The organism is Methylobacterium sp. WL119 (assembly GCF_008039875.1).
GTDB lineage: Bacteria > Pseudomonadota > Alphaproteobacteria > Rhizobiales > Beijerinckiaceae > Methylobacterium.
In genome coordinates, this window is record NZ_VRUU01000012.1 from 1 (window position 1) to 54,722 (window position 54,722).

Sequence of the window (54,722 nt, forward strand, 5' to 3'; positions counted from 1 at the left end):
CGGGTTCAGTGCGTGCCTCTTGGGGCTTGGCTTGCCACTGGCCCGCGCCACCACCCACGCGCCGACCCTGCATCCGTCGTTCCGCTGGGTAATGCGCGTCTGGCATCCAGGAGCGTCGAGCCTAGCCCTGCGTCGCCGCCACGGCATCGAGAGTACGCCGACCTTCCACGGCAACACCGTCGAGCGCGTAGTCGAGACCCGTACCCCATTCCGATGCCGTCTCGACGGGGATGGGCCGCTGCCGTTTCCTGTGCTCGGCGAGCTTCGCACCGAGGGTCTAACCGACTACCTCATCGTGCCGCTGCGCGCCGCGCGTGGACGCATGGGCGCCGCCTCCTGGGCCACGGCGAGACCGGGCGGCTTCACGCCGATCGAGATCGACACGTTGCTGGCGCTGGTCGAGCCGTTCTCGCTGCTGTTCGAGATCAAGGCGCTCGACGACATGCTAGGCGCGGTGCTGAGTGCCTATGTCGGACGCGACCCGGCGCGGCAAATCCTGGCCGGCACGGTGCGGCGCGGCGACGTACGCTTGATGCGGGCCGCGATGATGCTGACCGACCTGCGCGGGTTCGGCGAACTGTCCGACCGGCAAAGCTCCGACCGTGTCGTGGCCGCCCTCAACCGGATGTTCGATGCCATCGTGCCGGCCGTCGAGGCGGAAGGCGGCGAGGTGCTGAAGTACATCGGCGACGGGCTACTGGCCGTGTTCGATGCCGATCGCGACGAGGCCGAGGCGCGCAGTGCCGCCTTGCGTTCCGCCGAGGCCGCGCTTGATGCGCTTGCGACCCTGCGCGACGGTGACAGGGCTGCCTTCGAGGTCGGCGTCGCACTTCATGTCGGGGAGGTCGCCTACGGCAATATCGGCGGCGGCGACCGGGTCGATTTCACGGCGATCGGCCGCGATCTCAACGTGCTCGCCCGCGTCGAGCGCCTGTGCAAGACCTACGACACGCCGCTGATCGCCACCGACACCTTCATCGACGGGTTGGCACATGCCCTTGAACCGCTTGGCACCGTCGCCCTGCGCGGTTTTTCCGAGCGTCACGCCCTGTTCGGGTGTCGCAGGACCGCGCCCGTCGGCGCGCCGGCGGCGTGACGCCGAGACGGCGTCCTTGATCGTCCCATCGGAGATCGAAACTTCTCAAATCATCGCGTTTGGAGATCATTCGTATCGCGAAAGACCGTTGGTGGGAATAAATCGCATCCCGTAGCATCTCCCTGGTCGCGAGGAATCGCCACGGGCCCGGTGCCCTCGAACGCATCGACGCCGACATCCTTCAAGGGGAGAGACCATGCACGGACTGGACAGACCGATGAACCGCCGCCTCGTCCTGGGTGGCCTAGGGCTCGGCAGCCTCGGCGCCGCCATACCGGCCTGGGCGGGCGGCTCGGTGAAGCTTCCGCTGCCCGGCGGCCCGGACGAGCGGGCGCTGACCACGGCCTTTCCGGGCAAGGCCGAGATGATCCTCCAGCGCACTCATCCGCCGCTACTGGAGACGCCGTTCTCGGTGTTCGACGAGGGCGTGTTCACCCCCAACGATCGCTTCTACGTCCGCTGGCACTGGGCCTCGATCCCGACCGAAGTCGATGCCGGCACCTTCCGGCTCAAGGTCCACGGCCATGTCGAGAAGGAGCTCTCGCTCTCGCTCGACGCCATCGCCGGCCTGCCGCGCTTCGAGATCGCCGCGGTGAACCAGTGCTCGGGCAATTCGCGTGGGCTGTTCGAGCCGCGGGTGCCCGGCGCGCAATGGGCCAACGGCTCGATGGGCAACGCCCGCTGGACCGGGGTGCGCCTCAAGGACGTGCTCGAAAAGGCCGGGGTGAAGTCCGGCGCCGTGCAGGTGCGCTTCAGCGGCCTCGACGAGCCCGTGGTCGACGACGCGCCGGACTTCAAGAAGTCCCTCGATCTCGACCACGCCAACAATGGTGAGGTGATGATCGCCTACGCGATGAACGGCGAGCAACTTCCGCTGCTCAACGGTTTCCCGCTCCGCCTCGTGGTGCCGGGCTGGTACTCGACCTACTGGGTCAAGATGCTGTCCGACATCGAGGTGCTGGACAAGCCCGACGACCAATATTGGATGAAGACCGCTTACCGCATACCGGACGTGCCGGGCGCTAACATCAAGCCCGGTCAGACCGGCTTCAAGACGGTGCCGATCAACAGGATGGTGCCGCGCTCGTTCGTAACCAACCTGCAGGACGGCGCCAAGGTGGCGGCCGGAACGCCGGTGGCGTTGCGCGGCATCGCCTTCGGCGGCGATTGCGGGGTGAAGGCGGTCGAGTTCTCCGGCGACGGCGGGGCGACGTGGTTCCCGGCGCAGCTCGGCGCGGACGAGGGCCCCTACAGCTTCCGCCGCTTCGAGGGCAGCCTGCCGGCGCTGGCCTCCGGCACCCACACGGTCCGGGTCCGCTGCACCAACACCAACGGCGTCGCGCAGCCCATGGACCGGGTCTGGAACGGCGCCGGCTTCATGCAGAACGGCATCGAGGCCGTGTCATTCCAGGCCGCTTGAGGAGAACAGCCATGAACCCGATCCGCCCTGCGGCCCTCATCGCCGCCCTCATACTGTCTCCCATGGTGGCGCTCGCCGCTTCGGCTCCCGAGCCGATGCGCTTCACCTCGCAATCGATCGAATTCCCGACTTCCGACCGGATCTTCCCGGACGGGCCGGGGGCCGAGGCGGTCAACAACAACTGCCTCGCCTGCCACTCGGCCGGGATGGTGCTGACCCAGCCCAAGCTCACGAAGGCGCAGTGGACCGAGACCGTGAACAAGATGGTTCACGTCTACAAGGCGCCCGTCGATCCGGCCGACGTGCAGACCATCGTCGATTACCTCACGGCGTTGAAGCCGACGCCCTGAATCCCCGAATCCAGAGGCCACCGCGTTTTTTTCGCCGGCCTCGGGGAATAGACCGCACCTTCCGGCATCTCCTCAGGGCGATGCACGGCCGGCCCGGCCTTGCACCACGGATTTCCGATTTCGAACCAGCCCTCGCGGCCGGCCTTTGGCCGCCGAACGAGTGCGCATGCCCGAGAGACCCGCTTCATGACCCATATCCGCACCAGCCTCCGCACCCTCCTCGCCGGAGCCGCCTTGCTCCTCGCCCAGGGCCAGCCCGGGTTCGCCGCCGGCTTCGACGGCGCGATCAAGAACAACGCCCTGGCGCTGAACGCCGCCGGGACCGTCGCCGCTGTGTCGAACAGCGAGGAGAGCGCCGTCGTCGTCTACGACGTCGCCAAGGGCACCGTGCTGCGCCGCCTCGACGGCTTCGTCACGCCGCGCAACATCGTGTTCGCACCGGACGGCGCCCGCTTCTACATCTCCGACAGCGGCACCGGCCGGATCACGGTCTACGAGACCGCCACCGGCAAGGAGGCCGGCGTTCTCGCCGCGGGCCCCGGCGCGTTCGGCACGGTGCTCTCGGCCGACGGGACCAAGCTCTACGTCAACAACGAGGCCGCGAGCACGCTGACCGTGTTCGACACCAAGACCATGCTCGCCGAGGCCGTGATCCCCGGCTTCGCGCAGCCGCGCCAGGGCGTGAAGCTGTCGCCGGACGGCAAGACCGTGTTCGTGACGAACTTCCTCGGCGACAAGATTACGTTGGTCGATACCGCCACCAACAAGATCACCGGCGAGATCGCCGGGTTCGACAAGCTGCGCGCCATCTCGATCACCAAGGACGGTAAGACGCTGTTTGCCGCCAATAGCGGCCGTAACACCATCGGCGTGGTCGATGTCGCCGCCCGTAAAGTCACCTCCGAGGTGGCAGTGGGCAAGGACCCCTACGGCGCCGCGCTGACCCCGGACGGGCGCTTCGTCTATTCGGGCAACCTCAAGGACAACTCGCTCTCGGTGATCGACACCGGCACCCTCAAGGTCGTCGCCACGGTGACCGGCCTGAACGAGCCGCGCCAGGCGATCGCGTTCTCGGCCGACAACGCCCACGCCTACGTCCTCAACCGCGACCTCAGCGTCGCCGTGGTGGACCGGGCGAAGAACGTAGTCGTCTCGACGATGAAGCCGTGAAGCGACGCGCGTCGGGGGCCTTATCGCCCCCGGCGCGTTCTCGTCGTCGACACGTCACGAACGCAGGACAAAAACCCCATGCTCGGCCTGTTCCAGCGCAAGGACCGCCTCATCGTGCACGGCGAGGCGCCCTACAATGCCGAGCCGCCGCTCGATCGCCTGCGGGCGGCCTTCCTCACCGACCAGGCCGACTTCTACGTCCGCAGCCACGGCAACATCCCGGACCTCGACGCCGACGGCTACCGCCTGACTGTCGACGGGATGGTCGCGACGCCCCTCGAATTGTCCGTCGCCGATCTGAAGGCACGCTTCGCGCACGTCACCGTCACGGCGGTGATGCAATGCGCCGGCAACCGCCGGGCCGACATGCTGGCTGTGGCCCCGGTCTCCGGCGACCCGTGGGCGCCCGGCGCCATCGGCAACGCGGAATGGACCGGGGTGCGGCTCGCCGACGTCCTGCACGCCGCCGGGATCGATGCGTGCGGTACGCGCCACGTCGCCTTCGAGAGCCACGACCGGATCGCCCGTACGGACACGCGCTTCGGCGCCTCGATCCTACTCGCCAAGGCACTGGCCCCCGAGACGCTGCTCGCCTTCTCGATGAACGGCGAGCCTCTCGCCCCCGAGCACGGCCATCCCCTACGAGTGGTCGTTCCAGGATTTGCCGGCATCCGCAGCCCGAAATGGCTCGCCCGCATCACGGTGCAGGACCACCCCTCCGACAATCCGATGCAGGCCGACGACTACAAGCTATTCCCGCCCGACGTGACGGCCGAGACCGCCGACCCGGCCCACGGCATCACCATCGAGGCGATGCCGCTCAACAGCGCGATCTGCGAGCCCGCCCGCGGCGCAGCGTTGAAGGCCGGCCGGCACGCGATCCGCGGCTACGCCATCGCCAGCGACCGCGCGGTCGCCCGCGTAGACGTCTCGACGGATGGCGGTCGCAGCTGGGCACAGGCCCGGATCGACCGCGATGCCGACGCGCCCTACGCCTGGACGTTCTGGGAGATCGACCGCGAGCTGACCGCGGGCGAGCACGAACTCGCGGTGCGGGCCTGGGACTCCGCCGGCCAGACCCAGCCGGCGGCGCCCGACGACACCTGGAACTACAAGGGCTACCTCAGCGCCGCCTGGCACCGGGTACGGGTCACGGTGGCCTAACAGTCACGCCCAGAGCAGGGCGGTGGCCGCAAGGCCCGAGATCGCGATCAGCAAGGCCGCGATCCCGACGGTGAGGATGCGCGGCATCATCGGGATCTCGGCATCGGCGAGACGCGCCCGGATCGCCCGGTCCCGCCATGCGGCGCCGGCGAACGAGGCAAGCGCGCAGGCGATCAACGTGAGCGACAGCACCTTTAGCGGCCAGACCGCCAGCACCTCCCGCAGGAAGCGCTGCGCGGCCAGGCCGACGCCGAGGAAGGCGAGCCCGGTGCGAAGCCACGCCACGAACGTACGCTCGGCTGCCAGAACCGTCCGGTCCTCGGCGAGCCTCACCCGGGGATCGTCGGGGTGCACGGGTTTCGCAGGATCGCTCATCCGGCATCCGCCGTCGCGATCAGGTCGAGCAACGCGTCGGCGGCCCGGCTGCGGTAGCGCTCCTTGTGGCGCAGCACCCGGAACGGCCGGCTCGGCAGGGCGAACGCCGCCCGCACCAGGGTTCCGGCCCGAAGCGCTGCGGCGACCACGGTCTCGGACAGGACGGCGGCCCCGCCCCCGGCCTCGACGGCGGCGCGCACCGCCTCGTTAGAGGGCAGTTCGAGCGTGACCCGAAGCTGGGCGGCTGCGAGGCCGGCCGCACCCAGGGCCGTCTCGAAGGCCGAGCGGGTTCCCGATCCCGCCTCGCGCAGCACCCAGTCGGCCCCGGCGAGATTTTCGGGTTCGAGGGCGGTCGCCCCGGCGAAGGCATGGCCAGGGGCGACCACGAGGACCAGTTGGTCCTGCGCGATGGTGGTGCTCGCAAGCGTCGGGTCGTCGAGCGCCCCCTCGACGAAGCCGAGTTCGGCCTGCCCGGCGCGCACTGCGTCGGCGGCGTCGGTGGTGTTGCCCACCGCCAACCGGATAGCGATCTCAGGGTAGGCCCGGCGGAAGGCGACGAGGTGGCGAGGCAGCCAGTCGCTGGCGATGGTCTGGCTGGCGTAGAGCGCCAGCGTCCCGCGCCGCAGGCCGCTGAGGTCGGCGAGCACCAGTTCGGCCGCGTCGGCGCGGGCAAGCACGGCGCGGGCCTCGACGAGGAACACGCGCCCCGCCTCGGTCAACTCGATCCCGCGGCCGACCCGGTGAAACAGCTTCGTCGCGTGCCGCCCCTCGATGTTGGCGATCGCCGTGCTGACCGCCGACTGGACGAGGTTCAGCGCTTCGGCAGCCCGCGTCACGTGCTGCCGCTCGGCCACCGCCACGAAGATGCGGAGCTGGTCGAGGGTCACGGCTGCCGACGATCCGGCGCGAGGCCACGCACCTGCGCATCGACCGCCTGCGCGACAGTGAGCAGCCGGGCCTCATCAGTTCGACCGGTGACGACGTAGGACATGCCGCCATCGACCCAGGAGAAGGCGGCGACATCGCCCTCGCGACCGAAGCGGAAGAGCGTTCGCCCATCGCCGTCTCCGACACGGCTGTAGAGCGACAGGCGGGTTCCGCGGTCGTCGTCGTACATTAGCATCGCTGCGGATTCGGCGCCGGCCGGCAGCAGCCGCCCGCCCATCAGGCGAAACCCTTGGGCCGCGAGATCGGGGGCCGCGACCGCGTGACCGAGGCGCTTCGAGAGCCACGTCACGAGGTGGAGCTTCTCGTCGGCGCGCACCTCCACCGGATGCACCACCTCGACCACGAAGGTGCGAAAGGCCGCGACCGCGTCCTGCGTCGCCGGTGCCTCCGCCACCATCGCCGTCGCGGGTCCGCCGCGCAGGGCATGGCCGACCCAGCCGCCGGCACCGCCGAGCGCAAGGCAGAGCACGGCTGCAGCTGCCATGGGGAACCAGCCCCCGCCGACGAACCGACGTCGCGGGCGAATGTTGGCCACCCGGAGCCGCGCCGGGATCGCCTCCTCGGCGATCGGCGCGAGGCGGGCACGCATGCGCTCGCGCAGGGCGCGATCCGCCGAGACCTCGGCCGCACGCGCGGGGTTTCCTTTGAGCCATGCCTCGACCAGCGCCTGCCGCTCCGGTTCGAGGCGGCCGTCGATCAGGCCGTGCAGGTCGTCCTCGCCGACCGGGCGTGGATCCCCGCTCATTTCACCCTCCTCAAGAGGCCGGTCCGGCCAGTTTCCAGAAAACTTCGCATCCGTGTCCGCGCCCGGCTTAAGCGCGACATCACCGTGCCGAGCGGTACCCCGAGCACCTGGGCCGCCTCGGCATAAGACAGATCCTCCACCGCGACGAGCAGCAGCACCGAGCGCTGTTCCTCGGGCAGGGTGTCGAGCCCGGCGAGTACGTCGTGGCCTCCCAACGCGGCTTCCGGGTCGATACCCGGATCGGGCACCTGCTCCAGTGCTTCCGCGCCGACATCGACGCCGCGCCGGCCCCGGCGCCGGACGGCGCCGAGGAACAGATTGCGCTCGATCGTGAACAGCCACGCCCGCAAGTCGCCGTCGCGGCGACGCCCGGACCAGGCGGACAATGCCCGCTCCAGCGTGTCCTGAACGAGGTCGTCGGCCGCCTCGCGGTCCCGCAACAGCGCGACGGCGTAGCGCCGCAACGCCGGGATCTGCGGTTCGATGAGGGCGGCGATCTCGTCCAACGACGTTTCCCGGTCAGAGGGGGCCGATCAAGGCATTCACCGATCAAGGCTTGGCGATGTGCCACGCGCCGTTGAGGAAGCCGTCGCCGGTGATGTCGCCGGGCTTGGTGTCCTTGGCAAAGGTGTAGAGCGGCTTGCCCTTGTAGGCCCACTGCATCGTGCCGTCGTCCCGCGTCACCATCGTCCAGTCGCCGCTGGCGGCCGAGCCGGAGGCGGCCATCAGGGCCGGCCAGTTGGTGGCGCAGGGGCCGTTGCACATCGACTTGCCGCCCATGTCCTTGTCGAAGGTGTAGAGGGTCATGCTCTTGGCATCGACGAGCGCCGGCCCCTTGGCGGTCTCGGCCGTCATGGCAGGCGCGGCAGCCTGGGCGGCCAAGGCGGAGAAGGCGACAGCCGCGAAGGCGGCGCGGATCAGCAGAGTGCGCATGGGTGAGGTCTCCCGCGGTCGAGCATGACCGCATCGGGAGGGATGCCGAAGAGGCGCCTCTATTCCACGCGTCTTCTCGACGACAGATCACGAAGGCGTGAACGGGCTCTCAGCCAAATCCGCGGAATAAAGCCGCGCCCCAGGCATCCTTCCCATCGACACCGGATCAAAAGGAAGCCGCATGCGCGGAGCACTGGGATTTGCCGTGACGGCGGCGCTGATGGCGAGCGGCCTCGTCGGCGGCCGGATGATGATGCGCCCGACCTTGGCCGCGACCGAGCCAGCGGCAGCTCCGTCCGCGTCCTTCGACGCGATGATGGCGCAGTCGATGGCGCAGATGCATGCCGACATGATGGTCCCGCCCTCGGGCGACCCCGACCGCGACTTCGCCGCGATGATGATCCCGCACCACGAAGGCGCGATCGCGATGGCGAAGGCAGAGCTGCTCCACGGCAAGGATCCGGTCCTGCGCCGCCTCGCGCAGGGGATCGTCGTCGAGCAGGGCCAGGAGATCGATGTGATGCGCCGCGCGCTCGCCGATCGCCCCGCGATGCCGGGTCGGTCCGCCGGCGCCCCTCCCGTTCACCACCATGGCGCGGCACCTGCCGCCGAGATGCCTTCGGAGCACCGCCGATGAAGACCGCCCTGACCGTTCTCGCCCTTGTGCTGCTCTCCGGCTCGGCCTTCGCCGGGCAGGCTCCGGGCCCCGCCTCGGCGCCCGACGTGCCCATCAGCAGCAAAGACCGGTTCTACACCTCCGATCAGTTCTCCAACACGGTCTCGGTAATCGATCCCGCCGCCAACACCCTGCTCGGGGTGATCCGGCTCGGCGACCCGACGCCGATGAATCTGAGCCCGCTCTATCGCGGGCAGCTTCTGGTCCACGGCATGGGCTTCTCGCCGGACCACAGGACCCTTCTCGCGGTCTCGATCGGTTCGAACTCCGTAAGCTTCATCGACACGGCGACCAACGCGGTCCGCCACACCGCCTATGTCGGCCGCTCGCCGCACGAAGCCTTCTTCACGCCGGACGGTCGAGAGGTCTGGGTGAGCGTGCGCGGCGAAGACTATATCGCCGTGCTCGATGCCGCGACCGCCAAGGAGACCCGCCGGATCACCGTACCGAACGGGCCGGGCATGACGATCTTCTCGCCGGACGGCACCTACGGTTACGTCTGCTCCAGCTTCAGCCCCGAGACCGTCGTCATCGACACCAAGACCCACGCCATCGTCGGCCGCGTGAAGCAGGAGAGCCCGTTCTGCCCCGACATCGCCGCCACGCCGGACGGCAAGCAGGTGTGGTTCACCCTCAAGGATGTCGGCCGGACCCAGGTGTTTTCGGCGCGTCCGCCATTCGCGCCGCTGAAGACGATCGAGACCGGGCCGATCACCAACCACGTCAACATCGTCTCGACCAAGGCCGGCCAGTTCGCCTACGTGACGATTGGCGGCCTGAACCAGGTCAAGGTGTTCCGCACCGACGATTTCTTCCAGCTCGCAACGATCCCGACCGGCGCCCTGCCGCACGGGCTCTGGCCCTCGGGCGACGGCAGCCGCGTCTATGTCGGCCTGGAGAACGCTGACAAGGCCGCGGTGATCGACACCGCGTCGAACACGGTGATCGCCGAGGTGCCGATCGGGCAGGGTCCGCAGGGCGTCGCCTACGTCCCGAACGCCGTGCCGGAGGGCGACGGAATGCAAAACCTCCAGCCGCTGGGGGCCGCAGGCCAGACCAGTGCGCTGACGCTCGCGGGCGGCGACGGCAAGCCGGCGACGCAGGTCACCCTGTTCGACCAGGGCGTGCTGCAGACGCTGCAGGCCGCGATCACGGGACTGGCGCCGAAGATGCCGTTCGTGCTGGCGCTGTCCGCAGATCCGAAGGGCGCGACCGGCCTGGAGCCACTCGCCGCCTTCACCACCAACCCGGCCGGCGCGGCCATCGTCAACGCGATCGGCCCGATCCGGCAAGTCACCCGCAAGGACGCCGGCCCGAGCCGCCGTTACCTCGTGGTCGCGGCGGGCAAGCCCGGCAAACTCGGCGGCGTCGAGCAGGTGCAGATCACGGATTAATCGAGCGGTGTCGCCAGTCCGGAAGGCGAACATCTCAAACAATGCCTCCGTGACGCGAGCCCAGCCTCGATGTCTGCTTTCGAGAACAGCGTCAGCCCGCTTCTATGGCGTAGTTGGGTCGGATGCGGAAGGTCCGCTTCAGGGCGAAGGGTCAGGGTCTGCTCCCCACCCATAGCGGGTCCTCGGAAGGTCTGCTTTCGGGATGACTATAAGCTAGGGACCTGCAACTGGAACGGGTGGGAAGCAGCAGGCTGCCCGGCTCACCCCGGCCCCCCTGCCGGCCAGCGATGGTGCAGGTCGTCGATGACGAAGGCGTGAGCGTGCCGATGGCCACCGGCATCGAGATGCGGATGGTCGGGCCTGAGGTCGCCGTGGACGTGCTCGACCACATCAGGGTCGGAGGCGGGCCAGAGTAGGGCCGCCGCCGCGATGGCTGCCAAGGTCAGGCCCCCCAGGACCGCCAGCGTCGTCGGCATGCCGACCTTGGCGCCGAGCCAGCCCGCGAGCGGGTAGGTCACCAGCCACGCCACATGGGAGAGCGCGAACTGTGCCGCGAACACGCCCGGCCTATCGCCTGGCGAGGCCGAGCGCCGGAGAAGGCGTCCGGTCGGGGTCTGGGCTGCCGAGTAGCCGATGCCAAGCACGAGCCAGGTCGCCAGCAGCATCGGCCAGCCGATGACCCCGCCCCAGGTCGTGGCCGCGAAGGCGAGGAGAACGATCCCGAGCAGGCCCGCCGCCGGGATCATAACCGTCCGGTCCGGCAGGCGGTCGAGCATCCGCGGCAGCAGGAGGGCGGCCAGCATCGACCCGCCGCCGAAGAGGCCGAGCGCGATCGCGACGTCGTTCTGGGAGCGATGCAGGATGGCCTGGACGATCACCACCGTGTTGACGATCACCATCGAGCCGGCCGCCGAGACGGCGAGGTTCAACGCGAGCAGCCCGCGTAGGCGCGGCGTGGCGAGGTAGATGCGCAGCCCCCGCGTGGTGCGCTCGTAGATCCCGGCGCGGCGTTCGGGCAGCTTCGGCGACGGCAGCGACACCGAGACCACGAAGGCGGCCGAGCAGAGGAACCCGACAACGGTCCCCCCGAATAGCCAGTGGAAGTCGATGGCGGTCAGCAGCAGGGCGGCCAGGGTGGGGCTGAGGAGGTTCTCCAGGTCGTAGGCGAGGCGCGAGAGCGAGAGCGCCCGCGTGTAGTCGCGCTCCTCCGGCAGGATGTCGGGGATGGTCGCCTGGAAGGTCGGGGTGAAGGCCGCCGAGCACGATTGCAGCACGAAGACGAGCGCGTAGACCTGCCAGACCTGGTCGACGAAGGGCAGGATCAGCGCGACGCCGGCGCGGACGAGGTCGGTCGCCACTAGGAAGGCGCGACGCGGCAGTTGCCCCGTGAAGGCGTTAGCGATGGGCGCCACGAGCACGTAGGCCGCCATCTTGATGGCGAGCGCGGTGCCCAGCACGGCGCCGGCCTCCGCCCCCGCCAGCCGGTAGGCGAGGAGGCCGAGGGCGACGGTGAGCAGGCCGGTGCCGACCAGGGCGATCACCTGCGCGGCGAAGAGGTGCCTGTAGGTCCGGTTCGCGAGGACGGCCAGCATCAGAGATACTTCGCCAGCGCCTTGAACTCGGCCAGCGCGACCTTGGCCGACTTGCCGCCGTCCGCGACACCCTCGCCGATGCAGTTCTCCATGTGGTCCTCGATGAGGACCCGCTTGGCGTTGGCGATGGCGCTCTCCACCGCGTGGAGCTGCTGGGCGAGGTCCACGCACGAGCGGCCCTCCTCGATCATGGCGATGACGCCGGCGAGATGCCCGTGGGCGCGCTTCAGGCGCTTGACGATGTCGGGGTGGGAGGCGTGCGCATGTTCCATGTTGACATCCTATCCCCCCGGGTAGGATAGGGGAAGGGTATCGGGCGCATCGGGGTGGTCTCGGGCCGAACGGGAGTTGGGTGGTCGGTGTCCTTCGGGCGGCGTCTCATAGCGGCAGCCGCCGCGTTCATGCTGGCGCTCGTCGCGGTCATGCCCGTTTTCGTGGAGGCCCGACACGCGGCGTCGGTGACGCTCCAGGCGCAGGACATCGGCTCCGGCGCGACACACGACCATGGCTCGGACGAGGGGGCCCCCGGCGATCTCGCGTACCATGCCCAGGCCCACGCGCAGGGGGTGATGCCCACGACCGAGGGAGCATCCACGGTGCGGGCGAATGCGGCCATGGCCTTCTCCGTCTCCGACGAGCGCGAGCGGTCCCCCGGACGGCCGCCCGGGTTGTTCAAGCCCCCGAGGGCCTGAGGCGGACCACGATCGCAGTCCCCCCAGTTTCTCGAACTCCGGCGCCGCGCCGCCCTGCCCGAACGGCATGGCCGCCCGCCCATGGCAACGACATGCTCAGACGTCTTCCCCTCGTGCTGCTGGCCGTAGCCGGCGGCTTCCTCGTCGCGACTTGGTGGCCGGCGGCCCCGGACGCGGTCCGCGCGCTCGTGGCGCGGGCCCGGCCCGCCGCCACGGTCCCGTCCCGTGAGCCTACGCCGGCGGCGGCTCCCGAGCCGGAGCACTCCGGCTTGATCCGCTTGACGGACGCACAGATCGCCAAGGCCGGCATCCGCACGGATGACGCCGGCGAGGGCCGCCTCGCGCGTCACCTCCATGTCCCGGGCACCATCGTCCCGAGCGCCGACAACACTGCCCGGATCGCGGTGAAGACGACCGGCACCGTCGTAGAGTTGCGCAAGGGTCTGGGCGACCGGGTCGCCAAGGGCGAGGTCGTGGCGCTCATCGAGAGCCGCGAGATCGCCGAGACCAAGGGCGAGTACCTTGCCGCGCGCCTCTCGGCCGCCCTGCAGAAGACCCTCTACGAGCGCGACAAGGAGCTCTGGGACCGGCGGATCTCGTCGGAGCAGCAGTACCTGCGCTCACAGGCGAGCTACCAGGATCTAAAGGTCAAGGAGGACGCCGCCCGGCGCAAGCTGAGCTTCCTCGGCCTGGGGCCGGCCGAGATCGACGCCCTGCCGACGAAGCCCCAGGCGCAGTTCGAGCGCCAGGAGATCCGCTCGCCCATCGCGGGCAGGATCGTGGAGCGGCGGGTCGACCTCGGCGCGGCGGTCGGGCGCGACAATCTGGAGACCGAGCTCTACAGCGTCGTCGACCTCTCGAAGATCTGGATAGACCTCGCCGTTTCCCCAGGCGACCTTCCCCTGGTGCACGAGGGGCAGGAGGTGACGTTCCGGACCGAGGCGACCGGCGCGGAGGCACGCGGGCGCATCGTCTTCATAGGGCCCGTGCTCGACCAGAACACCCGCGCCGCCCGCGTCGTGGCCGAACTCGCGAACCCGCAGGAGACCTGGCGGCCCGGCTCCTTCGTCTCCGCCGAGATCGTCATCTCGGACAAGCCGGTGCGCGTCCTCCTCCCGACCGCCGCGATCCAGACCCTGGAGGGCAAGCCCAACGTGTTCGTGCGGGTGGTGGATGGCTTCGAGGCCCGCCCGGTAACCCTCGGCCGGTCTGACGACGAGAGCGTGGAGGTGACGGCGGGCCTGGAACCCGGGGAGGCGGTCGCGGTGGCCAACAGCTTCACCCTCAAGGCCGAGCTCGGCAAGTCCGCGGCGGAGGACTGAGCCATGATCCGCCCGATCCTCGCCTTCTCAATTACCAACCGCTACGCGGTCATCCTGGTAACCCTCATCGCCACCGCGCTCGGTGCCTGGGCACTGGCGCGTCTACCCATCGACGCCGTGCCCGACGTCACCAACAACCAGGTCCAGATCAACGCCGTCGCACCGGCGCTGACGCCGGTCGAGATCGAGAAGCAGGTCACGGTGCTGGTTGAGCGGGCGCTCGCCGGTACGCCGGGGCTGGAGAGCATGCGCTCGTTCTCGCGCAACGGCTTCGCCCAGCTCACTGCGGTGTTCAGCGACAAGATCGACGTCTACTTCGCCCGCCAGCAGGTGAACGAGCGCCTGGTCGAGGTGCGCGGCACCCTGCCGCCTGGCGTCGAGGTCAGGCTCGGGCCGATCTCCACCGGGCTCGGCGAGATCTACTGGTGGTCGGTCGAGTACCAGCCCCCTGGCGAGGGGACTCCGGTCAGAGACGGCAGGCCCGGCTGGCAGGGCGACGGCAGCTACCTGACGCCTGAGGGCGAGCGGCTGACGAGCGACTTCGAGCGCACGGTCTACCTACGCACGGTCCAGGACTGGATCATCCGACCGCAGATGAAGAGTGTCCCCGGCGTGGCCGGGGCCGACGCCATCGGCGGCTACGTCAAGGAGTATCAGGTCCAGCCCGACCCGATGAAGCTCGTCGGCTACGGCCTGTCGTTCGCCGACCTGGCGCGGGCCATCGAGGTTAACAACGCGACCCGCGGCGCCAACTACATCGAGCGCAACGGCGAGGGCTACGTCGTTCGGGCCGGGGGCCTGCTGGAGAACGTCGACCAGATCCGCGAGATCGTGGTGGCGACCCGGGCCGGGGTGCCGATCCTGGTCAGCGACGTCGCACAGGTCGGGATCGGCCGCGAGCTCCGCACCGGCTCGGCCAGCGAGAACGGGCGCGAAGTGGTGCTGGGCACCGCCCTGATGCTCATCGGCGAGAACAGCCGAACGGTCTCGGCCGCGGCCGACGCCAAGATCCGGGAGATCAACAAGCTCCTGCCGCCCGGCATCAAGGCGAAGACCCTCCTCAGCCGGACCGACCTCGTCGACGCCACCATCAAGACTGTGGCCAGGAACCTCGCCGAGGGCGCGCTCCTCGTCGTGGCGGTCCTGTTCCTGGCTCTCGGCAATATCCGGGCGGCCCTCATCACGGCGCTGGTCATCCCGGTCGCCATGATGGTCACGGCCACCGGCATGCTGGCGGGCCGCATCAGCGCCAACCTGATGAGCCTGGGCGCCCTCGACTTCGGCCTCATCGTCGACGGTGCGGTCATCATCGCCGAGAACAGCCTGCGGCACCTCGCCGAGCGCCAGCACGAACTCGGTCGCAGGCTGTCGCTGGAGGAGCGGCTCACCACGGTCCGGCTCTCGGCCGAGGAGATGATCAAGCCGTCCGTCTACGGGCAGGCCATCATCATCCTGGTGTACGTGCCGCTCCTCACCTTCGCCGGGGTCGAGGGCAAGACCTTCACGCCGATGGCCCTGACGGTGCTGATCGCCCTGGTGGCGGCCTTCGTGCTGTCCCTGACCCTCGTGCCTGCGATGATCGCGACCTTCGTGTCGGGCCGGGTCAGCGAGAGCGAGAACGCGCTCATCCGCGGGTTGAAGGCGGTCTACCGGCCCGTCCTCCTCGGCGCGATCCGCGCCCCGCTGGCGTTCGTGGCGGGCGCGGTCGTCCTGCTCGGGATCGCGGGCGTGCTCGCGACGCGGCTGGGGCAGGAGTTCACGCCGACGCTGGACGAGAAGAACATCGTCATGGAGGCGCGCCGCATCCCGTCGACCTCGATCACGCAGTCGCAGACCATGCAGCTCGGCGTCGAGGACGCCATGAGCAAGTTTCCCGAGGTGGCGTTCGTGTACTCGCGCTGCGGCACGCCCGACATCGCCGCCGACCCGATGCCGCCCAACGCCTGCGACGCCTACCTCATCCTGAAGCCGCAGGCCGAGTGGCCGGACCCGACCGAGATGAAGGTGTCCCTGATCGGCCGAATGGAGGCCGAAGCCAAGCTTATCCCGGGAACCCTGCTCGGCTTCTCCCAGCCAATCCAGATGCGCTTCAACGAGCTCATCGCCGGCGTGCGCGACGACCTCGCCGTGAAGGTGTTCGGCGAGGAGTTCGGCCCGATGGTCGAGGGCGCCCGTAAGATCGCCGGCATCCTACGCAGCCTGGACGGGGCCGCCGACGTCAAGGTCGAGGAGGCGGTGGGCCTGCCGTTCCTGGAGCTCAGGATCGACCGGCGCGAGATCGCCCGGAGGGGCCTGAGCCTCGCCGACGTGCAGGACGTCATCGGCACCGCCATCGGCGGCAAGGATGCCGGCCTGATGTACGAGGGCGACCGACGCTTCGCCATCGTGGTGAGGCTCGCCGATACGGTCCGGAACGACGTCGAGGCGTTGAAGAACCTGCCGGTGCCACTCCCGGCCGCCCAGGCCGCCCCGGCCAGGGCTGGCACCGGCGTGCCGGCCGCGCCGGCGCTGGCGGGCGGGATGAGCGTGCCCCTACGGCAGCTCGCCAGCTTCGCCTTCACGGAAGGACCCAACCAGGTCAGCCGCGAGGACGGGCGCCGACGGGTGGTGGTGACGGCCAACGTTCGCGGCCGCGACATCGGCTCGCTCGTGGCGGAGGCGCAGGCACGCATTGCCGCCGAGGTGAAGCTGCCGGCCGGCTACGAGGTGCGCTGGGGCGGCCAGTTCGAGAACCTGACGGCGGCCCGACAACGCCTGATGGTCGTGGTGCCCGCCTGCTTCGCCCTGATCTTCATCCTGCTGCTCGGGGCCCTCGGCTCCCCCCGGGACGCTGCGATCGTCTTCAGCGCGGTGCCGATGGCGTTGACCGGCGGCGTCGCCGCCTTGTGGCTGCGGGACATGCCGTTCTCGGTCTCGGCCGCGGTTGGGTTCATCGCCCTGTCCGGGGTCGCGGTCCTCAATGGGCTCGTGCTCCTGAACCACATCCGGCAGCTGGTCTCGGAAGGCATTGATGTCGTGCGAGCCGTCCGCGAGGGCGCCCTCACGCGCCTGCGGCCGGTGGTGATGACGGCCCTCGTCGCGGCGCTCGGCTTCGTGCCGATGGCCCTTGCGACGGGAACGGGCGCGGAGGTGCAGCGACCGCTGGCAACGGTCGTCATCGGCGGCCTCATCAGCGCGACGCTCCTGACCCTGGTGGTGCTGCCCGCCCTCTATGCACGGTTCGGGCGCGCGGTGCCCGTCGCTCGACCTGCTGGGATGGCTTCGGCACCACTGGCAGCGGTTCGATAGGAAGGGTGCCGCCGCCGACTGCCACTACGAAGAGGCCAACGTCCGTATGTCCACTTCCGAGCCCGGACTGAACCGACTGCTACGACGAGGTTGGATCTAAGCCGGAACGTCTGCTTCAGGGCGGATAGCCGGGGTCCGCTCTCCACCCTTCGCAGAACCTCGGAAAGTCCGTTTCGCGGCAGCTTGGTGATGATGACCTACGTCCGTATCGGGTAGAATTCTGCCAGTCCGCTCTCGGCTTCGTTGTGTTAGAGCGGACCGGGGTGGCGAAGTTCAGGACCCGGCATACTGGTCTTCGGTGACCTGCTCCATCCAGGTCACGGCCTTGCCATCCAACCGTTCCTGGATCGCGACATGCGTCATCGCCGAGGTCGCCGTGGCCCCATGCCAATGTTTCTCATTCGGCTCGAACCAGACCACGTCGCCCGGCGCGATCTCTTTGACCGGGCCGCCCTCGCGCTGAACCCACCCACGCCCGAACGTGACGATCAGCGTCTGGCCGAATGGATGCGTATGCCACGCCGTCCGCGCGCCGGGCTCGAACGTTACGCTCGCCATCGCGACGCGGGCAGGGTCGGGAGCGCTGTGGAGCGGATCAATCCGAACTGTGCCGGTGAACCATTCGGACGGGCCCTGGCCTGAGGGCTGGCTTCCGCTGCGCTTGATGTCCATGCGATCTTTCCTTCATCGTCTCGGAAACGCCTCTTAGAGCGACCAGCCGCCATCGACAGAGATCGACGCGCCGGTCACGAAGGCCCCAAGGTCCGAACACATCCACAGGACGGCCTCTGCGATCTCCTCGGGCTTGCCCAGCCGTCCGACCGGCTCAAGGTCGATCGCCTTCTGGATGTCGCCGCCCGTGAAGCGGTCCATCATCGGTGTCTCGATATTCCCAGGCAAAACTGCGTTCACCCGGATCTTCGCCTTCGCGTAGTCGAGGGCGGCCGATTTGGTCAGGCCGATCAAGGCGTGCTTCGAGGCGGCATAGCTCGCACCTCCCGCGACACCCCTGATTCCAGCGCCGGACGATGTGTTGACCACCACGCCGCCGCCCTGCCGAAGCATCTGTGCGATCTCGTACTTCATGCACACGAACGTGCCACGCAGGTTGATGTCGAGGATCTGGTCCCATTCGTCGAGGGCGATCTCGTGGACGGGAGCGGCCTTGTTCTCGACGCCGGCGTTGTTGAAAGCACAGTCGAGGCGGCTGAACCGCTCAACGGTGCGAGCCACCGCAGCCTCGACGTCCGCTGGCACCGACACGTCGCATCGAATTGCAATCACCTCGCCGCCATCCGCTTCGATCTCAGCGCGGAGCTGTTCGAGTGCAGCCTCCGTGCGATCCGTGATGGCGACCCGAGCGCCCTCCCTTGCGAACGCAATGGCGGCGGCGCGGCCGATGCCGCTGGCCGCACCCGTGATGAAGGCGACCTTCCCTGTAAAACGGCGCATGTCTCAATTTCTCCGATGACCTCGATGAGGTGCCTGACGTAGCCATCGCGTGAGCCGCCGATCAGGCGTCTGTCCCTCAACGGAACGATGAGCCGCGTTCATCGTCGGACGTCGCGGCGGCTACAATCCGAGGGGCTTCGCCGCGCGGATCAGGTCGATGAGGAGCCGCAATCCGGTCGGCAGTTGGCGACGTCCGGGATAGTAGAGGTGGAAGCCCGGTCCCATCGGTGCCCAATCCGCCAGCACGACGCGAAGCTCGCCCCGTGCGACCACGGGTTCGACGCACGGCTTAGGAAGATAGGCGAGCCCGCCGCCCGCCACCGCAAGGGAGAGGGCGAACCACGTGTTGTCGATGGTCACCGCACCGGGAACGTCGAGGGCGATCTGCTCGTCCGCTCTCTCGAATTCCCATCGATAGAGGCTGTCGTCGCCGAGGCGAATGCGTAGGCATCGGTGAGCTGCAAGGTCACGTGGATGATCAGGCGTTCCGTGACGATCCAGATAGGTCGGCGCTCCAACCACCACCCAGCGCAGATCGGCCGACAAACGCTGCGCCACCATATCCAGAGGCACAGTCCCGCCGTAGCGGATGCCCGCATCGGCTCTAGCTTCCACGACGTCGAGCAGATCGTTGGACACCCGGATGTCGATCTCGACCTGCGGGTGGCGCTCGTGGAAGGAAGGCAACACGGGGGCGAGCAACAACGTGCTCGCATGTTCGAGCACGTTGAGGCGGATGCGCCCGGTGACCTTCGTCGGATCCCGGTGCTGGTTGAGCACGTCGAGCGCGGAGCCGATCGCCGCGAACGGCGCATCCAGCGAGGCGAGCAGATCTTCACCGGCTGCGGTGAGCGTGACGCTGCGACTGGTGCGGTTGACGAGGCGCACACCGAGGCGCGCCTCCATCGCCTTGAGTGCGTGGCTGAGCGCGGAGGCGCTGACACCAAGCTCCAGACCGGCTCGCCGGAAACTGCGGTGGCGCGCGATGGCGAGGAAGGTCCCGAGGTCGGCCAGCTCGGTTCGATTGATCCGCATTGGGGCAGTGGAGTGCCTGCCAACGGGAAAGCAATCCGTATCTGGTCATGACCGCGTTGGACCGGAGGCGGAACGTCCGCTTCAGGGCGAAGGGTCAGTGTCCGCTCCCCACCCCAAGCTGACCTCGCGAATGGGTACCAAGCGTCAGGTTTCGACCACTAGGGGCCCGCATCCACGGGACCTACGGAAACGTCGCCAGGCCGGCCTTTGGTATCCATGCCCCTGCCTGACACCGCCGATGCCCCCCATGTCCTCGTGGTCGACGACGACGCCCTCATCTTGATGGATGTGTCCGACATCCTGGAGGATGCCGGTTTCGTGGTTCTTGAGGCGATGAACGTCGCCCAGGCGATGCGGGTGCTCGACGAGCACCACGGCAAGGTGCAGCTGCTGTTCACGGACGTGCAGATGCCCGGCCCGGACAACGGCTTCGACCTGGCGCGGCGGACGGCCGTGACGTGGCCCCACATCGCCATCGTGGTCGCCTCCGGCAATGTGCGACCTGAACCCGGGGACCTGCCCGATGGGGCGACGTTCATCGGGAAGCCGTTCAGCCCCTCCTTGGTCCGGCACCACGTGCGCGAGACGATGCCGCCGGAGAAGCACCCCGGGCCCCTTCGGAGGTAAGCCCGGGATCGGTTGGCCGGAGCCCCATGCCTCCTCCCGGCTCTCCTCGATCATCGACCGGATGCGAGCGACCCTCGATGTCGGGTTAGGCGAGGTCTTCGAGAATGTCGGAGACCAACCTGCCTACCTTCGGCTCGTCTTCGACCACCAGCATGGTCTCGTCCTCGTTGTCATTCCGCGGCCAAGGGCATCGTGTGCCCCTCGACGGGTTCCGGCCGCATGTCGGATCTCGGCAGTCCCCATCCCTTCACCAGCCCGTACACCGCCGGGATCACGACGAGGGTCAGGACGGTCGACGACACCATGCCGCCGATCATCGGCACCGCGATGCGCTGCATGACCTCGGAGCCCGAGCCGGTGCTCCACAGGATGGGTAACAGCCCGGCCATGATGGCGACCACGGTCATCATCTTGGGCCGCACCCGCTCGACCGCGCCGACCATGATCGCCCGCCTCAGGTCATTTCGCGATAGGGGCCGGCCCTCCCGCTCGCACTCCGTCCGGACCTCGGCCAGCGCATGGTCGAGGTAGACCAGCATGATCACCCCGGTCTCGGCGGCGACCCCGGCGAGCGCGATGAAGCCCACGGCCACGGCGACCGACAGGTTGAAGCCGAGCCACCACATCAGCCAGACGCCGCCGACCAGGGCGAAGGGCAGCGACAGCATCACGATGAGGGTCTCGGTCAGGCGCCGGAAGTTCAGGTAGAGCATCAGGAACACGGTCAGGAGGGTCAGGGGCACCACGATCTTGAGCCGGGCCGTCGCGCGGTCGAGGTACTCGACCTGCCCGCTCCACTGGAGGGTGGTCCCCGGCGGCAGGCTCACCTCGCCGGCCACCGCCGCTCGCGCCTCGGCCACGTAGCCGCCAAGGTCGCGCCCGGTGACATCGACGTAGATGAAGACCGCGAGTTGCCCGTTCTCGGTCCGGATCTGGGTCGGCCCCCGGGCCAGCGCGACCTTGGCGACTTCGCCCAAGGGGACCGTGCCTCCGCCCGCGATGGGTACCTGCACCTCGGTCGCGATGGATTGTGGGCTCGACCGGAAGGCGCGCGGGTAGCGAACGTTCACGGTGTAGCGCTCGCGGCCCTCGACGGTGTTGGTCACGCTCTCACCGCCGAGCGCCATCGCGATGACGTCCTGAACCTCGCCGACCGTTAGGCCGTAGCGGCCCAGAACCTCACGGTCCGGCGTGATGTCGAGGAAGTACCCGCCCTGGACGCGCTCGGCATAGGCGCTCGACGTGCCCGGCACCGCCTTCACCACCGCCTCGACCCGGCGGGCGACCTTCTCCATCTCGGCGAGGTCGGTTCCGAGCACCTTGATGCCGACGGGGGTTCGGATGCCGGTGGCGAGCATGTCGATGCGGGCGCGGATCGGCTGGGTCCAGGCGTTGGAGACACCGGGGAACTGGAGTGCGGCATCCATCTCGGCCTTGAGGCTCGCCAACGTCACGCCCGGGCGCCACTCCGCCTTCGGCTTCAGGTTGACGATGGTCTCGAACATCTCGGAGGGCGCCGGGTCCGTGGCCGTGTTGGCCCGGCCCGCCTTGCCGTACACAGACAGGACTTCCGGGAAGCTCTTCAGGATGGTGTCCTGTCTCCCTAAAAGCTCTCCGGCCTTGGTCACCGAGATGCCCGGCAGGGTGGTCGGCATGTACATCAGGGTGCCCTCGTCGAGGTCGGGCATGAACTCGGACCCGAGTTGCAGGGCCGGCCAGACCGAGGCGCCTAGAACGCCCAGCGCGATCAGGATGGTCAGCACCCGCGCCCGCAGGACGCCGGCGATGATGGGACGGTAGAGCCAGATCAGGAGCCGGTTCACCGGATTGCGGTGCTCGGGCACGATGCGGCCGCGCACGAACAGGACCATCAGGGCCGGAACCAGCGTCACCGACAGCACCGCCGCCGCCGCCATCGCGAACGTCTTGGTGAAGGCCAGCGGCCCGAACAGACGCCCTTCCTGGCTCTCCAGGGTGAAGATGGGCAGGAAGCTGACCGTGATGATGAGGAGCGAGAAGAACAGCGAGGGACCGACCTCGGAGGCGGCCTCTATCAGGACCTGGACCCGGGGCTTGCCGGGGTCCGCCCGCTCCAGGTGCTTGTGGGCGTTCTCGATCATGACGATGGCGGCGTCGATCATGGCGCCGACCGCGATGGCGATGCCGCCCAGGCTCATGATGTTGGCGCCCAAGCCCAGCGCCTTCATGCCCGCGAACGCCATCAGGATGCCGACCGGCAGCATCAGGATGGCCACCAGCGCGCTGCGCACGTGGAGCAGGAACACGACGCAGACGAGAGCGACGATGGCGCTCTCCTCGATCAGGGTGCCCTTGAGGGTCTCGATGGCCGCCTCGATCAGGTGCGAGCGGTCGTAGACGGGCAGGATCTCGGTGCCCTTCGGCAGGCTGGCGGCGACTTCGGCGAGGCGCGCCTTGGCGCTCGCGATGACGTCGAGCGCGTTCGCCCCGAAGCGCTGGAGGATGATGCCGCCGGCGACCTCGCCGTCCCCGTTCATCTCGGTGATGCCGCGGCGCTCGTCGGGACCGAGCTCGACCCGGGCGACGTCCTTCACCCGCAGGGGTGTGCCCGCCTCCGTCCTCAGGACGATGCTCCCGATGTCGGCGACGCTCTTGAGGTACCCGCGGCCACGGACGACGAACTCGAACTCGGACAACTCGACGGTGCGGCCGCCGACGTCGGCGTTGCTCGACCTGATGGCCTCCCGGAGCTTGGACATGGTGATGCCCTGCGCCCGCAGTCGGTTCGGATCGACGACGACGTTGTACTGCTTCACGAAGCCGCCGACGCCGGCGACCTCGGCCACGCCCTCGGCACGCGACGCTCCGAAGCGGACGACCCAGTCCTGGAGCGAGCGGAGTTCGGCCAGCGACCGCTCCTTGGCGACCACGACGTACTGATAGACCCAGCCCACCCCTGTCGCGTCCGGTCCCAGCGTCGGGGTCACCCCTGCCGGTAGGCGCTTGGCCACCGTGTTGAGGTATTCGAGCACCCGGCTGCGGGCCCAGTACGGGTCGGTGCCGTCCTCGAAGATGACGTAGACGAACGAGACCCCGAAGAACGAGAACCCCCTCACCACCTTCGACCGCGGCACCGTCAGCATGGCCGTGGTCAGCGGGTAGGTGACCTGATCCTCGATGACCTGGGGCGCCTGCCCGGGGTACTCGGTGTAGACGATGGTCTGGACGTCCGAGAGGTCCGGGATCGCGTCGAGCGGCAGGGTCCTCAGGGCGTAGAGCCCGGCTCCCACCGCGAACACGGTCCCGATCAAGACTAGCACCAGATTCTTTGCCGACCAGGCGATGAGGCGGGAGATCATGGCGCCTTTCCCTCGGCGGCGGCCTGCGGGCCCGGGTCGGGTTTGGGCTCCGAAAGCCCCTGCAGCGCCGCCTTCAGGTTGCTCTCGGCGTCGATCAGGAAGTTGGCCGAGGTCACCACGCGGTCGCCCGCGGCGATGCCGTCGCGGACCTCGACGTAGCCGTCGCCGCGGACGCCGAGCCTGACCGGTCGCGGTTCGAAGCGACCCTCGCCCTTGTCCAGCAGGACGACCTGTTTCGTGCCGGTGTCGATGACCGCGTCGTCGGGCACCGCGACCACCGGCCTGTCGCTGCCGGTGGCGATCGTCACGTCGGCAAACATCCCCGGGCGCAGGTCGCCGTTCGGGTTGGGCATTTCGATGCGCAGACGGGCTGTCCGGGTCCCCATCGCGAGGTGCGGGTAGATCCGGGTCACCGCGCCGGTGAAGACGCGGTCCGGGAACGTCCTGGCGCGCACGGTCGCCATCTGGCCTTCTGCCACGGCCGCCAAGTCGCGTTCGGTCACGTCGGCGAGGACCCAGACCTTGGAATGGTCGACGAGCTTGAACAGCGTGTCGCCGGACTTGGCGCGCATGCCGTCGGAGACATTGCGCTCGACCACGACGCCGTCGCGGGGCGCCGACCACGTGATGGTCGAGGGGACTTTTCGGGATCGCTCGATCTCGTCGATGACCTCGGGCGGGATGCCGAGGTTCTCCAGGCGCCGGCGGGCGCCCTCGTAGCCGATGCCGGTGAGGTACTGCGCAGCCGCCGCGTTCATCTCCGGCGAGAACAGGCGCAGGAGCGGCTGGCCCTTGTGCACGTGGTCGCCGGTGGTGACGCCCTCGACCTTCTCGATGAATGCGTCGGTGCGCATCGCGATGACCGAGATCCGGCGCTCGTCCTCCTCGATGGCGCCGGGCGCGCGCACCGGCATCGACAGGACGCGTCGGTCGACGACCGCCGTCCGGACCCCGGTGCGCTGTAGCTTGCCGGGCGAGATTTTCACGGTGCCGTCCTCGGTGTCCTCCCCCTCGTAGACGGGGAGGTAGTCCATCCCCATCGAGTCCTTCTTCGGGGTCGGCGAGGTGTCCGGCAGGCCCATCGGGTTGCGGTAGAAGCGCACCTTGCGGGCCCCCGCAGGCGTGGTGGCCTGACCCATGGCCATGTCGCCGTGCCCGGCGTCGGGCATCGCCTCCGCCTCGTCGGGTTCGTCGAAGCGCACCTCCTCGCTGGCGCGGACGGCGCGATAGTCGCGACCGTCCGCCGTGCGCCTCGGCTCGGAGGCGTAGTCCGGCTTCCCGTCCGGGTCCTGGTAGAAGACGACCGGTCCCGTCGCCTTCGCCGCGACCGATGCCTGTATCGGGGATGCCGGCCGGGGCGTGCTCGGCAGCCAGTGGGTGAACCCGGTCCGCGCCTGCTGGACGAGCGCCGGCACGGGGCTTCCCTCATGCCCCGCGCCATACCCCAGGGCCCCCGCCGCGAGCGCGGCGAGGGTCCCGGCCAGCCATGCCATCCGGCTCACTTGGTGGCCTTGAACACCAGCTTGTTCTCGACGGTGCCGGTCTCGCCCTGAACCTTGGCTCCGAGCGAGAGGCGCCAGCCGCCGGCCATCGTCAGCTTCGCCTTGAACCGGTAGAGGCCCGGCTCCGGCGACGGTAGCTGCTCGATCCTGGAGGTCATCTCCTCCATGCTGTCGGGCGCCATGTCGATGCGCTTGGCGAAGATGACGGCGTTCGGCACGGGCTTGGACGTGCGCTTATCGACGAGGCGGACGTCGAGGATGGCCTCGCCCTGCTTGGCCTCGTCCTTCACCAGTTGGAACTCGTAGTCCTTGGTGTCGGCCCGGGCCGCGGTGGTCAGGGCGAGACCGAGCAGCGCAGCCGTCAGGGCGCGTGAAAACGATGTCTTGGACACGGTGGATGATCTCCTGAAAACGATGTGACCCGGGCCTTCAGGCGCGCGGGATCGGCCGGCGCAGGCGCCGGCGGCATCGGGTTCAGGCTCGGGGAGGCTCGGTGGGCGGCCCTTGCGACAGGCTGTCGAAGGAGGCGGTGACGCCCCAGATCGGCCCCTCGACGCCGGCAACGCGGCCCGGAAGTCCGACGGTGACCGGCAGCCCGGTGGCGACCTTCGCCAAGCAAAGCGCCATCAAGGGGCAGCCCTTCGAGCAATCGGGCAAGTCCGGCCGCTCCTTGGGGCAACACGGCATCTCGTCCATGGCCATCCCGGCCATGTCGTCCATGGCCTCGTCGGGCATCGCCATGACGTTACCCTGAACGGCCATCGGCGCGCGCATGCCCGCGGCGGCCGCGGATGCGGTCACCGGCGCAAGGGCGAGGCTGAGAACCGCCAGGAGCGGAAGCAGCCTGCGAAGGGCGAGCCAGAAGGTCACCGTCGGACGATGCCACATCGTAGACCGGCGAGGAAGGGACGGGACTACCGGACGCGCCAAAGGGATACGGCGAGCGCGACGTTCGCGAGGGCGAGTACGGAAAGGAGGACATAGGTCGCGTCGGCGCCCGCCTGCGTCAGCACGACGGCCCCGAGGGAGGGCGCGAGCGCCTGCGCCACCAGCCCCGGACGGGCGAGCCGGCCGACGAGCGGGGCGTAGCGCTCGGGACCGAACAGCGCGAGAGGCACCGTGCCGCGGGCAATCGAGTAGATCCCGTTGCCGGCCCCGTAGAGGACGAGCGCCAGTCCGACCACGGGCAAGCCCGCTGCCAGCATCGCGATCCCGGTCGCCACGAGAACCATCGCCGCCGTGAGGGTCCAGAGCGGGTGGTGCCGGCCCTTGCCGGCCATCTCGACGATGCGTGCCCCCACCTGGGCCGGTCCGATCAGGGCGCCGTAGGCCACGGCCGATGTAAGAGCCACGCCACGGGCCTGAAGCAAGGTGATGAGGTGAACCGAGACCAGGGCCATCACGGTCCCGCCAAGGGTCAGCACCCCGGCCATGAGGAGGAAGGCGCGACGCTCCCGACCATCGAGACGAATGACGGGGCTCGGGCCTGCGGGTCGCGTGATCGGATGTGCGGGGGGCCGGGGGATCGCGAGCAGGACGAGCGGCAGCGTGACCGAAAGGTGCAGCCCGGCATAGGCGAGGCAGGTCCCACGCCAGCCAACCTGTTCGATCAGGAAGGCCGAGAGCGGCCAGCACACCGTGCTGGCGAAGCCGCCCCAGAGGGTCAGCGTGGTGATGGCAGGCCTTGCCTCGGCGCCGTAGAGGCGTCCGAGCGTGGCGAAGGCGGGATCGTACAGTCCGGTGCCCATGCCCAGGCCGATCAGGAGCCACCCCGCGAGGTAAGTCAGCAGGTTCGGAGCGAGGCCGAGGATAGCAAGGCCGACGGCGAGGGCGACGGCCGCGAAGGCCAGTACCTGCCGGCCGCCATGCTCGCCGATGTAGGTGCCGACCCGCGGCGAGGCCAAGCCCGCGACGAGGAGACCGAGGGACAGGCCGCCGATGACCCATCCCAGCGGCCATCCCGTATCCTTCGACATCGGCGCGGCCAGAACCGACAGCAAATAGAACGAGGAGCCCCACGTCAGGATCTGGACCACGCCCAGGGCCGAGATCACGGGCCATCGGCGCGCCGGGGCCATCGGATCGCTACCGGGCGCCGAGCACGGGTAGCCAGAGGGCCAGCGCCGCCAGGGTGACGAGCAGCACGGGCTGGGTGATGACCAGACCCACCCGCATGTACTGACCCCAGGTGATGTGCTGGCCCTTGGTGTCGAGGACGTGCAGCCAGAGCAGGGTCGCCAGACTCCCGATGGGCGTGAACTTCGGGCCGAGGTCGCAGCCGATGACGTTGGCGTAGACCATGAGCTCGCGCATCAGCGGCGAGAGATCCGGAGCCTGCTGGATGGAGAGCGCACCCACGAGCACGCTCGGCATGTTGTTCATGACCGAGGACAGGATGGCGGCGGCGAACCCGGTGCCGATGGTGGCGACGAACGGACCATGGCCCGAGAGCCAGACGAGCCCCTGCGCCAGATAGTCGGTCAGGCCGGCGTTCTTCAGGCCGTAGACCACGAGGTACATGCCGAGGCTGAAGAGCACGATCTGCCAGGGGGCCCCCGTCAGGACCTTGCGGATGGGAATGACGCGGCTGCGGCTGGCCAGCGCCAGCAAGACCAGTGCGCCGGCGCAAGTGACCACCGAGACCGGCACGCTGAACGGTGCCGTCACGAAGTAGGCGATCAGCAGCAGCCCGAGGAGCGGGAAGGCCGCCCGGAAGACCAGCGGGTCCTTGATCGCGTGGCGGGGCGCTTCGAGCTCGGCCACGGGGTACGTGGCCGGAAGGTCGCGCCGGTAGAACAGCCACAGCACCACCAGGGTCGCGGCCAGCGAGACGAGGTTCACCGGCACCATCACGGCCGCGTATCGGCTGAAGGAGATGTCGAAGAAGTTCGCCGAGACGATGTTGACGAGGTTCGAGATGACCAACGGCAGGCTGGTCGAGTCCGCGACGAACCCGCAGGCGACGATGAAGGCCAGCGCCGCCGCCGGCTTGAAGTTCAGCCGGAGCAGGATGGCGAGCACGATGGGGGTGAGCAGCAGTGCCGCGCCGTCGTTGGCGAACACCGCTGCGATCGCGGCCCCCAGCAGGATTACCAGCGGGAACAGCAGCCGTCCCCGACCCCCACCCCAGCGGGCGATGTGCAGCGCCGCCCAGTGGAAGAAGCCGGCCTCGTCGAGAAGAAGCGAGATGATGATCAGGGCGACGAAGGTGAAGGTGGCGTCCCAGACGATATGCCAGACCACCGGGATGTCCCCGGGGTGGATGACCCCGGTGGCGAGCGCGACCGCGGCCCCGATCAGGGCGCTCCATCCGATCCCGAACCCCTTCGGCTGCCAGATGACGAAGACGAGGGTGACCACGAAGATGGCGAGGGCGAGCATCGGGACCGTTTCTTGTTCTTGGTCTTTCAGGGCGGGTCAGGCGGTAGCGACGCGGCGCCCGTGCTCGTCGACGACGCGCTCGCCATCCTCCTTGACGAACTCGCCCTGTTGGGCGGGAAGGAGGTCGAGGACCGCCTCGGAGGGCCTGCATAGGGCAACACCCAGTGGGGTGACGACCAAGGGGCGGTTCAGCAGGATCGGATGCTCGCCGATGGCATCCAGAAGCTGATCGTCCGTCAGGCTCGGGTCCGAGAGGCCGAGCTCGCCGAAGGGCGTACCCTTCTCACGGAGCAGATCACGGACCTTCACGCCCGCCCGCTCGGCAAGCTGGCGCACCAGGGTCCGGTTTGGGGGCGACTTCAGGTACTCGACCACGTGCGGCTCGATGCCGGCGTTGCGGATGAGGGCTAGGGTATTGCGGGACGTGCCGCAATCCGGGTTGTGGTAGATCACGACGTCCATCAGGCGGTCTCCGTGCAACAGGCGGCGAGGGCAGCGACAGCCGGGGCGCAGACCTCGGGGCGTCCCTGGCAGCAGTCGCGCATCAGGAACTGGATGAGCTCGGACAGGTCCGGGTAGGCGGCGCTGTAGATGATCGAGCGCCCCTCCCGCCGGGAGGTGACCAGCCCCGAATGGCTGAGCTCCTTGAGGTGGAACGACAGGTTGGTGCCGGACACGCCGACCGCCTCGGCCAGCATGCCGGCCGCCATGCCCTCCGGCCCGGCGGTGACGAGCTGGCGCACGATGCGCAGGCGATGCTCCTGGCCGAGGGCCGCGAAGGCCGCCACAGCTTGCCGTTCGTCCATCATGATGTCAATATATCAACCATCGTTGAAACGTAGAGGAACGAAACGTCTTGGACAAGCCCCTGCAGCCCTTCGCCGATGGAATGCCGAACCTGAGCGAGGGGCATTTCGTGGTCCCGACGACCGACGCCCTGCACGTGAAGACACCGTTCACCCACGCCCCGCGCTTCCTGATCCTGTACGGATCGCTCCGTGAGCGCTCGTTCAGCCGCCTCCTCGCCTACGAGGCCGCGCGCCTGTTGGAGGCGATGGGCGGCGAGGTGCGGATCTACGACGCGCACGGCCTGCCGCTGCCCGACGACGCCACGGCCGATCACCCGAAGGTCCAGGAACTCCGAAACCTCTCGATCTGGTCGGAGGGCCACGTCTGGGTCAGCCCCGAGCGACACGGCGCCATGACCGGGGTCATCAAGAGCCAGATCGACTGGCTGCCGCTCTCGGAGGGTTCGGTGCGCCCGACGCAGGGGCGGACGCTCGCCGTGATGCAGGTCTCCGGCGGCTCGCAGTCGTTCAACGCGGTCAACAGCCTCCGCGTGCTCGGTCGCTGGATGCGGATGATCACCATCCCGAACCAGTCCTCGGTTCCGATGGCGTACAAGGAGTTCGACGACGCCGGCCGGATGAAGCCGGGTCCGCTCTACGACCGGGTGGTCGATGTCTGCGAGGAGCTGATGAAGTTCACGCTCCTCACGCGCGAGCGATCCGACTACCTCGTCGACCGGTATTCGGAACGCAAGGAGCGCGAGCCCGAAAGGCTCAAGGCCGTCGCCGTCGACATCGGGTTCGTGAAGCGACTCTCCTGATCTGCACGTCCACGCCGACCTCTTCTACGCCATCGCCTCGCCCGGTAGGATAGCGATCCCTATTTCAAGGGCTCCACGACCGTAAGCACAAGAGTCTGAGCGCTGGGGCACGTCGGCCGCCACGATGGCGACCACGGGGGCCGTCTCGTCGGGGCGCCGACGATCGCGACGTGGACGGATCCTTCGCCAACGTCGACGGCGGTCAGCTTCACTAGGCTCAGCTGGAGCTTCCGCATGCCGCCTCGGTCAGCGAGGGGGACCGGACGGAGTGGAGCGTCCCCGAGACGTAGACGAGGTCGCCGACGTCCGTGCCCGGCGCGTCGGCCTCGGCGATGGAGGCGATCGGCTCCGCAGTCAGGAGCAGAAATTTCGCTAGGCATCACGTCCTCCTTGGCCTTGCGCCGAACGAACCCCGCCCAGGTCCGGACGGTCCCGTGCGTCGCTGTCTCCAGCACCGCCACTTCGGAGAGGGTCGACGCGGTCAGGGGGCGAGCGAGGATGGCCAGGAGTGGGATGGTCACGACGCCGCCTTCAAGACGATCGCGTCGACGTCGGCGAAGGCGCCGTCGACCTCCGCGGTGGTGATGGCGCCGGCGCCGATGCCGGCGGCGACCTGGTTGTAGACCGCCAGACAGACGCCAATGTGCCTCCGGATCTGCAGGCTCAGCACCTTCAAGCGGTCGTTCGTGAGGGGCCGATCTACCCCGTCGGCGAACGTCCACGGGTCGCTGTCCTTCCGGGCGTCGAGCAGCGTCGCGGTGACCTCGCTTAGCGTGCGCGTCAGGGCCCGCTCGTTGACGGCGACCGCCCAGCCGTCCCACGTCGTGCCGCCCGCCTCGGCCGCTAGGTGCGCCTCGTATGCGTAGGCCAAGACAGCGGCCGCGTCGGGCGGAGCCGGAGCGTTCGGATCGAGCCAGTAGCCATCGGCCTGTTGGGCCTACCTGAGCCACAGCCAGGCGCCGACCGCGTCGCAGAAGACGTCGAGGGAGAGACTAACCATGTGAGATAGCATGGACCGGGGGCGTTAAGGGGGTGAACGTCACGTGGGGCCCTGAAACATAACACCCCCCGACCCCGGGGGCCGGAGGGTGCGCTCAGGATGTGGTGCATCGCGAGGACGACGGATACGTCGACAGTCTAGAATATACCCCACTGAACAGCATCGGACAAGCAAAAGAGGGCGAATAACGACGGTCTAGCAAGGGGTAAGCGGCGGTTCTAGACTTGGAACGACGGCGGTCCAGTAGGGGGTAGAGCCATTCCGCCCCCCTCCCTGAGCGTCGACGGCCAGCCACATCCAGGGAGGGCGGCGCAGAACGTCACGGTAGTGAGCTACACCAGGGAACGGGGCGGGCGGCAGCGACGGAGAAGGTAGCAGGGGGACGACGGCGGGATGACGACCCGCGGGGAACCAGGAGGCCCGGGCCCAAGGGGACAACGGGGGGCCAGGGGCCCATATGTGGAACCAATCACCCGATTATCGTTGAGGGAGAACGGGTTACAGCGCCGAGAACGCCCGTCAGGATTTCGTCCATCTTGGCCTCCATCCACGGGCCCTTGGAGGCCGGTACGATGAAGCTATCGTGGACGGGCAGGCAGGGGATGGACGCCTTCTCGCAGGCCTTGAGGACATCCACCGCCATGGCGCTGTCTACGGCCATGCAGCGGATCCCACGGTCTGCAGCGATGTCTGCGGCGATGGGGGTGTTCCGCGCCACGACGGCCTTGAGCAGGCCGCGGGTGTAGTCCCAGCCGTGCTCCCAGTCGTCCTTGTCCATAATGGCCGCCGCTGCCGCGTTCATGGTCTTCGCGTTCAAGGCGACGTTGAGGGCGAGCTTGCCCTCGTCACGGGGAAATGTCCCCGTGACGTAGGGATCGTGGCGCAAGACGTGACCACGGGCTGCGTAGAGGATCCGCGGATGGAGGGTGGCGAAGTCCGGCTCGAAGGCCGCCTCGCCGTTGATGAGGAGCTCCCAACGGCGTCCCTTGGGGAGGTTCTGCCACCATCCGTAGAGCCGGCCGTGGCGGTCCCAACGGCCACGGCCGAACACGCGGTAAACCTCGGGGCTCGGGGTCGGGACGACGCTGGCCCACGTCCCCTTCTCCTTGCGGTCGTTGCGGGCCCGGACAACGCGCGTGGCGTGCTCCCACCCGTCGCCCGTCGGCATCGTGACCGAGACGTTGCCGAGGTAGGCATTGATGCGGTCGAGCTCGGCCTCCAGGCGTCGCGTCTGACGTGTCGGGTCGTAGCCGATGACGTCGCCGGCCTCGTCCTTGAGGATGAGGCGGCAGCGACGCGTCTCGTACTCGAAGGGCGCGTCGCGGAAGGCGTGGACGAGGTCGGGGGTCGCACGCAGGCGGCTCTGCATCCCGGTGGAGAGGTGGTCGCCAGGGCGGGCCCGGACCTCCTCGATCAGCCCGAGCTCGACGAGTTCAGCCACGGCGGCGAGCACGCGGTCGTAGGTGTAGGGCAGGCCCATGTACCGCGATTGACCGGCGTAGAACGCCTTGCGGCGCGAGTAGCTGACCCAGCGATCCTCGCCGGGCGCCATGTCGGCCGCGATGCACGCGGCCGCGAGGACGCTGCGCCTGGCGACGTCCTGCCTGCGATCGGGGATGTCGGGGATGCCGGCGGCCGAGAGGATGTTCTCCGGGATGCGCCAGTGGAAGTCGAGGGCGCGGTCGCGCGCCTGTGCCGTGTTGAGCATGTCGTATCCATCGACACGTCAGGCACCACACCGCCGTGTCGGGACCGATGATCCGCTCGACATTAGCCTTAGTCTATGGGCCTGTGTTTTGGAGATCAGCTGATATACTTCGCGAGACCAGTAGTTCTACCGCCCCGACGGGGTGCATGATCTCACGGGGGTAAAGCATCGATTTCAGCCTCGCCCACGGCCTAACTTCGAGGCACCGGAGGATTCAGCCAACAAGCCCCGTGGACGGCTCCACGGGGCTCTAATGCGGTCGAAAATTTATTTGTGCTCGCATGCGGCCGTCGCCTGATGCCGTGAGGACATATCGAATCCGCGAACAGCTTGGTGAGCTGGTGGCTCGAACTCCTAACCCGATCGGGGTCTACCCGACGACCTCGCGGCGGCCCTGGAGCGGGCCCTGTCGGCCGTGAAGCACATCGACGCCGGTAGGATCGGAGCCGAGGCGTGATGCCCAGTAACCAGGCGTTCCTACTCACCTTCGCAGGCCTGCTGCGAGTCGGCATCCTCGCCGACCCTGTCCCGACCTACCGGGCATGCCGATCGGCTTGCGCCGCCCTTGGGGACGCATCCGTGCCCGTTGACTACACCTGACCGATTCGCGCGGTCCGCTCAGTCCACGAGGAGGATTGGGAGAGTCGGCTGAGGCCCACCCCAACCGCGGCCGCCGTGCGGGCCACGCTGGCGAGCGAGGGCGTGGAGAGCGTCCTGGCACGGTGGGGCGGGCGCTACCGAGGCAAACTCATCGCGGCAGCGAACCGCGCCGCGCGCAGGTCACCGCCCGCCAGACATCCCCTTACGTGTCCGGGATCGGGGGCACGTCCGGAGGCGTCGCCTGCGTGTAGGTGACGGTCTGCACCGTGTAGTCGGGCGTGCCTGAGAAGCTGATGCCCAAGCCGGCGTAAAACCCCATCACGGAGTGGAGCGCGCTCAGGGACGACTTCCTCATCTCGACGGCGACCATGGTCCTCTGGGACAGGCCGACGCGTCGGGAAATTTCGTCCTGCGTCAGGCCGACGAGGGTCCGCGCGGCGCGCAGCTGCATTGGGGAGGGATACACGACGAGGCACTCCGAGCCGGATTCGATGGAAGGCCATTATCACCAAAGCGCCCGAAACGTGCAATGACGGCACATCGACTCGCGTTCTCAGAAGAAGGTGATAACCTTCGATTCGTGCCGACATCGCCGGATCCACTGGCGAAAAAAATGGCCCCGGAAGCGCGCGAACGCCGCCGAGGCCTGGTCAGCCACAGGAGCATCCCCGTGACCGAACCGTGCACCCACCTTACCACCACGACCGCCCCGAACGGTAGCCTCGCCGCGTCCCTCGCCCAGGGAATTTCGCAGTACGCCGAGCGCTTCGAGGAGGCCTCGGTCCTTGAGATCGCGGCGGCCATGAGCGTCGAGGATCCCCACGCGGCGCGGTCGTTCCTCCTGGAGCGCACTGCCGAGCCGGCGTTCCCGATGCTGCGCAGGAGCGTCCTCGGTACGATCGAGCTCCGGATCGAGGCCGCCAAAGCCGCTGCGCGTGACCGCCTCCTCCTGGTGACCGGCGACGACGCGCCGGGCGGGAAGAACGACAAGGCGCGCGAGGCGATCTTCCGCCGGGACCCGGGCGCATTTCTGCCGGGCGCCGAGGTCAGCAAAGTCCGCCCGTTCGCCCGGGCCTTCTGGCACGTCCTGATCGACGGGAAAGACGTGCCCTGCGTCTACGTCTGCCGGGCCGCCGTCGTGAGCGACCTGCACGACATGGTCGAATGCCTGGCCGAGAACAGACAGTACGAGCGGGGCATCGTCATCGGTGCGCCCGAGACCGCGCGGGACATCGCCGGCCTACTGCCCCCGAACATCGCCTTCGTGGCCGTACCCCTCGCCACCGACGGGAGGCGCGCGTGAACGCCATCGTCCGCATCCCGGCCGCGCCGGCGATCTCGATCTTCCGCTTCGACAACCACGACATCCGCGTCGTGGAGATCGACGGGCAGCCCTGGTTCGTCGGCGCCGACGTCTGCAAGGCCGCCCGCCTCTCGAACCCGTCCGTCTCGCTCAAGGCGCTCGACGAGGACGAGAGGGCTAAGATCTTCTTAGGGCATCCCCAGGGCGAGGTCCTGGTCATCACCGAGGGCGGTCTCTACACCCTGCTGATGCGCAGCCAGCGTGCCCTCGTGAAGGGCGCGACGGCATGGCGGTTCCGTCGGTGGGCGATGAACGAGGTCCTCCCCGAGATCCGGCGGACCGGTTCCTACGCCGTGGCACCCGCCCCGACGCCGGTCGCGATCCCCGAGGACCTCGACGACAACAGGGTGCTAAGGAGGATGCTCCTGGCCCCGATGGATCGGGAGGACGCCCTCGTCGAGCGCCTCGTCATCACAGACCAGGAGCTCATCGACACCTCTCGCCAGCTCACCGCCTCGCAGCGGCAGGTACAGCGGGCCCTGCCGGCGGTGGAGTGCGTCGAGCGGTTCGCCGAGAGCGAGGAGCTCTACAGCCTCCAGGCCGGTGGCAAGGCCCTCGGGCAAAAGCCGAACAAGTTCATCGCTTGGCTGAAGGAGCGCGGCGACCTGTTGGATCTGAACAGGTCGAACCTCCCCCGGCAGGACCTCATCGACCGTGCCCTGTTCCGCGTCCGGATCGAGGAGTACGGCGGCAAGCCCCGTGCGACGCCGAAGATGACGTCGAGGGCATCCTCCACTACGGACGCGAGCTCTGCGTCTCCGTCGACTGGCGGGCCGCACGGGAGCCCGACCTGTTCGACTGACACCCCTCAGACTCTGAGTGGTGACGAGGGGCCCGGGTGACCGGGCCCCTTTTTCGTGCCTGAAATCTGGTGCAGCGAAATGGGAGCGAAGGCCGGTTCGGTATCATTGGCAACCCGGCCCGGGCACGCCTGCGCACGGTCTCGGCACGCTCTCAGCATATTTTCGCGCGTTTCAGTCCGCGCGATCGGCGTTACACCGCGAGCGAAATCCGGCCTCGCTCGTGGAGCGCGCTGCAGCACCCCCCGATCCAGGCGCTCGGTGGCCTACGGGCACGGCCCCCCGGACGGCCGCCGCCGGTACCGGACGCCGTAGTGCAGCAGCACGCCGCTGGGCAGGAGGCTGAGCTCCGCCTCGTAGGGGACCGGCCGGCCCCCGTTGCCGTAGCACCGGGAGGCCGTCACCCGGCCGCCTGAGATCCTCGCCCCGTGGCACTCCATCAGATCGATGCCGACCTCGCCGGGGGCGGGCCCGACGACGATGGCGGGGACGTCGGCCCCCTTGGGGCAATAGAGGCCCGGGGCGGGCTGGTAGGGGTCCGCCCCGGCCGGGCCAGCGAGCAGGGCGAGGATGGCGAGCGCACGCATGTCAGATCTCCAGGACTAGGGACGGGTCGAAGGCGGGGTTCTCGCCCCGGCGGCCGCGCGGGTTCGCGAGGATGCGGGTCCCACCGATCCGGTAGTCGGCGGACCGGTGGATGTGCCCGTGGATCCAGAGATCCGGGGCGTGCTCCCCTTCGAGGACGCGGCTGCAGTCCGAGGCGTACGCGGCATCGATCGCCTGCAGCGGCCCCTGCCGCCCGAGCGACGCGGGGTGCGGGGCGTGATGCGTGACGACGACCGTTGGGCCGTCCCACGGCTCCGCAAGCGCGCGCTCGATCCGACCGAGCTGCGTCACGTGTTCCGCGGCGGCCGCGCTCGGACGGAACGCGTTCGTCTCGCCCGATGGCAGCCGGACCTTGACCTTCCTGTGATCTCGCATGCCCGCGGACCGGTCCCCGCACGAGGCCATCGTGGGCGCCCGCCACGCCTCGCCGAGAAGCAGGTAGTCCGTCCAGATCGTGGCGCCGACGATCCGGAGGCCCTCGACGTTCAGGGTCTCCCCAACGGCCAGCAGGTGGATCCCGGCGGCGGCCGCGGCCTCGCGCCCGCGCTCCAGCTCACTCTGCCAACGCGACCCGTAGAAATCGTGATTCCCCGGCACGTAGACGACGGTCCGGACGAACGGCACGACGCACGCCGCGAGCCAGGGGATGGACCTCCGCGTCAGGCCGTCGGCGACGTCCCCGGCCACGACTGCGACTTCGCAGGCCGGCACGGCCGGGCCCTCCCAGGCGTCGGCGTCGTCGTGCACGTCAGAGAAAATCCAGAGCCTCGTCATCCCACCCTCCCACGCACCAAGCCGATCCATCGGCCTCGAACCACGCCCGCGCAGCCCGCGTGACGCACAGTCCATTCGTCCTGAATCCGGGACACCCGATCCGGTATCGAAGCCTCACCGCCGAGGGCGGCCGCGCCCCCTCCGCCACCGTGCCGGACGCCCACGCGTGGACGTCGCGGGCCCCCGTCCTGAGGCACCGCTGCCGGCTCGCCTCCGACGCCCGGAGGACGACGTCGGCAAGTACGATCGCCGGCACGTGGCCGACGACCCGGCCGCCGACGCGCACGGACCAGAGCCGGCGCGTCAGGTTGCGGTAGACGTCACTTCTTCCCGGCGGCATGGGCGTCGCAGCAGGCCTTCGACCAGCCTCCGTGCCGGATCCGACCAGGCGCTCCGCACGTCTCGCAGATGAAGGCCGACAGGTGCTCTACGCAGTCAACTATAGTGTTGACTTCATTGCGCATCGCCTTCCTAGTCTTGCCTTCGATTGAGTAATACCATCGCGCTTGCGCAAACTTTTCCTTCGTCTGCGTCGTGCGGAATCCCGTCGCGCCGGCCTCGGAGATCAGGCTCGCGCCCGCTTCCCATAGCCAACGCCACCCGCCACCCGAGTACGGTCCGCCGTCCTCGAACGTCCTCGGGTGGCGCGCCCGCAGGGTGGCGTCCCAGTCGTCCGGGACGACGGCGCGGCCGGTCTGCCAGCGCAGGGCGAGGGTGCGCGCCAGGACGCGGAGGACGTCCTGCGCGGGGGGCGGCGCCACTGTCCTGCCGTCGTCCTGCCGGGGGAGCACGCTGCCGCCCGTCCACGTCACGAGGGGGCCGTGAGGGCTCGGGCTGACGCCCGTGGGGGCGACGTCGGCGTGGCCCGGATGGCGGCACACGGCGTCGTCGGCGATGGTGCGAAATTCGTCGATGAGCATGGGAAGATCTCCTGGGATGCGGATTGGGCAGAGGGGGGCCGCGCGCGGATTTCACGCCCTGTCTCCGCGCGTGCCCGGCAGGGCGTCGACGAGGCGGACGACGCCCTGGACGAGGCGGTCGACGTCGCAGGGCCCGAGGCGGCCGAGGGCCTGCGCCCGCCGCGCCAGGTGAAGTACAGACAGGCCTGAGAGCTCGGCCTCCAAGCGGAGGTCGCTCGTCTCCCGGCGCGCGCGCAGGGAGAGGATCGCCTCGTCGAGGGAGGCGGCCGGGGCGGCATTCGGGCGTGCGTCGGACATAGAGGGTCTCCTTCAGTGATGAGGTGTCAGTGGCGACGGGCGAGGGTCTCGCGGCCGTCGAGAAGCGTCGTCACGGCGCGGCGGAGCGGGCGCAGGCTGCCCCCCTTCCACACGCGCGCCAGCAGATGCAGCTCGTCGCCGTCGAGGTCGGGGAGCCAGCCGGCGTCGAGGCCACGCTCGTCGCGGAGCTCGGCGACGAGGTTGGCCGCCGCGACGGGGAGGTCCTCGGCCCTGGGAAGGCCGACGTGCACGACGCGGAAGCGGTCCAGGAGGGGGCCGGGGACGCCTCCCGTCCCGTTGGCCGTCGCCAGGAACTGGGTGCCGCTCAGATCGGCGTTCGTTTCCAGATAGACCTCGTGAAAGGCGCGGCTCCCTGCCGGCTCCAGCAGGGCGATCAGGGAGTCCGTGAGGCGCCCGTTCTCCGACCTCGTACCCGCCTTCTCGATCTCGTCGATGATGATTACGGGGTTGGCGACGCGGAGCCGCTGGATCGTCTGCAACGGGACGCTTGCGCGCCCCGTGCTCCACTGGCGCGAGGTTCCTCCGAACGCGGCGTCGGCGACGCCGGCGGCGTTGTAGAGGACGCACGGGATCCCGGCCGCCTCGCAGAACGCCTGCAGGTAGCTCGTCTTCCCACTGCCCGGCGGCGACACCGCGAGAGTGTTCCGCAGCCGGGCTACACCCCCGTTGGCGAGGTCCCGCAGCAGCAGCGCGGTGAGGTCCGTGAACCACGGGAACCGCGCGTCGAGCAGCTTGCCGACGGCCACGACGTCGACGCCATGGACGAGCGGCAGGGCCTCCCCGGCGAGCGTGTTGAACTCCGCGCGCGGCGTGGACCCCCGCGACGTCCGCGATGAGCCCGTGGTCTCGGAACCGGGTAGGTGGTCCAAGGCCCCCTTGGCTAGGACGACGAGCGTCGGGGTGGCGCGCGCCGCCCGGTCCCTCCAGCCTCCGTCGCCGAGGGGCCAGTCCAGCTGCGCCAGCGCGGCGAGGCCGTCCGCCTGCGCGTCGACCCAGTCCTTGGCGGTGCCGCCGGCGCCACCGCGGGCGAGGTCCTCCTCGACGCCGATCTGCCGGTGCGCCGCCGCGATGATCGCGAGCGTCTCGGCGAATCGGGCCACGTGGTTGTCGTACGGCGCCAGGCTGCTGGCCTGGTCCTCGGAAACGTACCCCGCCTCGTCCAGCTCCTCCGTGGCGTCGCTGCAGTATCGAAGGGCGTTCCGCAGGGCGAGCCAAGCGGCGGCGTGATGCCCGTTGGAGGCCGACGCCAGCGCCAGGCGCAAGCAGATCGAGCTGCAGCACGCCGCCGCCTTGGCGGACCCCAGCGCCGCCTGTGCGAAAAGCAGGTCATCCGCCAGCAGCGCCGCGGCGTTCCGGCTCGCGTCCGAGGTGGTCTCCGCGTTGGCGTGCCCGCGCAGCGCCGCCTCCGCCTTCTGCAGGGAGGCGATGCTGACGTCCCGCCGGGTCTGCCCGAGCTGCCGGACTAGCGCGGCCGGGAGCCGGGGCTCCTCGCCGAGGAACCGGGCGAGAGCCAGGCCGGCGTCGACGCGGGCGTCGTACCGCACGTGCTCGCCGCCGAACGCCTTCGCACGCGACCCGATGGGAGCCTCGGGCTGGCGGGGCCCCGTCAGGGCGGTGGAGTCGAGGAGCGTGGCACGGGCGGCCTGGACGGCAGCGGCGCGCGCCCGAGAGGCGTCGTCGGTCATGGGGATCTCGCTGGAACGGGAGTGCACGCGGGGCGCGCCGAGCAGGGCTCAGGCGGCGGGGCGATGCATCCGTTTCGAGCGAGGGAAGGTCATGGCGAGAACTCCGGTGTGACCCCTATGTGCGCCAAGCCGGCTCAGGGTGCAAGGGATGTGCAGCCGTTGCGGACCGAGTGGGGTTCCTAAGGTTAACCAAGCCCTAGCGCCGCCTTCAGCACCGGGCTGCTATCGGCCTCCTCGTCCTGCGCGATGAGGTCGTCGAGGCTGGGCCGGCCCTGGTTGTACGTCGACAGCCGCAGGTCCAGCCCAAGCACATGGAGGCATCGCAACACGCGGTGCATCGATGGCTCCATGCTGTCACCGCGCTCGAAGCGGGACACCCACTCGACGCTTACGTCGGCCTTGGCCGCGAGGGCCCGCTGCGAGAGGCGGCGATGGCGGCGGGCGGTGGCGAGGGACTCGCCGAGTTCGAAGATGCTCATGGCCGAAGCCTACCCGATCGGCATGCAAGGAACCCCCTGCGACTCAGCCGGCTGCGCGAATTTTTGGACGCCGTCCAGTGGAAATCTTCGGGGCGTGGCAGACTGCTGTTCTGCACGGATTCGATGGGGGAAATGGGATGGCGCAGGTCAAGGAGCTGGGTGGCGAGGCGCCCAAGCGCCACGTCGCGATTGAGGACGACATCGCCGCGGTGCGGGCCGCCCTGCGCGAGGCCGAGGCCTGCACGGACCCCGACGACATCGATGGGATGACGCTCGTCCGGGCGCTCCGGGACAGCCTCGACGGCCTGCTCGCCGAGCAGCGCCGGGCGGCCGAGGCCAAGGCACGGAGGCCGGCATGACCAAGTCTGAGCGTGGCATCCGCCGACAGCTCCGGCGTTCAGGCCTGTCGGCACACGCCATCCCGCGGACGGCCAGGCGCTTGGCGGCCCAAGCCGACTGCGACACCTCGGCCGGTACGCTGGAGGCGCTGATCTCACGCCGGACATGGCGGGAGGGAGATCCTGCGGCTGCGCATGCGGCTCAGCAGGGAGCGACCATGGGCGCGGCCTTCGCTCTCGGGATGCTCGACGCTGGTCGCTGGATGAGCACCGGGCTGCGCCGCCTTCAGGCTCATGTGAACGGACGGGATGCCTGACCATGCGCATCTACACCGAGACGCCCTTCCGCATGACGCCACCCCGGATGGCCGTGGTCATGCCGGGAGAGATGTCGTCCCTATGGGTTGCCTCCATCAACGGGCCGATCGCGAGGGAAGCCCTCGAAGCGATCGGCCTCCCCTCGGACAGCGAAGAGATCCGGATCGGGACCTAAGGCGACGTCGTCACCGTCAACGGCTCGAGGGTGACGCAGGGCGACGCCGTGATCGTCTACTGCGCCTGGCACTGCACCCCGAACGATTTCCGCGAGGACCCCTCCGAGGAATTCGTCCGCCAGGTTCGCCACGCCATCGCCGTCCGCCTCGGCATTGAGAGGCAGCTGCAGGGGCTACGGGCATGAGCGAGAGCATCCACATCGCCGGTCGCCGGATCCCCTTGAGGCGCATGGGCGTGCGCGAGGTGGTCGAGCGCATGGCACGATCCACCGAGCTCGCGGCCGAGTTCGATGTGACCTGCCGGGAGATGAGCCCGTTCGTCGCGTCGCTGGCCTTCCGCCGGCCCGACGACGCCGGCCCCAACCGCAAGACGCGCCGGGCCTCCGAGGCCAAGGCACGGAGGCGGGCATGACGAAGGCGACACTTACCCCCAACGGCGACGGTACATTCGCCTTGTCCACGGACAGGATGCACCTCAACCGCGTGGCTCTCCAGTCGCTGCGCGGGGTGGTGACCTGCCGAACCCTGCAGGCGACGGTCACCGGTAACGAGGGTTCGAAGGATGGGTCCTGGTCCGTCGCGCTCGCCGACTTGAAGCTCTCTGCCGACCCCGTCTTCAAGGTCGAGCCGACCTGCCCGCTCGCGGAGTACCTGAGGAAGCGCGTGCAGGCCGCCATCGACGCGGGCTCGTACACCCCGCCGGAGGGCCTCAACGCCGGGGACATCGTGGCCGGAATGACGTTCAGTCCGGTCGGATCGAAGACCTTCATCGGCGAGGGTGACGTCGAGCGGGTCGAGCGGGTCGAGCGGGTCGAGTTCGGCTACGTGCGAGACCTGTGGTGAGGCAGTCCACGATCGACGAGCTCGCCCGCGGCGCCACGAGGACCGTCGAGCGCATCATCGCCGCGGATCCCGGGGACGGCCCGGCCGCGCGGGAGTCCCGGATCCGGGACGCGCTCGCCCTGTGGATCGGGCACGCCGTGGAGCGCGAGGCCCGCAACGACCGGCGCCGCGTGGGACGCAGGCAGGCCTAAGGACGGGAGCCCTGGACGGGGCGTCGCCAGCCCGCGAGAGTGCCTCAACCTCGGGGGGGCACATGGCGAGACAGGACAAACGCGCGCGGCTGAAATCGATCGTCACGGACGGGACGATGGCGATCCCGGAGGTCGAGGGAGAGTGGCACCACGACCCCTATCGGACCCTCTGGGTCGAGGTCTCGAACCTCAAGATGGGTCAGGCCGTCTCCACGGACTACGGGACCATCAGCCGGACACCCCAGCTGTCCGGGATGGCCGCGATCCGGAGGGACACCGTCCGGCTCGCGGGATGGGGCGACACGTGCCGGGTCCTGCCCGTGACGATCCGGCCCGCCATCCCCCAGGAGGACGGCAACGGCTACACCCCGTTCACCGGCGTGCTCGGCTTCATCGCCGGTGACCGGGAGTTCAAGAGCGAGGACGCCTGGTTCCTGGAGTGCTGGATCCCCGAGATGGACATGGCCGCGATGCTCGCGGCCTACCGCGCTGGCGAGATGCCGTCGTTCCACCTCGGCGTGAAGCTCGATCTCTGGATCACGAAGGGCGACGAGCACACGCCGCCCGGCTACGGCGTCACTTGGTATCTGGCTCCCCATGCGGACAACGCGAGCGAGAGCCCAGAGGTGGCCCGCGGCACCGTCCGCCATCTCAGCTGGAGCGACGCGCCGCAGCCGAAGGTCGACGAGGATGATGGGGTGCCGGAACAGGGGCCGCCGCCTCAGGCTCCCGCGGATCCCGTCCCCAACCTGGATGCCGCCAATCTGACCGCAGCGATCGACCGCCTGCGTTCCACCGTTCTGCAGGTCGGCCTCGGCATCGCGGTCGCCCTGGTGGTCAGCTGGTTCGTCTGACCGAGGGCCGAAACGTCGCGTCCAGGGATCGACTCCCGCACCAATTTGTTCTCCATTCGTTCTCATGTGCGAATCAATGGAGGTGCTCGTGGACGAAATGGAGCGGGCGTACATGGAGGCCGCCGACGGCGACGCGAGGGACGCCCTGAGGAGGGCGCTCGGCGATGCCCTGACGGAGATGGCCGAGATCTCGGGGCAGGTCAGCCGCGGCTTCGTGCGGGCGCAGCGGCCGGCGGACCTGGCAAGGAAGCTCGGTCCGGAGCGCCGGGCCCGCGAGGCCGGCCGCTCCGCCGGCTGACGGGCGGTTAACGGCTCGCCCGCATCATGCGGGCATGTCCGACGTCAAACCCGAACCCGTCATCGAGACCTTCACCCGGGTCGACGCGCCCCCCGGCGAGATCGTGTTCACGCCCCTGCCGGTCGGCGAGCTCGCCGGGCACGCGCTGTTCCTGGCGTCCCAGCTGTCGAACGTGAACCGGAAGCGCGTGGCCAAGGAGGCCTGCGCGGCCTGGATCGCAACGTCGGATTGGTTCAGGCAGCAGACGCCGGACGCCCTCGTGGTGTGGTTCAAGCCCGGCCCCCCCGGGTACGACGGCGTGTACCTGACGCCCGAGAAGGGGGCCAAGAAGCTCAAGCCCGCCCCGGCCGTCATCCTGCTGCGCGACGGGGCCTACCGTCTCCTCGACAAGCGGGAGATCGCGGCCGCGGTCGGGCCGCTGCTGGAAGCCCAACCCGAGATCCTCGCGCCGCCGGATCCGGAGGACGCGAAGTATCTCGGCCGGCTCGCCCCCTGACGCAGGATTTAGCCGCCCGCGGGAATCCGGGTGGCCGGCGCTGAAATCCCTCGATCGGCTAAAAACCGTCTATGTGCGACAGCGCACACGAGGTCGGAAATTCCTGGCTTGGGACTGTCCACGGCGCGTGAGAGCGTCGGCCTGCAACCGAATGGCCGGTCCCGTTTCAATCGGGGCCTGCGATCGCCTTCCACCCTGCCGGGGGTCTCCCGGGCGGGGTTTTCGCACGTTTCGGGACCAATAACGGGACCAGGGGGCCAGGAACGCAAAAGGCCACCCGAAGGTGGCCTCTGCTAACGCGCTGTAATCGCGTTCTGATCTGTCCGAGTGAATTGGAGCGGGCGAAGGGATTCGAACCCTCGACCCCAACCTTGGCAAGGTTGTGCTCTACCCCTGAGCTACACCCGCTCACAATGCTGGCCCGCTGGAAACTCTCGTGCCCGGCGGCCCCGGCGGCGCTCTCTAAACACCATTCCAACCGGCGTTGCAAGCGCCGGCTGCGAGGATTTTTCGCGTCCGTCCGATCTCACCAGAGATCGGCGGGCGGACGGCCGTCGCGGATCTCGCGCAGGCGTTCCACCGTCGCGCGGGTGGTCGCGTCCGGCAGGGCGTCGAGGGCGAAGAAGGCGCAGGCCGCGATCTCGCGGTCGGGCCGCTTCTCCCCGAGCACCGTGAAGGCCGGGGCGACGTAGAGGGCGACGTGGTCGCGCGGCGAGGCCGCGCGGTTGCGGTAGAAGCCGTGCAGGCGCAGCCCGACCGCGGGATCGACGGCGATCTCGGCTTCCTCGCGGAACTCGCGCGCCATCGCCTCCGGCGCGGTCTCGCCGCGCTCGACGCCGCCGCCCGGCAGCTGCCAGCCGCTGACGTAGGTGTGGCGCACGAGGCAGACCCGGCCCTGCGCGTCGAAGGCCGCGCCGCGGACGCCGAGCGTCATGCCGCGCGCCGCCAGCGCGCCGAGGTGGAACAGGCGGCGCGCCAGCGGCCGGTCGAGGAGCTTCGTCATCGGGGGAGCCGCGCAGCCGCTCAGGCCACGTCCAGGACGATCTCGCCCAGCCCCGCGATCGCCCCCACCATGCGCTCGCCCCGCCGCACCGGGCCGACGCCGGCCGGCGTGCCGGTGAAGATCAGGTCGCCCGGCTCAAGCGCGAAATAGGCCGAGAGGTAGGCGATCTGCTCGGCGACCGACCAGATCATGTCGCCGAGGTCGCCGCGCTGGCGCTCGGCGCCGCCGACCGAGAGGGTGATCGGTCCGGCCGCCGGATGGCCGATCTCGGCGACCGGGTGGATCGGGCCGATCGGGCCGGAGAGGTCGGCCGCCTTGCCGAGGTCCCATGGCCGGGCCAGGGCCTTGGCCTCGTCCTGCAGGTCGCGCCGGGTCATGTCGAGGCCGATGGCGTAGCCGTAGACGTGATCGCGCGCGGCCTCGACCGGGATGTCGCGGCCGCCGCTGGCGAGCGCCGCCACCAGCTCGATCTCGAAATGGTAGTTCTCGGTGCGCGGCGGATAGGGGTGCCGCTTCGGCTCGGGCCCGCAGGGCTGCAGCGCGTCGGCCGGCTTCATGAAGAAGAACGGCGGCTCGCGGTCGGGGTCCTTCCCCATCTCGCGGGCATGCGCCGCGTAGTTGCGGCCGACGCAGTAGACCCGGCGCACCGGGAACAGGTCCGTGCTGCCGGCGACCGGCAGGGCGACGCGGGGCGGGTTCGGGATGACGGACAGCATGGCGTGCCTCGTGAGACAGGGGCGGGTCGTCGTTCGGGCATCGGGTGGACCGGGTGCCCGCTGCGGCTAGTCTTAGGCCACCGACCGGTCCATGCCAGCCCGCAGCGTTTGCATCGCGGCCGCGTCCGCGAGAGAATCCCTGCCGAAGAACCGATCATGACCGAACCCACCCTCGCCCCGGCCCCGTCCTCCGACACCCTCCTCGAAGCCCTGCGCGCGCGCCTCGGGGCCGCCCATGTTCTGACCGACCCGTCCGACCTCGCCCCGTATCTCGTTGAGTCCCGAAAACTCTACCGCGGCTCGGCGCTCGCCGCCGTTCGGCCGGGCTCGACCGAGGAGGTCGCCTTCGTGGTCGAGGCCTGCGCGGCGGCGGGCGTCGCGGTGGTGGCGCAGGGCGGCAACACCGGGCTCGTCGGCGGCGGCGTTCCGCATGGCGGCGTGGTGCTGTCGCTCGCGCGGATGAACCGCGTTCTCGCGCTCGATCCGGTGAACGCCAGCATCGTGGTCGAGGCCGGCGCGATCCTCGCCGAGGTGCAGGACGCGGCCGACGCCGCCGGGCTGCTGTTCCCGCTCTCCTACGCCTCGCGCGGATCGGCGCGGATCGGCGGCGCGCTGGCGTGCAATTCCGGCGGGATCGCGGTGCTGGCCTACGGCAACGCCCGCGACCTCGTCCTCGGGCTCGAGGTGGTGCTCGCCGACGGCCGGGTGTGGAACGGCCTCAAGGCTCTGCGCAAGAACAACGCCGGATACGACCTCAAGCACCTGTTCGTCGGCTCGGAAGGCACCCTCGGCATCATCACCAAGGCGGTGCTGAAGCTCTTCCCGAAGCCCGCCTCGCGCACGGTCGGGTTTGTCGGGCTGCCCTCGGCCCGCGTGGCGCTCGACCTGTTCGCGCGCCTGCGCAGGCGCGCCGACCGGGACCTCACCGCCTTCGAGTTCATCCCGCCGGTCGGGCTCGACATGGTGCTGCGGCACATGCCCGGCACGGTCCGCCCGCTCGCGGGCGAGCACGGCGCCTACGCCCTGATCGAGCTCGCCTCCGCCCGGCCCGACGCCGACACCCGGGCCGAGCTCGAGGCGGCGCTCTCCGAGGCGATCGAGGACGGGCTCGTGGAGGATGCAACGCTCGGGGCGAGCGAGGCGCAGAACCTCGCGCTCTGGGCCTTGCGTGAGCATCTCTCGGATGCGCAGGGCTACGAGGGCGGCTCGATCAAGCACGACGTGTCGGTGCCCCTGTCGCGGCTCGCCGACTTCGTCGAGCAGGCGAGCGCGGCCTGCGAGGCGGCGATGCCGGGCCTGCGGGTCTGCGCCTTCGGCCATGTCGGCGACGGCAACATGCACTTCAACCTGAGCCAGCCGGTCGGCATGGACAAGGCCGCGTTCCTCGGCACCTGGGCGGACTTCAACCGCATCGTCCACGACATCGTGACCGCGATGGACGGCTCGATCGCCGCCGAGCACGGCGTCGGCCTGATCAAGCGCGACGAGCTGCAGCACTACGCCGACCCGGTCGCCCTCGACTTGATGCGCGCGATCAAGGCCGGGCTCGACCCGCAGGACCGGCTCAACCCGGGCAAGGTCGTCGCTCTCTCCGACGATCCGCAGCCCGCCCTGCCCTGAGCCGACCGCCGCGGAGTGCCGAGCCGGCTGGATTTCGATTGTGCGACGCACCATGTCTTGCCATGATGCGATGACGCATCGCGCCATAAATCGGCTCTCCGGCCGGTCCAAGGTTCGAATCGCGACCGGTCGGGAGAAGACCGGGAGCGTGCGGGTTTCCCTGCGTTAGTGGGGCGTTAACGGCTGAGGTTGCGTTTTATCGTCAACCCCGGTCGCGGCGCCCGGCGCCAGGGTCCGGCACTTGCTTGGGTCCCCGCCTGCCTTCGCAGTCGCGAAGGCGACGGCCGGCTCGCGACGAGACGTTTCAAGGAGACCATCGAGATGCCCACCTCTCAGGCCCGCGTGCAGACCGCCGAGGCGAGCCGCTACCTGCAGCAGCTCTGCCGCCACTGGAGCCACAAGTTCCCGGTTTCGGCGACCCCCGAGCACGGCACCGTGCCGTTCAGCGAGGACCGCGTCTGCACCTTCGACGCCGAGCCCGACGCCCTGCTGATGCGGATCGCCACGTCCGATCCCGCCGGGCTGACCCGCCTGGAGAACGTCGTCTCCGACCACCTGATGCGCTTCGCCTTCCGCGAGAGCCTCGGCGAGATCACCTGGTCCCGCGCCGCTTGACTCGATGGACCCCGCACCGATCTTGCACCACAGGATCGGACGTTTCGAAGGGGTCGCGATGAACGCGCATGCTGAGCCGCCGGTCGCGAGGTCGGCGCACGAGGAGCGGCTCGACCGGCTCGCGAAGGTTGCGGTCCGGGTCGGGCTCAACCTCCAGGCCGGGCAGGAGCTTGTCCTGACCGCGCCCCTCGACGCGCTGCCGCTGGCGCGTGCCATCACCGCCGAGGCCTACCGCGCCGGGGCGTCGCTGGTGACAACCCTGCTCGGCGACGACGCCGCGACGCTCGCGCGCTTCGCCCACGCCTCGGACGCGGCCTTCGATACCGCCGCCGGGTGGCTCTATGCGGGCATGGCGGAGGCCTACCGCAACGGCGCCGCCCGCCTCGCGATCAGCGGCGACGACCCGTCGCTGCTGTCGGCCCAGGATCCGGAGAAGGTCGCCCGCGCCAACCGGTCGCGCTCCAAAGCCTACGTGCCGGCGCTCGAGTTGATCGCCAACTTCGCCACGAACTGGACCATCGTCTCGGCCGCGACCCCGGCCTGGGCCCGCACGGTGTTCCCCGACCTCCCCGAGGCGGAGGCGGTCGCCAAGCTCTGGGATGCGGTGTTCGCCGCCTCCCGCGTCGACGGCCCCGATCCGGTCGCCGCCTGGGCCGCGCACAACGCCCACCTCCACGCGCGCAAGGACAGGCTGAACGGACACCGCTTCTCGGCGATCCGCTTCCGGGGGCCGGGCACCGACCTCACCGTAGGCCTCGCCGACGACCACGAATGGTGCGGCGGCGCGGCGACCTCGCGCAGCGGCATCACCTGCAACGCCAACATCCCGACCGAGGAGGTCTTCACCACGCCGCACAGGGCGCGGGTCGAGGGCCACGTCGCCAGCACCAAGCCGCTCTCGTACCAGGGTACGCTGATCGAGGGCATCCAGGTGCGGTTCTCGGAAGGCCGCATCGTCGAATCGGCCGCCACCCGGGGCGCCGACGTGCTGGCCCGCGTCCTCGACACCGACGAGGGCGCCCGTCGCCTGGGCGAGGTCGCGCTGGTGCCGGCTTCCTCGGCGATCTCGGCATCGGGGCTGCTGTTCTACAACACGCTCTACGACGAGAACGCCGCGAGCCACATCGCCCTCGGCCAAGCCTACTCGAAGTGCTTCGTGGGCGGTGGCGCGGGCTTCTCGGAGGACGACCTCGCGGCACGCGGCGCCAACCGCAGCCTGATCCACATCGACTGGATGATCGGCTCGGCCGAGGTCGACGTGGACGGCATCGCCGCCGACGGGCAGTCCGTGCCGGTGATGCGCCGGGGCGAGTGGGTCTGACGGCTGAGCCCGGTCCGTCACGCCGCGGGATGCACGGCCGAAAAAAACCGATTAAGACGGCGCCATGGCAGGACATTCCCATCGCGACGCCCGCGGTCGCCCGCTCGTCGCCGTCACCGGTCTCGGCATCGTCTCCTCCCTCGGGCACGGCCAGGACGCGACCTGGACCGCCCTGACGCAGGGGCGATCCGGCATCCACGCGATCGCGCGCTTCCTGACGGACGGGCTGCGCACGCGCATCGCCGGCACGGTCGACTTCCTCGACACCGATCCACTGGTCGCCCCCGCCCTCTCCGAGCGCTTCGCCCGCGTGGCGGCCGAGGAGGCGGTGACGCAGGCCGGCATCGGCGCGGCCGGAGACTTCCCGGGCGCCCTGTTCATCGCGGTGCCGCCGGTCGAGATGGAATGGCCGCAGCGCCAGGCCCTGGCGGAGGCCTGCGGCGGCGAAGGGCCGGTGACCTATGCCGGTCTCCAGCACGCGGCGGCCTCGCGCAAGTTCGACGCGTGGCACGACCTCTTCATCTTCGGGACGGTGGCCGACCGCATCGCCGACCGCTTCGGCACCAAGGGCTCGCCGATCTCGCTCTCCACCGCCTGCTCGTCGGGCGCCACCGCGATCCAGCTCGGCGTCGAGGCGATCCGGCGCGGCGAGATGACGGCGGCGCTCTGCATCGGCACCGACGGCTCGGTGAACCCGGAATCGCTGATCCGCTTCTCGCTGCTCTCGGCGCTGTCGACCCAGAACGACCCGCCGGAGACCGCCTCGAAGCCGTTCTCGAAGAATCGCGACGGCTTCGTCATGGGCGAGGGCGCGGCCGCGCTCGTGCTCGAGGACGCGGCCTCGGCCGTCGCGCGCGGCGCGACGATCCTCGGCTACGTGCTGGGCTGCGGCGAGAAGGGCGACGGCTTCCATCGCACCCGTTCCAGCCCCGACGGCGCGCCGATCATCGCGGCGATCCGCGCTAGCCTCGACGATGCCGGGATCGGGCCGGAGGCGGTCGACACGGTCAACGCCCACGGCACCTCGACGCCCGAGAACGACCGCATGGAGGCGATGGGCCTGATGGCGGTGTTCGGGGACGCCGCCGCGCGCATCCCGGTGACCTCGAACAAGTCGATGCTCGGCCACACGCTGACCGCCGCCGGGGCGATCGAGGCCGTGATCTCGCTGCTGACGATCCGGCACGGGCGCATCCCGCCGACGATCAACTACGCCGTGCCGGATCCGGCGATCCCGCTCGACATCGTCACCGCGGCGCGCGACCTGCCCGTGGCGCGCGTCCTGTCGAACTCGTTCGGCTTCGGCGGCCAGAACACCTGCCTCGTGCTCGGGTCCGAGCCGGCATGAGCGCGGCACCGACCGCGGCTCGCCGCATCCTCGTCACCGGCGGCGCCTCGGGCCTCGGCTCGGCGATCGTGCGGGCGATGGCGGCCGCCGGGCACGGCGTCGACTTCACCTTCCGCGCGTCGCAGGCGCCGGCCGAGGCCCTGCTCGCCGAGCTGCGCGACCGCCATCCCGACGCGGATTTCGAGGCGATCCCGCTGGATCTTGCCGACCGCGGCGCCCTCGACGCCTTCTGCGAGGCGGCGGAGGCGAAGAGCTATTACGGCTTCGTCCACAATGCCGGCCAATCCTACGACGCGCTCGCCGCGATGCTCGATCAGGAGCGCGCCGAGGCCCTGATGCAGGTGAACTTCTTCTCGCTGACGCGGATCGCCAAGAGCCTCGTGCGCGGGATGATCCGGGCGCGGGCCGGGCGCATCGTCGCGATCGGCTCGGTGGCGGCGCTGCGCGCCAACACCGGCAACGCGGCCTATGCGGCGACCAAGGGTGCGCTGATCGCCTATTGCCGCACCCTGGCGATCGAGTCGGCCAAGCGCGGCGTCACCGTCAACGTGATCGCCCCGGGCTTCGTCGACACCCCGATGATGGCCGGATACGCCGCCCACCGCGCCGGCATGGAGCGCCAGATTCCCGCCGGCCGCTTCGCCGACCCGACGGAGGTGGCGGCGCTGGCCGCCTTCCTGATGGCGGATCCCGCCGCCTACGTCACCGGCGCGGTCCTGCCCGTCGACGGCGGCCTGACGGCGATGATGGGCGTCCACCGCTGATCATGCGCGCCTCGCTCCTCGTCCGTCCGGCCCTCGCCGGCCTGCTGCTTCACGTCGGCACCGGTGCGGTGTGCGCCGATCCGGTCCCGTACCGCGTCGACGGCCTGCCGCGCGGCGAGACGCTGAGCATCCGCGCCGAGCCCGACCCGGCGGCCGAGGTGGTCGGCGAGATCCGCGCCCGCGCGCTCGTCGTCGGCTGCACCAACGACACGCCGAGCCGCACGACGTGGTGCCGGGTCAAGGTCGGCCGGGTCGTGGGCTGGGCGCGGCGGCGCTACCTCGCGCCGGAATGAGATCCCCGTCTCGGATTCGGTCGTGCAGGCCGATGTGATGGCAGCTCGGGCTCCAAGCGATGCGGGATCGGACGACCCGTCGCTGCATCTCGTCGGTCTCGATCCTCGCCTCGAGGAATGGCGTGGCGAGCAGGATGCGGCGGTCCGTGACGATCTCGGCGTTGTCGCACCGCCATGCGCTGGTGCTGCGGACGGATGAGATATGTTACGGCCACCCCGCGCCCTCATCCCGAGGTGCCGGAGCGAAGCGGAGGCCTCGAAGGAGAACTCCAGGGATCGCTCCGCCCGCTGGAGGGCTCCTTCGAGGCCCGCTGGCGCGAGCACCTCGGGATGCGGGCGTGATTGGGATCGGCCGAGGTCCGGGCGGGGCCGGCCAAGCGTTTGAAAGTCATCCGATGCAAGCCCTGCAACTCTTCGGCGACCGCGACCTGCGCCTGACCGAGGTCGAGGCGCCCCCTCCCCCCGGTCCCGGCGAGGTTCGGGTGCGCGTCCGCGCGGTCGGCCTGAACTTCATCGACGTCTGGGGCTTTCGCGGGATGGCCTTCGCCAAGCGGCGTCTGCCGCTGACGGTCGGCGCCGAGGCCGCGGGCGAGATCGCCGAGCTCGGCGAGGGCGTCGAGGGGCTCGAAGCCGGCGACAAGGTCGCGCTCTACGGCGCGATGACCTGTGGCCGATGCCGCGCCTGCACCGAGGGCCGCGACAACCTCTGCGAGGATGTCGGCGGGGTGATGGGCTTCCACATCGACGGCTTCGCCCGCGAGTTCGTCACCATGCCGGCCCGGCTCGTGGTCAAGGTGCCCGACGCGGTCAGCCTCACCGACGCGGCCTGCGCCGGCATCGCCTTCGGCACGGTGCAGCACATGCTGTTCGACAACGCCAAGCTCGAGCCCGGCGAGAGCATCCTGGTCCATGCCGGAGGCTCAGGGATCGGCACCGCGGCGATCCGCATGGCCAAGGCCATCGGCTGCACCGTCTACACGACGGTGGGCGACGACGAGAAGGGCGCCAAGGCCGCCGCGCTCGGGGCCGACCACGTCGTCAACTACCGCACCGAGCGCTTCGAGGGCGAGGTCCGCCGGCTGACCAAGCGGAAGGGCGTGGACGTGGTGTTCGAGCATGTCGGCCCCGACACCTGGAACGGCTCGCTGCTCTGCCTCAAGCGCGGCGGCCGCCTCGTGACCTGCGGCTCGACCTCGGGCGTCTCGACGACGATGAACCTGATGCAGCTGTTCCAGCAGCAATACCGCATCACCGGCTCGTTCGGCTGCCGGCTCGCCAACATTGCGGAATCGCTCGACAAGATGGCCGACGGCATCCGCCCCGTCGTCGACACCGTCTATCCTCTGGCGGACTTCGCGCAGGGGCTCGAACGGCTGGAATCGCGCAAGGTCTTCGGCAAGATCCTCGTGAGCTTCTGACGCCCTCCCCTGTCGCGATGAAATGATCTAAGCCCGCGGAGCTTCCCGCGCGGCGTCGCCCGCCGCGCCCGCGCCCCGCCTCGACGGGACGCCTCCCACCCGAGAGTGACCCGTTGCTGCGCCTCGCCCTGACCCTGAAGCGCAACCTGCCGCGGCTCGCCGGCTATGCGATGCTGCCACTGATCCGCGCGGTGTTCTGGCTGTCGCGGGTCCTCGGCCCCGAGCGCGCGGGGGATGCCGGCGGCGCGCTGCTGCGCGCGCTCGGGCCCTGGCTGCCCTCGCACCGGACGGCGCTAACGAATCTGCGCGCCGCCTTCCCCGACGCGTCCGAGGCCGAGATCCGAGGGATCGCGCGGTCCGCCTGGGACAATCTCGGCCGCACCGGCGCCGAGTACGCCCATCTCGACACGCTGTTCGACTTCGACCCCGCCGACCCCGCGACCCAGCGCATGCAGGTCGAGGGCCTGGCGCATTTTCTGGCGCTGCGCGACGACGGCCGCCCGGGCCTCGTGTTCTCGGCCCATCTCGCCAACTGGGAGCTGCCGGCGATCTGCGCGGCGAAGTTCGATCTCGAGACCACCGCGGTGTTCCGCGCGCCGAACAACCCGGCCGCGGCGCGCCTCGTGCAGGAGGTCCGGCGCAAGACCATGGGGCGGCTCGCCGCCTCCGGGCCGGGCGGCGCCTTCGCGATGCAGGGCGTGGTCGAGCGCGGCGGCCATCTCGGGCAGCTGATCGACCAGCACTTCACCCGCGGCGTCGTGGTGTCGTTCTTTGGGCGTCCGTGCCTAGCGAACCCGCTGCTCGCCAAGCTCGCCCGCCACTACGATTGCCCGGTGCACGGCGCGCGCGTGGTGCGCCTTCCGAACGGCCGGTTTCGGCTCGAGCTGACCCCGCCCCTCGACCTGCCGCGCGACGCGGACGGGCAGATCGCGGTGGCCGGCGCGATGCAGGCGATGACCGCGATCGTCGAGGGCTGGGTGCGCGAGAATCCCGGGCAGTGGTTGTGGATGCACCGGCGCTGGCGGCCGAATATGCTGCCGAAGGCGCGTGCGACCGAGGTCGCCGAGCCTCAAGCCAACGTGATTTCCCAGCCGGCGTCGCGTGCGCTCTCCTGAGGCGATGACGGCGACCCACGCTCGTCCCCACTCGTTCGTCCCGATCCGCGTCCTGCTCGCGGCGTTGGCCGCCGGCCTGCCGTGCGGTCCGGCTGCGGCCGAGCCGTTGCGCGCGGTGGTCGAGCTGTTCACCAGCCAGGGTTGCGCCGCCTGCCGCTCGGCCGATCCGGTGATCGGCGACCTCGCCCGCCAGCCCGGCATCCTCGCGCTGACGCTTCCCGTGACCTACTGGGACTATCTCGGCTGGAAGGACACCCTGGCCCAGCGCCCGTTCGGCGAGCGGCAGCATGCCTATTCCGGCGTGCACGGCGCGCGCCAGATGTTCACCCCCCAGGCCGTGATCAACGGCTCCGCCTCGACCGTCGCCTCGGACAGGGCCGCCCTGGAGAAGCTGCTGCGCGAGGCGAACGCCCGCGGCGGTCTGCCCGTGCCGGTCCGCGGCGAGGAGCGCGACGAGCGGATCGTGATCGAGATCGGGGCCGAGCCGGTACCGAAGGCGGATCTGAAGGGCGACGTCTGGCTGGTTCCGGTCCTGCGCAGCCGCCCGGTCGCGATCGGCGGCGGCGAGAACCGCGGCCGAACCGCCACCTACGTCAACGTCGTGCGCGGCCTGCAGCGCCTCGGGCCCTGGAC

General features: G+C 69.7%; 60 protein-coding genes and 1 tRNA gene (1 of these 61 running past the window's edge). 31 read left to right on the plus strand and 30 right to left on the minus strand.

What is annotated here, in order from left to right; all coding sequences use genetic code 11:
• From FV227_RS07425 to FV227_RS07445, 5 genes are all read left to right on the plus strand, one after another.
• The coding region (locus FV227_RS07425; RefSeq protein WP_147858675.1) for an adenylate/guanylate cyclase domain-containing protein at nucleotides 1–1,096 on the plus strand (1,096 nt) is incomplete at its 5' end.
• 196 nt (nucleotides 1,097–1,292) lie between these two features.
• Nucleotides 1,293–2,516, plus strand: coding sequence for a molybdopterin-dependent oxidoreductase (locus FV227_RS07430; protein ID WP_056250451.1), 1,224 nt, complete (start codon nucleotides 1,293–1,295; stop codon nucleotides 2,514–2,516).
• 11 nt (nucleotides 2,517–2,527) lie between these two features.
• On the plus strand, nucleotides 2,528–2,866 hold the full coding sequence (locus FV227_RS07435; RefSeq protein ID WP_056250458.1) for a cytochrome c: 339 nt from the start codon (nucleotides 2,528–2,530) through the stop codon (nucleotides 2,864–2,866).
• 186 nt (nucleotides 2,867–3,052) lie between these two features.
• Nucleotides 3,053–4,036: a beta-propeller fold lactonase family protein gene (locus FV227_RS07440; RefSeq protein ID WP_056250460.1), complete on the plus strand. Its 984-nt coding sequence runs from the start codon at nucleotides 3,053–3,055 to the stop codon at nucleotides 4,034–4,036.
• A 78-nt stretch (nucleotides 4,037–4,114) separates the two neighbouring features.
• Nucleotides 4,115–5,200, plus strand: coding sequence for a molybdopterin-dependent oxidoreductase (locus FV227_RS07445; RefSeq protein ID WP_056250462.1), 1,086 nt, complete (start codon nucleotides 4,115–4,117; stop codon nucleotides 5,198–5,200).
• Between the two features lie 3 nt (nucleotides 5,201–5,203).
• On the opposite strand, the gene FV227_RS07450 is transcribed toward FV227_RS07445, so the two are convergent.
• Genes FV227_RS07450 through FV227_RS07470 form a run of 5 tightly spaced genes read right to left on the minus strand, consistent with a single transcriptional unit; the run spans nucleotide 5,204 to nucleotide 8,201 of the window.
• Nucleotides 5,204–5,575, minus strand: coding sequence for a DUF202 domain-containing protein (locus tag FV227_RS07450; protein ID WP_056250466.1), 372 nt, complete (start codon nucleotides 5,573–5,575; stop codon nucleotides 5,204–5,206).
• A complete protein-coding gene (locus tag FV227_RS07455) occupies nucleotides 5,572–6,462 on the minus strand; it encodes a LysR family transcriptional regulator (protein WP_056250469.1) in 891 nt (296 codons plus the stop codon). The genes FV227_RS07450 and FV227_RS07455 overlap by 4 nt, the downstream gene beginning before the upstream one ends.
• On the minus strand, nucleotides 6,459–7,268 hold the full coding sequence (locus FV227_RS07460) for an anti-sigma factor (RefSeq protein WP_056250472.1): 810 nt from the start codon (nucleotides 7,266–7,268) through the stop codon (nucleotides 6,459–6,461). The genes FV227_RS07455 and FV227_RS07460 overlap by 4 nt, the downstream gene beginning before the upstream one ends.
• Complete coding sequence (locus FV227_RS07465) at nucleotides 7,265–7,774, minus strand: sigma-70 family RNA polymerase sigma factor (RefSeq protein ID WP_056250474.1); 510 nt, start codon at nucleotides 7,772–7,774, stop codon at nucleotides 7,265–7,267. The genes FV227_RS07460 and FV227_RS07465 overlap by 4 nt, the downstream gene beginning before the upstream one ends.
• Nucleotides 7,775–7,817: 43 nt before the next feature.
• On the minus strand, nucleotides 7,818–8,201 hold the full coding sequence (locus FV227_RS07470; RefSeq protein WP_056250476.1) for a hypothetical protein: 384 nt from the start codon (nucleotides 8,199–8,201) through the stop codon (nucleotides 7,818–7,820).
• 181 nt (nucleotides 8,202–8,382) lie between these two features.
• Here FV227_RS07470 and FV227_RS07475 point away from each other — a divergent pair, with 181 nt between their 5' ends.
• Nucleotides 8,383–8,838 (plus strand): DUF305 domain-containing protein, encoded by a 456-nt coding sequence (locus tag FV227_RS07475; protein WP_056250477.1) that lies wholly within the window; start codon nucleotides 8,383–8,385, stop codon nucleotides 8,836–8,838.
• Entirely contained in the window at nucleotides 8,835–10,271 is a 1,437-nt protein-coding gene (locus FV227_RS07480) for a YncE family protein (RefSeq protein WP_056250480.1), read from the plus strand. Before FV227_RS07475 ends, FV227_RS07480 begins: the two co-directional genes overlap by 4 nt.
• Before the next feature lie 260 nt (nucleotides 10,272–10,531).
• On the opposite strand, the gene FV227_RS07485 is transcribed toward FV227_RS07480, so the two are convergent.
• Complete coding sequence (locus FV227_RS07485; protein ID WP_056250482.1) at nucleotides 10,532–11,863, minus strand: MFS transporter; 1,332 nt, start codon at nucleotides 11,861–11,863, stop codon at nucleotides 10,532–10,534.
• Complete coding sequence (locus FV227_RS07490; protein WP_056250484.1) at nucleotides 11,863–12,135, minus strand: metal-sensing transcriptional repressor; 273 nt, start codon at nucleotides 12,133–12,135, stop codon at nucleotides 11,863–11,865. Before FV227_RS07490 ends, FV227_RS07485 begins: the two co-directional genes overlap by 1 nt.
• 129 nt (nucleotides 12,136–12,264) lie before the next feature.
• Between FV227_RS07490 and FV227_RS07495 the strand changes: the two genes are divergently transcribed.
• The 3 genes from FV227_RS07495 (at nucleotide 12,265) to FV227_RS07505 (ending at nucleotide 17,165) form a co-directional block, all read left to right on the plus strand.
• On the plus strand, nucleotides 12,265–12,555 hold the full coding sequence (locus FV227_RS07495) for a hypothetical protein (RefSeq protein ID WP_147858676.1): 291 nt from the start codon (nucleotides 12,265–12,267) through the stop codon (nucleotides 12,553–12,555).
• Nucleotides 12,556–12,647: 92 nt separating this feature from the next.
• Complete coding sequence (locus tag FV227_RS07500; protein ID WP_056250490.1) at nucleotides 12,648–13,877, plus strand: efflux RND transporter periplasmic adaptor subunit; 1,230 nt, start codon at nucleotides 12,648–12,650, stop codon at nucleotides 13,875–13,877.
• Nucleotides 13,878–13,880: 3 nt separating this feature from the next.
• Entirely contained in the window at nucleotides 13,881–17,165 is a 3,285-nt protein-coding gene (locus FV227_RS07505; RefSeq protein WP_147858677.1) for a CusA/CzcA family heavy metal efflux RND transporter, read from the plus strand.
• A 273-nt stretch (nucleotides 17,166–17,438) separates the two neighbouring features.
• On the opposite strand, the gene FV227_RS07510 is transcribed toward FV227_RS07505, so the two are convergent.
• The 3 genes from FV227_RS07510 to FV227_RS07520 form a co-directional block, all read right to left on the minus strand.
• Nucleotides 17,439–17,837, minus strand: coding sequence for a cupin domain-containing protein (locus tag FV227_RS07510; RefSeq protein WP_056254941.1), 399 nt, complete (start codon nucleotides 17,835–17,837; stop codon nucleotides 17,439–17,441).
• A 33-nt stretch (nucleotides 17,838–17,870) separates the two neighbouring features.
• The gene (locus tag FV227_RS07515) at nucleotides 17,871–18,617 is read right to left on the minus strand and encodes a glucose 1-dehydrogenase (RefSeq protein ID WP_056254944.1); all 747 of its coding nucleotides are present in this window, start codon (nucleotides 18,615–18,617) and stop codon (nucleotides 17,871–17,873) included.
• 120 nt (nucleotides 18,618–18,737) lie between these two features.
• Nucleotides 18,738–19,652, minus strand: a complete 915-nt coding sequence (locus FV227_RS07520) for a LysR family transcriptional regulator (RefSeq protein WP_056254946.1) — start codon at nucleotides 19,650–19,652, stop codon at nucleotides 18,738–18,740.
• 255 nt (nucleotides 19,653–19,907) lie between these two features.
• On the opposite strand from FV227_RS07520, the gene FV227_RS07525 reads away from it, so the two are divergent.
• The gene (locus FV227_RS07525) at nucleotides 19,908–20,279 is read left to right on the plus strand and encodes a response regulator (RefSeq protein WP_082477552.1); all 372 of its coding nucleotides are present in this window, start codon (nucleotides 19,908–19,910) and stop codon (nucleotides 20,277–20,279) included.
• Nucleotides 20,280–20,449: 170 nt separating this feature from the next.
• Here FV227_RS07525 and FV227_RS07530 read toward each other — a convergent pair whose 3' ends face one another.
• The 8 genes from FV227_RS07530 to FV227_RS07565 form a co-directional block, all read right to left on the minus strand.
• On the minus strand, nucleotides 20,450–23,617 hold the full coding sequence (locus tag FV227_RS07530) for a CusA/CzcA family heavy metal efflux RND transporter (RefSeq protein WP_147858678.1): 3,168 nt from the start codon (nucleotides 23,615–23,617) through the stop codon (nucleotides 20,450–20,452).
• Nucleotides 23,614–25,119 carry an efflux RND transporter periplasmic adaptor subunit gene (locus FV227_RS07535; RefSeq protein ID WP_056251383.1) on the minus strand — a complete coding sequence of 502 codons (1,506 nt, stop codon included), beginning with the start codon at nucleotides 25,117–25,119 and terminating at the stop codon, nucleotides 23,614–23,616. The genes FV227_RS07530 and FV227_RS07535 overlap by 4 nt, the downstream gene beginning before the upstream one ends.
• A complete protein-coding gene (locus FV227_RS07540) occupies nucleotides 25,116–25,511 on the minus strand; it encodes a FixH family protein (RefSeq protein ID WP_056251379.1) in 396 nt (131 codons plus the stop codon). Before FV227_RS07540 ends, FV227_RS07535 begins: the two co-directional genes overlap by 4 nt.
• 82 nt (nucleotides 25,512–25,593) lie before the next feature.
• A complete protein-coding gene (locus FV227_RS07545) occupies nucleotides 25,594–25,989 on the minus strand; it encodes a hypothetical protein (protein WP_056251375.1) in 396 nt (131 codons plus the stop codon).
• A gap of 44 nt (nucleotides 25,990–26,033) precedes the next feature.
• Entirely contained in the window at nucleotides 26,034–27,197 is a 1,164-nt protein-coding gene (locus tag FV227_RS07550; RefSeq protein WP_056251372.1) for an MFS transporter, read from the minus strand.
• Nucleotides 27,198–27,204: 7 nt separating this feature from the next.
• On the minus strand, nucleotides 27,205–28,500 hold the full coding sequence (locus tag FV227_RS07555) for an arsenic transporter (protein WP_056251369.1): 1,296 nt from the start codon (nucleotides 28,498–28,500) through the stop codon (nucleotides 27,205–27,207).
• Nucleotides 28,501–28,536: 36 nt separating this feature from the next.
• Nucleotides 28,537–28,962 carry an arsenate reductase (glutaredoxin) gene (arsC, locus tag FV227_RS07560; protein WP_056251366.1) on the minus strand — a complete coding sequence of 142 codons (426 nt, stop codon included), beginning with the start codon at nucleotides 28,960–28,962 and terminating at the stop codon, nucleotides 28,537–28,539.
• Nucleotides 28,962–29,309, minus strand: coding sequence for a metalloregulator ArsR/SmtB family transcription factor (locus FV227_RS07565; protein ID WP_056251363.1), 348 nt, complete (start codon nucleotides 29,307–29,309; stop codon nucleotides 28,962–28,964). Before FV227_RS07565 ends, arsC begins: the two co-directional genes overlap by 1 nt.
• 47 nt (nucleotides 29,310–29,356) lie before the next feature.
• Between FV227_RS07565 and arsH the strand changes: the two genes are divergently transcribed.
• Nucleotides 29,357–30,109 carry an arsenical resistance protein ArsH gene (gene arsH, locus FV227_RS07570; protein ID WP_056251359.1) on the plus strand — a complete coding sequence of 251 codons (753 nt, stop codon included), beginning with the start codon at nucleotides 29,357–29,359 and terminating at the stop codon, nucleotides 30,107–30,109.
• 517 nt (nucleotides 30,110–30,626) lie between these two features.
• On the opposite strand, the gene FV227_RS07575 is transcribed toward arsH, so the two are convergent.
• From FV227_RS07575 to FV227_RS07585, 3 genes are all read right to left on the minus strand, one after another.
• The gene (locus FV227_RS07575; protein ID WP_056251355.1) at nucleotides 30,627–30,980 is read right to left on the minus strand and encodes a hypothetical protein; all 354 of its coding nucleotides are present in this window, start codon (nucleotides 30,978–30,980) and stop codon (nucleotides 30,627–30,629) included.
• Nucleotides 30,981–31,578: 598 nt separating this feature from the next.
• Nucleotides 31,579–32,817 (minus strand): hypothetical protein, encoded by a 1,239-nt coding sequence (locus FV227_RS07580; protein WP_056251353.1) that lies wholly within the window; start codon nucleotides 32,815–32,817, stop codon nucleotides 31,579–31,581.
• Nucleotides 32,818–33,619: 802 nt separating this feature from the next.
• A complete protein-coding gene (locus FV227_RS07585) occupies nucleotides 33,620–33,883 on the minus strand; it encodes a helix-turn-helix domain-containing protein (protein WP_147840852.1) in 264 nt (87 codons plus the stop codon).
• A 204-nt stretch (nucleotides 33,884–34,087) separates the two neighbouring features.
• Between FV227_RS07585 and FV227_RS28880 the strand changes: the two genes are divergently transcribed.
• Nucleotides 34,088–34,720, plus strand: a complete 633-nt coding sequence (locus FV227_RS28880) for a hypothetical protein (RefSeq protein ID WP_162240219.1) — start codon at nucleotides 34,088–34,090, stop codon at nucleotides 34,718–34,720.
• Nucleotides 34,717–35,622, plus strand: a complete 906-nt coding sequence (locus FV227_RS07590) for a BRO family protein (RefSeq protein WP_056251347.1) — start codon at nucleotides 34,717–34,719, stop codon at nucleotides 35,620–35,622. The genes FV227_RS28880 and FV227_RS07590 overlap by 4 nt, the downstream gene beginning before the upstream one ends.
• 224 nt (nucleotides 35,623–35,846) lie before the next feature.
• Here the strand turns inward: FV227_RS07590 and FV227_RS07595 are convergent, their stop codons facing one another.
• The 6 genes from FV227_RS07595 to FV227_RS07630 all read right to left on the minus strand — a co-directional run bounded on the left by FV227_RS07595 (nucleotide 35,847) and on the right by FV227_RS07630 (nucleotide 40,362).
• A complete protein-coding gene (locus FV227_RS07595) occupies nucleotides 35,847–36,167 on the minus strand; it encodes a hypothetical protein (protein WP_056251344.1) in 321 nt (106 codons plus the stop codon).
• A gap of 1 nt (nucleotide 36,168) precedes the next feature.
• Entirely contained in the window at nucleotides 36,169–37,035 is an 867-nt protein-coding gene (locus FV227_RS07600; RefSeq protein ID WP_147858679.1) for a metallophosphoesterase, read from the minus strand.
• A gap of 245 nt (nucleotides 37,036–37,280) precedes the next feature.
• Nucleotides 37,281–37,880, minus strand: a complete 600-nt coding sequence (locus tag FV227_RS07610; RefSeq protein ID WP_056251334.1) for a hypothetical protein — start codon at nucleotides 37,878–37,880, stop codon at nucleotides 37,281–37,283.
• A gap of 51 nt (nucleotides 37,881–37,931) precedes the next feature.
• The gene (locus tag FV227_RS07615) at nucleotides 37,932–38,177 is read right to left on the minus strand and encodes a hypothetical protein (protein ID WP_056251331.1); all 246 of its coding nucleotides are present in this window, start codon (nucleotides 38,175–38,177) and stop codon (nucleotides 37,932–37,934) included.
• 26 nt (nucleotides 38,178–38,203) lie between these two features.
• Nucleotides 38,204–39,883: an AAA family ATPase gene (locus FV227_RS07620; RefSeq protein WP_056251328.1), complete on the minus strand. Its 1,680-nt coding sequence runs from the start codon at nucleotides 39,881–39,883 to the stop codon at nucleotides 38,204–38,206.
• A 185-nt stretch (nucleotides 39,884–40,068) separates the two neighbouring features.
• Nucleotides 40,069–40,362: a helix-turn-helix transcriptional regulator gene (locus FV227_RS07630; RefSeq protein ID WP_056251325.1), complete on the minus strand. Its 294-nt coding sequence runs from the start codon at nucleotides 40,360–40,362 to the stop codon at nucleotides 40,069–40,071.
• Between the two features lie 137 nt (nucleotides 40,363–40,499).
• Between FV227_RS07630 and FV227_RS07635 the strand changes: the two genes are divergently transcribed.
• The 8 genes from FV227_RS07635 (at nucleotide 40,500) to FV227_RS07665 (ending at nucleotide 43,876) form a co-directional block, all read left to right on the plus strand.
• Nucleotides 40,500–40,721, plus strand: a complete 222-nt coding sequence (locus FV227_RS07635; protein ID WP_056251323.1) for a hypothetical protein — start codon at nucleotides 40,500–40,502, stop codon at nucleotides 40,719–40,721.
• 298 nt (nucleotides 40,722–41,019) lie between these two features.
• Complete coding sequence (locus FV227_RS28885) at nucleotides 41,020–41,193, plus strand: hypothetical protein (protein WP_156462900.1); 174 nt, start codon at nucleotides 41,020–41,022, stop codon at nucleotides 41,191–41,193.
• Between the two features lie 182 nt (nucleotides 41,194–41,375).
• On the plus strand, nucleotides 41,376–41,606 hold the full coding sequence (locus FV227_RS07640) for a hypothetical protein (protein ID WP_056251317.1): 231 nt from the start codon (nucleotides 41,376–41,378) through the stop codon (nucleotides 41,604–41,606).
• Nucleotides 41,603–42,037 carry a hypothetical protein gene (locus FV227_RS07645; RefSeq protein ID WP_056251313.1) on the plus strand — a complete coding sequence of 145 codons (435 nt, stop codon included), beginning with the start codon at nucleotides 41,603–41,605 and terminating at the stop codon, nucleotides 42,035–42,037. The genes FV227_RS07640 and FV227_RS07645 overlap by 4 nt, the downstream gene beginning before the upstream one ends.
• Nucleotides 42,034–42,228 (plus strand): hypothetical protein, encoded by a 195-nt coding sequence (locus FV227_RS07650; RefSeq protein WP_056251407.1) that lies wholly within the window; start codon nucleotides 42,034–42,036, stop codon nucleotides 42,226–42,228. The genes FV227_RS07645 and FV227_RS07650 overlap by 4 nt, the downstream gene beginning before the upstream one ends.
• A gap of 62 nt (nucleotides 42,229–42,290) precedes the next feature.
• A complete protein-coding gene (locus FV227_RS07655) occupies nucleotides 42,291–43,082 on the plus strand; it encodes a hypothetical protein (protein ID WP_056251309.1) in 792 nt (263 codons plus the stop codon).
• Between the two features lie 97 nt (nucleotides 43,083–43,179).
• Nucleotides 43,180–43,380: a hypothetical protein gene (locus tag FV227_RS07660; protein WP_346016943.1), complete on the plus strand. Its 201-nt coding sequence runs from the start codon at nucleotides 43,180–43,182 to the stop codon at nucleotides 43,378–43,380.
• Between the two features lie 34 nt (nucleotides 43,381–43,414).
• The gene (locus FV227_RS07665; protein ID WP_056251302.1) at nucleotides 43,415–43,876 is read left to right on the plus strand and encodes a hypothetical protein; all 462 of its coding nucleotides are present in this window, start codon (nucleotides 43,415–43,417) and stop codon (nucleotides 43,874–43,876) included.
• A 333-nt stretch (nucleotides 43,877–44,209) separates the two neighbouring features.
• On the opposite strand, the gene FV227_RS07670 is transcribed toward FV227_RS07665, so the two are convergent.
• From FV227_RS07670 to FV227_RS07680, 3 genes are all read right to left on the minus strand, one after another.
• A tRNA-Gly gene (locus FV227_RS07670) sits at nucleotides 44,210–44,284 on the minus strand.
• Between the two features lie 118 nt (nucleotides 44,285–44,402).
• Nucleotides 44,403–44,879: an NUDIX domain-containing protein gene (locus tag FV227_RS07675; RefSeq protein WP_147858682.1), complete on the minus strand. Its 477-nt coding sequence runs from the start codon at nucleotides 44,877–44,879 to the stop codon at nucleotides 44,403–44,405.
• 20 nt (nucleotides 44,880–44,899) lie between these two features.
• On the minus strand, nucleotides 44,900–45,595 hold the full coding sequence (locus FV227_RS07680) for a fumarylacetoacetate hydrolase family protein (RefSeq protein ID WP_147858683.1): 696 nt from the start codon (nucleotides 45,593–45,595) through the stop codon (nucleotides 44,900–44,902).
• A 156-nt stretch (nucleotides 45,596–45,751) separates the two neighbouring features.
• Between FV227_RS07680 and FV227_RS07685 the strand changes: the two genes are divergently transcribed.
• The 9 genes from FV227_RS07685 to FV227_RS07730 form a co-directional block, all read left to right on the plus strand.
• Nucleotides 45,752–47,215, plus strand: coding sequence for an FAD-binding oxidoreductase (locus FV227_RS07685; RefSeq protein ID WP_147858684.1), 1,464 nt, complete (start codon nucleotides 45,752–45,754; stop codon nucleotides 47,213–47,215).
• 321 nt (nucleotides 47,216–47,536) lie between these two features.
• On the plus strand, nucleotides 47,537–47,830 hold the full coding sequence (locus tag FV227_RS07690) for a DUF2218 domain-containing protein (RefSeq protein WP_147727054.1): 294 nt from the start codon (nucleotides 47,537–47,539) through the stop codon (nucleotides 47,828–47,830).
• Between the two features lie 58 nt (nucleotides 47,831–47,888).
• Entirely contained in the window at nucleotides 47,889–49,151 is a 1,263-nt protein-coding gene (locus FV227_RS07695) for an aminopeptidase (RefSeq protein ID WP_147727053.1), read from the plus strand.
• A 64-nt stretch (nucleotides 49,152–49,215) separates the two neighbouring features.
• Entirely contained in the window at nucleotides 49,216–50,499 is a 1,284-nt protein-coding gene (locus FV227_RS07700) for a beta-ketoacyl-ACP synthase (RefSeq protein WP_147727052.1), read from the plus strand.
• Nucleotides 50,496–51,263: an SDR family oxidoreductase gene (locus FV227_RS07705; RefSeq protein WP_147727051.1), complete on the plus strand. Its 768-nt coding sequence runs from the start codon at nucleotides 50,496–50,498 to the stop codon at nucleotides 51,261–51,263. Before FV227_RS07700 ends, FV227_RS07705 begins: the two co-directional genes overlap by 4 nt.
• A gap of 2 nt (nucleotides 51,264–51,265) precedes the next feature.
• Nucleotides 51,266–51,556 (plus strand): SH3 domain-containing protein, encoded by a 291-nt coding sequence (locus FV227_RS07710; RefSeq protein ID WP_147727050.1) that lies wholly within the window; start codon nucleotides 51,266–51,268, stop codon nucleotides 51,554–51,556.
• Nucleotides 51,557–51,951: 395 nt separating this feature from the next.
• On the plus strand, nucleotides 51,952–52,974 hold the full coding sequence (locus tag FV227_RS07720; RefSeq protein WP_147727049.1) for a zinc-binding dehydrogenase: 1,023 nt from the start codon (nucleotides 51,952–51,954) through the stop codon (nucleotides 52,972–52,974).
• 113 nt (nucleotides 52,975–53,087) lie between these two features.
• Nucleotides 53,088–54,089, plus strand: coding sequence for a lipid A biosynthesis lauroyl acyltransferase (locus FV227_RS07725; RefSeq protein ID WP_147727048.1), 1,002 nt, complete (start codon nucleotides 53,088–53,090; stop codon nucleotides 54,087–54,089).
• Nucleotides 54,090–54,093: 4 nt separating this feature from the next.
• Nucleotides 54,094–54,722: the 5' portion of a DUF1223 domain-containing protein gene (locus tag FV227_RS07730; protein ID WP_147727047.1), read on the plus strand. The gene runs 139 nt beyond the window's last position; only the first 629 of its 768 coding nucleotides appear in the window; the start codon lies at nucleotides 54,094–54,096; its stop codon lies off the right edge, out of view.

Bases quoted from the DNA above. Each gene is read 5' to 3' on its own strand.
- FV227_RS07430 (WP_056250451.1), top strand. From the start codon at position 1,293: ATGCACGGACTGGACAGACCGATGAACCGCCGCCTCGTCCTGGGTGGC.
- FV227_RS07435 (WP_056250458.1), top strand. From the start codon at position 2,528: ATGAACCCGATCCGCCCTGCGGCCCTCATCGCCGCCCTCATACTGTCT.
- FV227_RS07440 (WP_056250460.1), top strand. From the start codon at position 3,053: ATGACCCATATCCGCACCAGCCTCCGCACCCTCCTCGCCGGAGCCGCC.
- FV227_RS07445 (WP_056250462.1), top strand. From the start codon at position 4,115: ATGCTCGGCCTGTTCCAGCGCAAGGACCGCCTCATCGTGCACGGCGAG.
- FV227_RS07450 (WP_056250466.1), bottom strand. From the start codon at position 5,575: ATGAGCGATCCTGCGAAACCCGTGCACCCCGACGATCCCCGGGTGAGG.
- FV227_RS07460 (WP_056250472.1), bottom strand. From the start codon at position 7,268: ATGAGCGGGGATCCACGCCCGGTCGGCGAGGACGACCTGCACGGCCTG.
- FV227_RS07470 (WP_056250476.1), bottom strand. From the start codon at position 8,201: ATGCGCACTCTGCTGATCCGCGCCGCCTTCGCGGCTGTCGCCTTCTCC.
- FV227_RS07475 (WP_056250477.1), top strand. From the start codon at position 8,383: ATGCGCGGAGCACTGGGATTTGCCGTGACGGCGGCGCTGATGGCGAGC.
- FV227_RS07480 (WP_056250480.1), top strand. From the start codon at position 8,835: ATGAAGACCGCCCTGACCGTTCTCGCCCTTGTGCTGCTCTCCGGCTCG.
- FV227_RS07485 (WP_056250482.1), bottom strand. From the start codon at position 11,863: ATGCTGGCCGTCCTCGCGAACCGGACCTACAGGCACCTCTTCGCCGCG.
- FV227_RS07490 (WP_056250484.1), bottom strand. From the start codon at position 12,135: ATGGAACATGCGCACGCCTCCCACCCCGACATCGTCAAGCGCCTGAAG.
- FV227_RS07495 (WP_147858676.1), top strand. From the start codon at position 12,265: ATGCTGGCGCTCGTCGCGGTCATGCCCGTTTTCGTGGAGGCCCGACAC.
- FV227_RS07500 (WP_056250490.1), top strand. From the start codon at position 12,648: ATGCTCAGACGTCTTCCCCTCGTGCTGCTGGCCGTAGCCGGCGGCTTC.
- FV227_RS07505 (WP_147858677.1), top strand. From the start codon at position 13,881: ATGATCCGCCCGATCCTCGCCTTCTCAATTACCAACCGCTACGCGGTC.
- FV227_RS07510 (WP_056254941.1), bottom strand. From the start codon at position 17,837: ATGGACATCAAGCGCAGCGGAAGCCAGCCCTCAGGCCAGGGCCCGTCC.
- FV227_RS07515 (WP_056254944.1), bottom strand. From the start codon at position 18,617: ATGCGCCGTTTTACAGGGAAGGTCGCCTTCATCACGGGTGCGGCCAGC.
- FV227_RS07520 (WP_056254946.1), bottom strand. From the start codon at position 19,652: ATGCGGATCAATCGAACCGAGCTGGCCGACCTCGGGACCTTCCTCGCC.
- FV227_RS07530 (WP_147858678.1), bottom strand. From the start codon at position 23,617: ATGATCTCCCGCCTCATCGCCTGGTCGGCAAAGAATCTGGTGCTAGTC.
- FV227_RS07550 (WP_056251372.1), bottom strand. From the start codon at position 27,197: ATGGCCCCGGCGCGCCGATGGCCCGTGATCTCGGCCCTGGGCGTGGTC.
- FV227_RS07555 (WP_056251369.1), bottom strand. From the start codon at position 28,500: ATGCTCGCCCTCGCCATCTTCGTGGTCACCCTCGTCTTCGTCATCTGG.
- arsC (WP_056251366.1), bottom strand. From the start codon at position 28,962: ATGGACGTCGTGATCTACCACAACCCGGATTGCGGCACGTCCCGCAAT.
- FV227_RS07565 (WP_056251363.1), bottom strand. From the start codon at position 29,309: ATGATGGACGAACGGCAAGCTGTGGCGGCCTTCGCGGCCCTCGGCCAG.
- FV227_RS07580 (WP_056251353.1), bottom strand. From the start codon at position 32,817: ATGCTCAACACGGCACAGGCGCGCGACCGCGCCCTCGACTTCCACTGG.
- FV227_RS07595 (WP_056251344.1), bottom strand. From the start codon at position 36,167: ATGCGTGCGCTCGCCATCCTCGCCCTGCTCGCTGGCCCGGCCGGGGCG.
- FV227_RS07600 (WP_147858679.1), bottom strand. From the start codon at position 37,035: ATGGACTGTGCGTCACGCGGGCTGCGCGGGCGTGGTTCGAGGCCGATG.
- FV227_RS07610 (WP_056251334.1), bottom strand. From the start codon at position 37,880: ATGCTCATCGACGAATTTCGCACCATCGCCGACGACGCCGTGTGCCGC.
- FV227_RS07615 (WP_056251331.1), bottom strand. From the start codon at position 38,177: ATGTCCGACGCACGCCCGAATGCCGCCCCGGCCGCCTCCCTCGACGAG.
- FV227_RS07620 (WP_056251328.1), bottom strand. From the start codon at position 39,883: ATGACCGACGACGCCTCTCGGGCGCGCGCCGCTGCCGTCCAGGCCGCC.
- FV227_RS07630 (WP_056251325.1), bottom strand. From the start codon at position 40,362: ATGAGCATCTTCGAACTCGGCGAGTCCCTCGCCACCGCCCGCCGCCAT.
- FV227_RS07635 (WP_056251323.1), top strand. From the start codon at position 40,500: ATGGCGCAGGTCAAGGAGCTGGGTGGCGAGGCGCCCAAGCGCCACGTC.
- FV227_RS28885 (WP_156462900.1), top strand. From the start codon at position 41,020: ATGCGCATCTACACCGAGACGCCCTTCCGCATGACGCCACCCCGGATG.
- FV227_RS07640 (WP_056251317.1), top strand. From the start codon at position 41,376: ATGAGCGAGAGCATCCACATCGCCGGTCGCCGGATCCCCTTGAGGCGC.
- FV227_RS07645 (WP_056251313.1), top strand. From the start codon at position 41,603: ATGACGAAGGCGACACTTACCCCCAACGGCGACGGTACATTCGCCTTG.
- FV227_RS07655 (WP_056251309.1), top strand. From the start codon at position 42,291: ATGGCGAGACAGGACAAACGCGCGCGGCTGAAATCGATCGTCACGGAC.
- FV227_RS07660 (WP_346016943.1), top strand. From the start codon at position 43,180: ATGGAGCGGGCGTACATGGAGGCCGCCGACGGCGACGCGAGGGACGCC.
- FV227_RS07665 (WP_056251302.1), top strand. From the start codon at position 43,415: ATGTCCGACGTCAAACCCGAACCCGTCATCGAGACCTTCACCCGGGTC.
- FV227_RS07675 (WP_147858682.1), bottom strand. From the start codon at position 44,879: ATGACGAAGCTCCTCGACCGGCCGCTGGCGCGCCGCCTGTTCCACCTC.
- FV227_RS07680 (WP_147858683.1), bottom strand. From the start codon at position 45,595: ATGCTGTCCGTCATCCCGAACCCGCCCCGCGTCGCCCTGCCGGTCGCC.
- FV227_RS07685 (WP_147858684.1), top strand. From the start codon at position 45,752: ATGACCGAACCCACCCTCGCCCCGGCCCCGTCCTCCGACACCCTCCTC.
- FV227_RS07690 (WP_147727054.1), top strand. From the start codon at position 47,537: ATGCCCACCTCTCAGGCCCGCGTGCAGACCGCCGAGGCGAGCCGCTAC.
- FV227_RS07695 (WP_147727053.1), top strand. From the start codon at position 47,889: ATGAACGCGCATGCTGAGCCGCCGGTCGCGAGGTCGGCGCACGAGGAG.
- FV227_RS07700 (WP_147727052.1), top strand. From the start codon at position 49,216: ATGGCAGGACATTCCCATCGCGACGCCCGCGGTCGCCCGCTCGTCGCC.
- FV227_RS07705 (WP_147727051.1), top strand. From the start codon at position 50,496: ATGAGCGCGGCACCGACCGCGGCTCGCCGCATCCTCGTCACCGGCGGC.
- FV227_RS07710 (WP_147727050.1), top strand. From the start codon at position 51,266: ATGCGCGCCTCGCTCCTCGTCCGTCCGGCCCTCGCCGGCCTGCTGCTT.
- FV227_RS07720 (WP_147727049.1), top strand. From the start codon at position 51,952: ATGCAAGCCCTGCAACTCTTCGGCGACCGCGACCTGCGCCTGACCGAG.